At 41.0% G+C, this 55,892-nt stretch carries 56 protein-coding genes and 2 pseudogenes; 21 read left to right on the forward strand and 37 right to left on the reverse strand.

What is annotated here, in order from left to right; genetic code table 11:
• Window positions 1-25: 25 nt before the first annotated feature.
• The 3 genes from P20439_RS06825 to bioH form a co-directional block, all read right to left on the reverse strand.
• On the reverse strand, window positions 26-883 hold the full coding sequence (locus P20439_RS06825; RefSeq protein ID WP_008112878.1) for a putative metalloprotease CJM1_0395 family protein: 858 nt from the start codon (window positions 881-883) through the stop codon (window positions 26-28).
• A gap of 6 nt (window positions 884-889) precedes the next feature.
• Window positions 890-1,198, reverse strand: coding sequence for a hypothetical protein (locus P20439_RS06830; RefSeq protein WP_008112879.1), 309 nt, complete (start codon window positions 1,196-1,198; stop codon window positions 890-892).
• Between the two features lie 92 nt (window positions 1,199-1,290).
• Window positions 1,291-2,028: a pimeloyl-ACP methyl ester esterase BioH gene (gene bioH, locus P20439_RS06835; RefSeq protein ID WP_008465563.1), complete on the reverse strand. Its 738-nt coding sequence runs from the start codon at window positions 2,026-2,028 to the stop codon at window positions 1,291-1,293.
• A 75-nt stretch (window positions 2,029-2,103) separates the two neighbouring features.
• On the opposite strand from bioH, the gene P20439_RS06840 reads away from it, so the two are divergent.
• On the forward strand, window positions 2,104-2,781 hold the full coding sequence (locus tag P20439_RS06840; protein ID WP_008465566.1) for a ComF family protein: 678 nt from the start codon (window positions 2,104-2,106) through the stop codon (window positions 2,779-2,781).
• Window positions 2,782-2,787: 6 nt separating this feature from the next.
• Here the strand turns inward: P20439_RS06840 and P20439_RS06845 are convergent, their stop codons facing one another.
• Window positions 2,788-5,337 (reverse strand): M14 metallopeptidase family protein, encoded by a 2,550-nt coding sequence (locus P20439_RS06845; protein WP_193371991.1) that lies wholly within the window; start codon window positions 5,335-5,337, stop codon window positions 2,788-2,790.
• 146 nt (window positions 5,338-5,483) lie between these two features.
• On the opposite strand from P20439_RS06845, the gene nfuA reads away from it, so the two are divergent.
• On the forward strand, window positions 5,484-6,059 hold the full coding sequence (gene nfuA / locus P20439_RS06850) for a Fe-S biogenesis protein NfuA (protein ID WP_008465569.1): 576 nt from the start codon (window positions 5,484-5,486) through the stop codon (window positions 6,057-6,059).
• Window positions 6,060-6,072: 13 nt separating this feature from the next.
• On the forward strand, window positions 6,073-6,342 hold the full coding sequence (locus P20439_RS06855) for a hypothetical protein (protein WP_008465571.1): 270 nt from the start codon (window positions 6,073-6,075) through the stop codon (window positions 6,340-6,342).
• 18 nt (window positions 6,343-6,360) lie between these two features.
• Here P20439_RS06855 and P20439_RS06860 read toward each other — a convergent pair whose 3' ends face one another.
• A complete protein-coding gene (locus tag P20439_RS06860) occupies window positions 6,361-7,695 on the reverse strand; it encodes an MATE family efflux transporter (protein WP_193371992.1) in 1,335 nt (444 codons plus the stop codon).
• Here P20439_RS06860 and P20439_RS06865 point away from each other — a divergent pair.
• Entirely contained in the window at window positions 7,675-8,700 is a 1,026-nt protein-coding gene (locus P20439_RS06865; protein WP_036933113.1) for a polysaccharide deacetylase family protein, read from the forward strand. The genes P20439_RS06860 and P20439_RS06865 overlap by 21 nt on opposite strands.
• 3 nt (window positions 8,701-8,703) lie before the next feature.
• On the opposite strand, the pseudogene P20439_RS06870 reads toward P20439_RS06865, so the two are convergent.
• From P20439_RS06870 to P20439_RS06930, 13 genes and pseudogenes are all read right to left on the reverse strand, one after another.
• Window positions 8,704-9,736 (reverse strand): annotated as a pseudogene (locus P20439_RS06870) (chemotaxis response regulator protein-glutamate methylesterase).
• 8 nt (window positions 9,737-9,744) lie between these two features.
• Entirely contained in the window at window positions 9,745-10,362 is a 618-nt protein-coding gene (cheD, locus tag P20439_RS06875; RefSeq protein ID WP_008465580.1) for a chemoreceptor glutamine deamidase CheD, read from the reverse strand.
• Complete coding sequence (locus tag P20439_RS06880; protein WP_008112900.1) at window positions 10,346-11,176, reverse strand: protein-glutamate O-methyltransferase CheR; 831 nt, start codon at window positions 11,174-11,176, stop codon at window positions 10,346-10,348. The genes cheD and P20439_RS06880 overlap by 17 nt, the downstream gene beginning before the upstream one ends.
• A gap of 68 nt (window positions 11,177-11,244) precedes the next feature.
• Window positions 11,245-13,944 carry a methyl-accepting chemotaxis protein gene (locus P20439_RS06885; RefSeq protein ID WP_008465582.1) on the reverse strand — a complete coding sequence of 900 codons (2,700 nt, stop codon included), beginning with the start codon at window positions 13,942-13,944 and terminating at the stop codon, window positions 11,245-11,247.
• A 48-nt stretch (window positions 13,945-13,992) separates the two neighbouring features.
• Window positions 13,993-14,478 (reverse strand): chemotaxis protein CheW, encoded by a 486-nt coding sequence (locus P20439_RS06890; protein WP_008465584.1) that lies wholly within the window; start codon window positions 14,476-14,478, stop codon window positions 13,993-13,995.
• On the reverse strand, window positions 14,460-16,550 hold the full coding sequence (locus tag P20439_RS06895; protein WP_008465586.1) for a chemotaxis protein CheA: 2,091 nt from the start codon (window positions 16,548-16,550) through the stop codon (window positions 14,460-14,462). Before P20439_RS06895 ends, P20439_RS06890 begins: the two co-directional genes overlap by 19 nt.
• Window positions 16,551-16,564: 14 nt before the next feature.
• A complete protein-coding gene (locus tag P20439_RS06900) occupies window positions 16,565-16,927 on the reverse strand; it encodes a response regulator (protein ID WP_008465588.1) in 363 nt (120 codons plus the stop codon).
• An 8-nt stretch (window positions 16,928-16,935) separates the two neighbouring features.
• Window positions 16,936-17,208, reverse strand: a complete 273-nt coding sequence (locus P20439_RS06905; RefSeq protein WP_008465590.1) for a lipid asymmetry maintenance protein MlaB — start codon at window positions 17,206-17,208, stop codon at window positions 16,936-16,938.
• Window positions 17,209-17,370: 162 nt separating this feature from the next.
• A complete protein-coding gene (locus tag P20439_RS06910) occupies window positions 17,371-17,988 on the reverse strand; it encodes an SCO family protein (protein WP_008465592.1) in 618 nt (205 codons plus the stop codon).
• Complete coding sequence (gene cyoE / locus P20439_RS06915; RefSeq protein WP_008465593.1) at window positions 17,985-18,914, reverse strand: heme o synthase; 930 nt, start codon at window positions 18,912-18,914, stop codon at window positions 17,985-17,987. Before cyoE ends, P20439_RS06910 begins: the two co-directional genes overlap by 4 nt.
• Window positions 18,915-18,926: 12 nt before the next feature.
• Window positions 18,927-19,916, reverse strand: a complete 990-nt coding sequence (locus tag P20439_RS06920) for a heme A synthase (RefSeq protein WP_008465595.1) — start codon at window positions 19,914-19,916, stop codon at window positions 18,927-18,929.
• 12 nt (window positions 19,917-19,928) lie between these two features.
• Entirely contained in the window at window positions 19,929-20,423 is a 495-nt protein-coding gene (locus P20439_RS06925; protein ID WP_008465597.1) for a hypothetical protein, read from the reverse strand.
• A complete protein-coding gene (locus P20439_RS06930) occupies window positions 20,413-21,153 on the reverse strand; it encodes an SURF1 family protein (protein WP_008465598.1) in 741 nt (246 codons plus the stop codon). Before P20439_RS06930 ends, P20439_RS06925 begins: the two co-directional genes overlap by 11 nt.
• Window positions 21,154-21,166: 13 nt before the next feature.
• Between P20439_RS06930 and P20439_RS18175 the strand changes: the two genes are divergently transcribed.
• On the forward strand, window positions 21,167-21,478 hold the full coding sequence (locus P20439_RS18175) for a DUF2909 domain-containing protein (protein WP_083830245.1): 312 nt from the start codon (window positions 21,167-21,169) through the stop codon (window positions 21,476-21,478).
• Here the strand turns inward: P20439_RS18175 and P20439_RS06935 are convergent.
• The 5 genes from P20439_RS06935 to lexA all read right to left on the reverse strand — a co-directional run bounded on the left by P20439_RS06935 (window position 21,378) and on the right by lexA (window position 26,644).
• Window positions 21,378-22,253, reverse strand: coding sequence for a cytochrome c oxidase subunit 3 (locus P20439_RS06935; RefSeq protein WP_008465600.1), 876 nt, complete (start codon window positions 22,251-22,253; stop codon window positions 21,378-21,380). The genes P20439_RS18175 and P20439_RS06935 overlap by 101 nt on opposite strands.
• Before the next feature lie 35 nt (window positions 22,254-22,288).
• Entirely contained in the window at window positions 22,289-22,819 is a 531-nt protein-coding gene (locus P20439_RS06940) for a cytochrome c oxidase assembly protein (RefSeq protein ID WP_008114159.1), read from the reverse strand.
• On the reverse strand, window positions 22,819-24,411 hold the full coding sequence (ctaD, locus tag P20439_RS06945; RefSeq protein ID WP_008114160.1) for a cytochrome c oxidase subunit I: 1,593 nt from the start codon (window positions 24,409-24,411) through the stop codon (window positions 22,819-22,821). Before ctaD ends, P20439_RS06940 begins: the two co-directional genes overlap by 1 nt.
• The gene (gene coxB, locus P20439_RS06950; protein WP_008465602.1) at window positions 24,411-25,553 is read right to left on the reverse strand and encodes a cytochrome c oxidase subunit II; all 1,143 of its coding nucleotides are present in this window, start codon (window positions 25,551-25,553) and stop codon (window positions 24,411-24,413) included. The genes ctaD and coxB overlap by 1 nt, the downstream gene beginning before the upstream one ends.
• A gap of 473 nt (window positions 25,554-26,026) precedes the next feature.
• A complete protein-coding gene (gene lexA, locus P20439_RS06955; protein WP_008114166.1) occupies window positions 26,027-26,644 on the reverse strand; it encodes a transcriptional repressor LexA in 618 nt (205 codons plus the stop codon).
• A gap of 188 nt (window positions 26,645-26,832) precedes the next feature.
• Here lexA and P20439_RS06960 point away from each other — a divergent pair, with 188 nt between their 5' ends.
• Window positions 26,833-27,276, forward strand: coding sequence for a PaaI family thioesterase (locus P20439_RS06960; protein WP_008114168.1), 444 nt, complete (start codon window positions 26,833-26,835; stop codon window positions 27,274-27,276).
• 1 nt (window position 27,277) lies between these two features.
• Here P20439_RS06960 and P20439_RS06965 read toward each other — a convergent pair whose 3' ends face one another.
• Window positions 27,278-27,658: a hypothetical protein gene (locus tag P20439_RS06965; RefSeq protein ID WP_008114170.1), complete on the reverse strand. Its 381-nt coding sequence runs from the start codon at window positions 27,656-27,658 to the stop codon at window positions 27,278-27,280.
• Window positions 27,659-27,856: 198 nt separating this feature from the next.
• On the opposite strand from P20439_RS06965, the gene P20439_RS06970 reads away from it, so the two are divergent.
• Both P20439_RS06970 and P20439_RS06975 read left to right on the forward strand, forming a co-directional pair.
• Complete coding sequence (locus P20439_RS06970; protein WP_008114173.1) at window positions 27,857-28,567, forward strand: hypothetical protein; 711 nt, start codon at window positions 27,857-27,859, stop codon at window positions 28,565-28,567.
• 91 nt (window positions 28,568-28,658) lie between these two features.
• Complete coding sequence (locus P20439_RS06975) at window positions 28,659-29,312, forward strand: endonuclease (protein ID WP_008465604.1); 654 nt, start codon at window positions 28,659-28,661, stop codon at window positions 29,310-29,312.
• Window positions 29,313-29,320: 8 nt separating this feature from the next.
• Here the strand turns inward: P20439_RS06975 and hmpA are convergent, their stop codons facing one another.
• Complete coding sequence (gene hmpA / locus P20439_RS06980; RefSeq protein WP_008465605.1) at window positions 29,321-30,502, reverse strand: NO-inducible flavohemoprotein; 1,182 nt, start codon at window positions 30,500-30,502, stop codon at window positions 29,321-29,323.
• A 20-nt stretch (window positions 30,503-30,522) separates the two neighbouring features.
• The gene (locus tag P20439_RS06985) at window positions 30,523-31,755 is read right to left on the reverse strand and encodes an NnrS family protein (RefSeq protein ID WP_008465606.1); all 1,233 of its coding nucleotides are present in this window, start codon (window positions 31,753-31,755) and stop codon (window positions 30,523-30,525) included.
• Window positions 31,756-32,183: 428 nt separating this feature from the next.
• On the opposite strand from P20439_RS06985, the gene norR reads away from it, so the two are divergent.
• Entirely contained in the window at window positions 32,184-33,749 is a 1,566-nt protein-coding gene (gene norR / locus P20439_RS06995; protein WP_008465608.1) for a nitric oxide reductase transcriptional regulator NorR, read from the forward strand.
• 3 nt (window positions 33,750-33,752) lie between these two features.
• Here norR and P20439_RS07000 read toward each other — a convergent pair whose 3' ends face one another.
• A complete protein-coding gene (locus P20439_RS07000) occupies window positions 33,753-34,649 on the reverse strand; it encodes a LysR family transcriptional regulator (protein ID WP_008465609.1) in 897 nt (298 codons plus the stop codon).
• Window positions 34,650-34,766: 117 nt separating this feature from the next.
• Here P20439_RS07000 and P20439_RS07005 point away from each other — a divergent pair, with 117 nt between their 5' ends.
• The gene (locus tag P20439_RS07005; RefSeq protein WP_008465610.1) at window positions 34,767-35,333 is read left to right on the forward strand and encodes an NADPH-dependent FMN reductase; all 567 of its coding nucleotides are present in this window, start codon (window positions 34,767-34,769) and stop codon (window positions 35,331-35,333) included.
• A 7-nt stretch (window positions 35,334-35,340) separates the two neighbouring features.
• Here P20439_RS07005 and P20439_RS07010 read toward each other — a convergent pair whose 3' ends face one another.
• Window positions 35,341-35,784, reverse strand: a complete 444-nt coding sequence (locus P20439_RS07010) for a TerB family tellurite resistance protein (protein WP_008465611.1) — start codon at window positions 35,782-35,784, stop codon at window positions 35,341-35,343.
• Between the two features lie 95 nt (window positions 35,785-35,879).
• Between P20439_RS07010 and P20439_RS07015 the strand changes: the two genes are divergently transcribed.
• Entirely contained in the window at window positions 35,880-36,260 is a 381-nt protein-coding gene (locus P20439_RS07015) for a hypothetical protein (protein ID WP_008465612.1), read from the forward strand.
• Window positions 36,261-36,325: 65 nt separating this feature from the next.
• Here P20439_RS07015 and P20439_RS07020 read toward each other — a convergent pair whose 3' ends face one another.
• From P20439_RS07020 to fabR, 6 genes are all read right to left on the reverse strand, one after another.
• The gene (locus P20439_RS07020) at window positions 36,326-36,922 is read right to left on the reverse strand and encodes a hypothetical protein (RefSeq protein WP_008465614.1); all 597 of its coding nucleotides are present in this window, start codon (window positions 36,920-36,922) and stop codon (window positions 36,326-36,328) included.
• A 136-nt stretch (window positions 36,923-37,058) separates the two neighbouring features.
• Window positions 37,059-37,658 carry a 3-isopropylmalate dehydratase small subunit gene (leuD, locus tag P20439_RS07025; protein WP_008465615.1) on the reverse strand — a complete coding sequence of 200 codons (600 nt, stop codon included), beginning with the start codon at window positions 37,656-37,658 and terminating at the stop codon, window positions 37,059-37,061.
• Complete coding sequence (leuC, locus tag P20439_RS07030; RefSeq protein WP_008465616.1) at window positions 37,658-39,058, reverse strand: 3-isopropylmalate dehydratase large subunit; 1,401 nt, start codon at window positions 39,056-39,058, stop codon at window positions 37,658-37,660. Before leuC ends, leuD begins: the two co-directional genes overlap by 1 nt.
• A gap of 56 nt (window positions 39,059-39,114) precedes the next feature.
• A complete protein-coding gene (gene leuB / locus P20439_RS07035) occupies window positions 39,115-40,191 on the reverse strand; it encodes a 3-isopropylmalate dehydrogenase (RefSeq protein WP_008465617.1) in 1,077 nt (358 codons plus the stop codon).
• The gene (gene leuA, locus P20439_RS07040; protein ID WP_008465618.1) at window positions 40,188-41,741 is read right to left on the reverse strand and encodes a 2-isopropylmalate synthase; all 1,554 of its coding nucleotides are present in this window, start codon (window positions 41,739-41,741) and stop codon (window positions 40,188-40,190) included. Before leuA ends, leuB begins: the two co-directional genes overlap by 4 nt.
• 395 nt (window positions 41,742-42,136) lie before the next feature.
• Complete coding sequence (gene fabR, locus P20439_RS07045; RefSeq protein ID WP_008114202.1) at window positions 42,137-42,754, reverse strand: HTH-type transcriptional repressor FabR; 618 nt, start codon at window positions 42,752-42,754, stop codon at window positions 42,137-42,139.
• A 130-nt stretch (window positions 42,755-42,884) separates the two neighbouring features.
• On the opposite strand from fabR, the pseudogene P20439_RS07050 reads away from it, so the two are divergent.
• A pseudogene (locus tag P20439_RS07050) lies at window positions 42,885-44,017 on the forward strand (acyl-CoA desaturase).
• A gap of 13 nt (window positions 44,018-44,030) precedes the next feature.
• Window positions 44,031-45,461 carry a Si-specific NAD(P)(+) transhydrogenase gene (sthA, locus tag P20439_RS07055; protein ID WP_008465621.1) on the forward strand — a complete coding sequence of 477 codons (1,431 nt, stop codon included), beginning with the start codon at window positions 44,031-44,033 and terminating at the stop codon, window positions 45,459-45,461.
• A gap of 73 nt (window positions 45,462-45,534) precedes the next feature.
• Here the strand turns inward: sthA and hemE are convergent, their stop codons facing one another.
• On the reverse strand, window positions 45,535-46,599 hold the full coding sequence (hemE, locus tag P20439_RS07060) for a uroporphyrinogen decarboxylase (protein ID WP_008114207.1): 1,065 nt from the start codon (window positions 46,597-46,599) through the stop codon (window positions 45,535-45,537).
• A 504-nt stretch (window positions 46,600-47,103) separates the two neighbouring features.
• Here hemE and P20439_RS07065 point away from each other — a divergent pair.
• Window positions 47,104-47,574 carry an Rsd/AlgQ family anti-sigma factor gene (locus P20439_RS07065; protein WP_008465622.1) on the forward strand — a complete coding sequence of 157 codons (471 nt, stop codon included), beginning with the start codon at window positions 47,104-47,106 and terminating at the stop codon, window positions 47,572-47,574.
• Window positions 47,575-47,634: 60 nt separating this feature from the next.
• Here the strand turns inward: P20439_RS07065 and fkpA are convergent, their stop codons facing one another.
• Window positions 47,635-48,387 carry an FKBP-type peptidyl-prolyl cis-trans isomerase gene (fkpA, locus tag P20439_RS07070; RefSeq protein WP_008465623.1) on the reverse strand — a complete coding sequence of 251 codons (753 nt, stop codon included), beginning with the start codon at window positions 48,385-48,387 and terminating at the stop codon, window positions 47,635-47,637.
• A 195-nt stretch (window positions 48,388-48,582) separates the two neighbouring features.
• On the opposite strand from fkpA, the gene P20439_RS07075 reads away from it, so the two are divergent.
• Together P20439_RS07075 and P20439_RS07080 are read left to right on the forward strand one after the other, a co-directional pair.
• The gene (locus P20439_RS07075) at window positions 48,583-49,581 is read left to right on the forward strand and encodes a WD40 repeat domain-containing protein (RefSeq protein WP_008465624.1); all 999 of its coding nucleotides are present in this window, start codon (window positions 48,583-48,585) and stop codon (window positions 49,579-49,581) included.
• On the forward strand, window positions 49,568-49,783 hold the full coding sequence (locus P20439_RS07080) for a SlyX family protein (protein ID WP_008465625.1): 216 nt from the start codon (window positions 49,568-49,570) through the stop codon (window positions 49,781-49,783). The genes P20439_RS07075 and P20439_RS07080 overlap by 14 nt, the downstream gene beginning before the upstream one ends.
• 17 nt (window positions 49,784-49,800) lie before the next feature.
• Here P20439_RS07080 and P20439_RS07085 read toward each other — a convergent pair whose 3' ends face one another.
• Window positions 49,801-50,004, reverse strand: a complete 204-nt coding sequence (locus P20439_RS07085; RefSeq protein WP_008114218.1) for a YheV family putative zinc ribbon protein — start codon at window positions 50,002-50,004, stop codon at window positions 49,801-49,803.
• A gap of 132 nt (window positions 50,005-50,136) precedes the next feature.
• Here P20439_RS07085 and P20439_RS07090 point away from each other — a divergent pair, with 132 nt between their 5' ends.
• From P20439_RS07090 to P20439_RS07110, 5 genes are all read left to right on the forward strand, one after another.
• Window positions 50,137-52,059 (forward strand): ATP-binding cassette domain-containing protein, encoded by a 1,923-nt coding sequence (locus tag P20439_RS07090; RefSeq protein ID WP_008465626.1) that lies wholly within the window; start codon window positions 50,137-50,139, stop codon window positions 52,057-52,059.
• A complete protein-coding gene (locus P20439_RS07095) occupies window positions 52,043-52,456 on the forward strand; it encodes a TIGR02444 family protein (RefSeq protein ID WP_008114222.1) in 414 nt (137 codons plus the stop codon). The genes P20439_RS07090 and P20439_RS07095 overlap by 17 nt, the downstream gene beginning before the upstream one ends.
• A gap of 776 nt (window positions 52,457-53,232) precedes the next feature.
• Window positions 53,233-54,219: a hydrolase gene (locus P20439_RS07100; RefSeq protein WP_008465629.1), complete on the forward strand. Its 987-nt coding sequence runs from the start codon at window positions 53,233-53,235 to the stop codon at window positions 54,217-54,219.
• A 2-nt stretch (window positions 54,220-54,221) separates the two neighbouring features.
• The gene (locus tag P20439_RS07105) at window positions 54,222-54,467 is read left to right on the forward strand and encodes a YheU family protein (RefSeq protein ID WP_008465630.1); all 246 of its coding nucleotides are present in this window, start codon (window positions 54,222-54,224) and stop codon (window positions 54,465-54,467) included.
• A gap of 60 nt (window positions 54,468-54,527) precedes the next feature.
• Window positions 54,528-55,718: a dipeptidase gene (locus tag P20439_RS07110; RefSeq protein ID WP_008465631.1), complete on the forward strand. Its 1,191-nt coding sequence runs from the start codon at window positions 54,528-54,530 to the stop codon at window positions 55,716-55,718.
• Window positions 55,719-55,892: the final 174 nt, after the last annotated feature.

Below are 55,892 nucleotides of genomic sequence, written 5' to 3' on the forward strand. Positions count from 1 at the left end.
ATGGCTATTAAATATAAGCTTTAATTTAAATTTGTGCTGAGAATTGGCTTTGAGTCGCAGGAGAAGTGGCCAGTTGGTAAAAGCTAGCAATGCGACCAGCACGTGCTTCTACTTCAACATCACGCGTTTGCTCTTCGCTTTTAGCGGTTTTTACTTCTGAGCTTTCACTATTAGAAAACGATGCACTGACTCTACTTTGACCTTCGCTGCTGTCTTCGTCATCCGCTGATGCTAACTCAGCTTGTGCTGCGGCTATTTTTTGAGTGGCATCTGCTGCAATTGCCCTATCGGCACCTGAAGGCTCTGCTGGCGCTAGTGCTGCAGCACGTACCGTTTGCATTTTATCAATGGTTGCTTGAGGGTCACCATTGATAACCCCAACATCTATCGGTACTTCACCACCTACGGCATAGTTAGTACCGTCAGGGCCTCTTTGGTATTCATAGCTAGGAGAGCCCGCATATTGTCCACCCACAGCGGCATGCGCTTGCTCATGTGTTCGCACTTCAGTGTCGCGTGCTTTAAGCTCTTTAATTTGTTGAAGTTCTTGCTCAAGTTGCAGCTCTTCTTGCTCACTAACTTCTTCTGCAGCTTGTTGTTTTTCTTGCTCGGCATCATCTTGATCGCTATCTGCATTGCCTTCGCGTTGCGCAATCGTTTTATCGTCTGCAATTTTGCCACTCGCATTGTAGGTTGAGCTGTCGCTATTTCCTGGCAGTTTGGCTTTTTCTGCATCACTTTGGGCTTTGTTTTCTGTGCTACCGGCAGTGTTTGCAGCGGCTGGGGGAATGACTTCACGTAGCTGGTTGTCACGCCGAGCAGTCTCTGTATAAACATTTGCGGTGTTTATATTGATAGACGGAAATGGCGTGACAATATTCATGAGAAATTACACTTTAATATCAACTAAAGTGCCTAATACGTCATCTGCAGTTTGGATAGATTGCGTGTTTGCCTTAGCATTAAACTCTTCAACTTTTAAGTTTACTAATGCATCATCAATTCGTGCAGGTTGAGATACTGGCGCGGTGACTGCTTCTTCAGGACGAGCGGCCGTTAATTGACGTTGCTGCGCTAGTTGAGAGTCGTCTTGCTGCTCTATGCTGGCACGATTAATCTCAGCGCTGGCTTTTTCAATTCCTTGGCTGGCTCTATTAAACCCTTCAACACCACTATTGAATACAGATCCTATTGGCATAATAATAAACCTCCAGCAAATAAATATTGTTTAATTATCGCTCAAAAATCACGCAAAATAAAGCTTTAAACCGCAGTAATCATGGCTTTGCTTCAAAGCATTGATTTAACGGCAGATAAAAATTCACTTTTATGAGAAATAAAAGGCGCATGCGATGCTTTGTCTAACACTTCGTACTCAAAGTCAGCATTAAGTGCCACCATTTTCTTAATGGCCCGATAAGGAACGAGAGAGTCTAAGCGCCCAAAAATGCCGCGAATAGGAACTGGGCATTGAACAAATAATTCGCGTAAATCTTCATTTTGCAATATTTCTAGTCCTGCACTTAAGGCCTCGTTATTCGGGGGCGATGACTGACTCAATAACTGCTTTAGCTGTTTTATATCATCTCGAGCAGACTCACTGCCCATTGCCTGAATGGCCAAAAAACGCTCTATCGTTTTTGAACGCTCTTGCAATAACTGCTCTTTAAACTGTGTTAATACTTTAGGCTTAATGCCAGCCCATGGCAATTGCTCTGCAAAAAAGGGGGTTGAGGCAACTAAAATAACTTTTGATACTTTTTCTGGCCAATGTTTGGCAATATAAATGGCAAACAATCCACCCAAAGACCATCCCATTAGTACCGATTGCGGTTTTAGCTGCTCACTCACCCGCTTTGCAGCATCATGTAATGTATAAGGACTTAAAGAGGCGCTACTGTCACCATAACCGGGTAAATCTAAACAGCGCACTTTACCTGAATATAAAAATTCTAATTCTGGTTTTATTAACTGCCACACACCTTGGTTCATTCCCCAACCATGTAACAACACACATTCATTTTGCATATTTACCTAACCTTAACCAAACTTAAGATCTATGATAGCGCTTTAAAAGGAGTTTGTAATGAGGATCATCAGCGAATGAAACTCAGCCTAGGTGATTGGCTATTTCCCTCTTACTGTGTGTTGTGTCAAAGTCAGATCCACAACTCAATGGGGCTTTGTCAATTTTGTTTAAATGACTTGCCATTGCTAGATTTGGCCGAGCATGACAATTTATTTTACCGCCCTGATATTGTAGAAATGTTTCCTAACTGCAGCTTTGAAAAGCTGTTTGCATGTGCCTTTTACCAGCCCCCTTTTGATTTATGGTTAAAACAGCTTAAATTTAATAATCAAATCCATTATAAAAAAGCACTACAGCAAGTCATAAAAAAACAACTTAGTGTTTTTATGACTAAACACCCTGTAGCTGTTGATGCATTTATTATTTTACCTTTACATAAAGCGCGCTTCTTAACGCGTGGATTTAATCAGGTAACCCAAGTATGGCAACCCTGTTTGGCGTCAAATAAGGTGTTAAATAATGCGCTACTTCGCCATAAACACACCTCGGCACAATCACAATTAAGCAAAGCCAAAAGGGTCAAAAATTTACAGCAGGCTTTTTCATGCGCGATTAATTTAGAGGGTAAAACGGTAGTAATTATCGATGATATTATGACTACAGGAGCAACTCTTAATGCGGCTACATTATCGTTAAAAGAAGCGGGCGCTAAACACGTATGGGCATTCACTACGTGTTTAACACCACTTTAGGGCGTGTTAGTTTCCACTCACGCGAAAGGTGTGGCCGAAAAATAAAGCATTACTTAACAATCGGCTGGTGCCATACCAGTACCCTCTAAATACAGGGTTGTCAGTCATCGCAATAACACTACCTCGCCCATAAGAATGCGCCATTAACGCAGCTCCACCGGCCACTTGCTCTACATTTACTGCATCGGTAAAACCAGCAAGGAGCGGCTGCTGTGTGTAGGTAAGTATATTTACAAACGGTGCTTGCGAGGCTTCCAATAGCCAGGTGCTATTTTTAAATACAGGTAGTGTGTCACGCTTAAATGAAAATGTCAGAGGGTGAGTTGTATCTACCTTGGTATTAAATATCGCACCGGCAATACGCTGGCGACCCGCTAAGTGGTCTTTGTCTGCATATTTTAAACCTTGAGTATCAAATGCCCCAGCCACATCTTTACGCGATAAGTAGCTTGCTTTTAATAGCTGCTGATCGGCTAAAAACTTCGCCCCGCCTTTATGTCCCCAAATAACACCGCCTTTTCTCACCCAACTTTTAATTGCCACTTTATCGGCATCAGATAAAGTAGAATAATTACCATGTGGCAACACAATATGGCTGTAATTACTGAGCTCTAAAGACGCTAAACGCTCCATTTCAACAATGGTTGGCGCTACACCTACAAAACGGTCTAGGTAGTACCACACTTCACCCGCTTCATATTGGCTCACGCCTTTACCACCAACCAATAACACCTTAGGTGCAGAAACCACAGCCATAGAGCGCGACCCTAAATCAGCACCTTTACTGGTTAAGCCAGTAGTAATTGGTTTAACTTCAATCCCAAACTGGCTTTGTGCTTGATTTAGCTTTGCCACCCAATTGGTGTCAGTTTGAAGTCCTGCTGGAATAATAATACTACCGGCGTCAAAGTTTACTTCTGCGTTGGTTGATACTGCAGTTAATGGTTTTAGTGCAACACGTGCTTTAATACCTTGCTGTAACAAACTGTTGAGCATTTTCGGGGCTTGCATGTCATCCCATGCGAATCCATAAGCGTAATTTTTAGTCAGTGGCGCTAACTCTGGCTGCTTTGCTTTTTGCCAAGCTGTTTTTTCTATCTCTAACCCCCAACGGCTGTTTACTTTAGCAAATGGTAAATTAAACGCATGCGCTAATGTCCAACCCGACACATCGTAAAAGGTGTTATCGGCAAAGTTTTGTTGCTCACTAAAAATAGCTTTAACTAATCGATATTGTGGTTGCGCAAGCGGCACAAAATAACTATCAGCGGTAAAGTTTTTACCCTCAGCTTTTAGCCCTTCTTTCACTGGGTAGGCATTAATTTGATGTTGTTTAAGTATGCTTAAAAAATCGTTAGTACGGGTGTGATCTTCAGCTGCTTGAACAATATAGCCCTGATAGTCTTCATCTTTGGCAAGCTCAACTGCTTTGTTATAAAAGTTAGCTTGGTACTCTAGCAAAGCTTGGCGGTTATCAATCGCCGCTTTAAACGTTGATAAGCTCGTTAACAGTTGGTTTTTAATCGTAAACGCAAAAGTTAGCGGGCCATTGATCGTTTCTTGAATATGGCCACGAGAACTTGCTTGTTCAAATAAAATACCCACACCACCATTTACATCGGGGTAGGTAGAGCCTTTACCATAATAAAAGTCATCAAAGCTTTCTTCGGTGAAGTATAACGCGTTGTTTTCATCTAATGTTTTAGCGTGATAATTTGCAATCGCTTTAGTTAGACTTACATTTTCTTCAGGGGTAATTGGGTGTTTACGACTTGGGATACCCGGTTGAAAAAAGTAGCTACTATTTGGCCCCATTTCATGAAAGTCAGTTAAAATATTAGGCTTCCAATAATGAAACTTAGCAATCCTTGCGCGCGACTCTGGGTGCTGTAACAGCAACCAATCACGGTTTAAATCAAACCAATAATGGTTTGTTCGGCTGCTTGGCCAGCTCTCTACATGCTCTCGGGTTTGCGGATCTGACGATAAGTTCATTCCACGATTACTATTAGCCCAATTTGCAAAACGTGCTAAGCCGTCAGGGTTAAGCGACGGGTCGAGTAAAATAACCGTGTTGTTAAGTAGCTCATTTATTTCATCCCCTTGCGCTGCCGCTAAATAATAAGCGACTAGTAAAGCTGCATTACTACCTGATGATTCATTCCCATGAACACTGTAACCCATCCATACAACACTTGGCTGCTCCGCTGTTTTATTGTTTGAATTATTTAGGCGAGCTAAGTGCGCTTGGCGAGTTTTTTCTATATTTTTTAATTTGTTAGCCGCAGTAATCGTTAGCATAACTAACGGGCGCTGCTCATGAGTACGACCTATTACTTCAAAATTAATTCGATCGCTTTTTTGAGCTAAAATTTCCATGTAGCGAACAAGTTGGTCATGTCTCACATGCCACTCACCCACTTGATAACCCAGCACCTCTTGAGGTGTTGGTATGGTGGGATCAAATTCAACCTGTTGCTCAAAATAATAAGATAGGGGCTTTGCCATACTTGAAAAACTGGCCAGTACCACCATTATTGTTAATATGAAGCGCATATAAATCACTCTAAAAATGTTTGTTAATTGCACGCTACCATTGCTTAAAATAGATGCCAACTTTTTACGCTCAACACTAGCCGCAACACGATGAGCGGAGTATGATATGCAGTATCCGAGTAATTTAGTCAAGTATAGACGGTATTATGATTTCTATTTCCGAAACAGCGCAAGCGCATTTTGCTAAGCTATTAGCAGATCAATCTCAACAAACGAATATTCGTGTGTTTGTTGTTAACCCTGGTACATCACAAGCTGAATGTGGTGTTTCTTATTGTCCAGAAGACGCGGTAGAAGAGAGCGATATTCGCCTAAATTTTAACGGCTTTGATGCGGTTGTTGATGCTGAAAGCGCGCCTTTTTTAGCCGAAGCTGAAATTGATTTTGTTACCGACAAAATGGGCACACAGTTAACTCTTAAAGCACCTAATGCTAAAGCACGTAAACTAGGTGAAGATGCCAGCTTGAATGAGCGTGTGCAGCACATGCTAGAAACTGAAGTAAACCCACAACTTGCCAACCATGGCGGCCAAGTTAGCTTGGTAGAGATCACCGCAGCTGGTGTTGCTGTACTTCAGTTTGGTGGTGGTTGTAATGGGTGTTCTATGATCGATGTCACACTAAAAGAAGGCATTGAAAAAGAGATGATTGCTAAGTTTGATGAAATCACCGGTGTGTCTGACATTACCGATCATGAAGCAGGCGAGCATTCTTACTACTAAGCATTAATTCATTATGCTAAAGCCACTTATTTACCGCTTAGGGAGCGACCCTAAGTTGAGTTTAAAGCGCTTTTTTCGCGGGCTAGCACTGTTTGTGCTAGCCGTGATATTTATCGCTGTGGGCTATTACAGCCATTACAGTTTGCAAGTTATCGGCTTGGTTATTTTAGCCCCCGCTTTATTTTTTGCTTTTTGGGGCTATGCTGGCATTTTTGCTAACCGCTTTTCTCAAGTATTAAAAAATATCCCTTCCAAAAATAACGACCCCGACCTTTGGAAGTAACGGTTCATATCAACTCACTTATTTAAGTAATTGATTGTTAGCTTTTAATTGTTGATATTTAACGATAAGCGTAACGCCTCGCATAAGCATAAAACAACTCATAGCTAACCATAACCCATTATTTTGCCAATCCTGAAATAGCCAAAACACCCCAAAAAAGCCTACAACTGCTGAAAGCAACATACTATTTCGCATCGCTTTAGCGCGGGTCAGGCCAACAAAAATACCATCGAACAAAAAACAGCTCATAGCTAAAATAGGCAATGCTATTACCCAAGGTAAATAGTGAATGGCCTCGTCAATAACCTCTGGTACATTAGTTAATAGCTTAATAATGCTGCTGCCAAATACTATAAAAAACACACTATACAAAACGCCAAATAACATACCCCAAAATACACTTATTTTTACCCAAAGCCTTATCTTTTCAACACTTTTTTGACCTTTAGCTTGACCTACTTTGGCCTCACTTGCATAGGCAATTCCATCAAGTGCAAAGCTAACTAACATTAAAAAGTTGAGTAAAACAGCATTGGCGGCCAGTGTGGTTTCACCGAGGCGAGCAGCATAAAAGGTCATAAAGCTAAAACATAATTGCAGTACTAAAGAACGAATAAAAATATCGCGGTTTAAGCTCAGTAGTCCTGCCATTTTTTCTAAACTAAACCAATTTGCTACAGCCAAACTCATACCATGCTTTTTAGCAAGTTGAGCCACCAGCAATAAAGCAAACACAAGTGCAATGTAGTCAGCGATAAGTGATGCCCACGCAGCCCCTGCAACCGCCCAATCAAGGTACACTACAAAATAAATATCGAGCACAATATTCGTAATGTTAGTCACTAACAGTAAATAAAATGGCCCTCGGCCATAATGAACACCTAACATCCAGCCTAGTAAAACTAAGTTGCATAGCGCTGCAGGGGCGCTAAAAATACGAATACTAAAATACCGATAGGCTTCATTGAGCACATCGCTATTGGCAGCTGATAAATACGCGATGGCATGTTTTATAAGGGGTGATAGCAAAATAAGGAGTAAGGCAACCGAAGTGGCTAACAATAAACTGCGCTTAAGTAAGGCTACGAGTTGGGTTAAATCATTTTGACCATAAGCCTGCGCCACCAGCCCAGTGGTGCTCATTCTTAAAAATCCAGCGAGCCAAAATAAAATAGAGATCACAGTTGAACCCAAAGCAATACCGGCTAAATAATGCGCGCTCCCCAAATGACCAATCACAGCTGTATCAACAATTCCTAACAACGGGACGGTAATATTTGATAATATCATCGGACCGGCTAACAACAACAAGCTTTTATGGTGTGCCTTATTATGTATAAGAAATTGTTTCATTTAGTATTATTATTCCTGATTTGTGGTTCTATACGCGCGCAAGCAGCTGTTATTCTACAGTATCATCACGTCAGTGAAACCCTTCCCGCTGTTACCAGCGTGAGTGCCAACACCTTTACTAAACACTTAAATTATTTAAAAGAGCATAACTTTAACGTTATTCCATTAAATGAGCTGATCAGTGCATTGCAACAAGGTAAGGCTTTAGAGGACAAAACAATCGCGATTACCTTTGATGATGGTTACAACAATAATTACGACCAAGCCGCCCCTATCCTTGAGGAATTTGGCTACCCGTACACTATTTTCGTAAACCCAAAACTCATTGATGAGCAAGCGAGCTATTTGATGGGGTGGGATAAGCTCAGGAAGCTTGCCAAAAAAGGAGCACTTATTGCTAATCATAGTGCCGAGCATAACTACCTACATAAAAAGCTTGAAAATGAAACGCAAAGCCAATGGCGCGAACGCACAAAAAAAGACATTCTTAGTTCACAACAGCGTATTAAAGAGGAAATAGGTCACGATTATAAATATCTTGCCTACCCATACGGTGAGTTTAACAACCAACTGCAAGCACTCGTTACAGAACTAGGCTTTATTGGTATTGGCCAGCACTCAGGAGCCGTTAATCAACACTCTAACTTTAGTCGCTTACCGCGCTTCCCAGCTTCAGGTTTTTATAGCAAGCTAGAGACGTTAATTACCAAGATAAATTCAACTGCCTTTACCATTAATAAGCTAACCTATGAAGATAGTGTCACTTCAAAAAATCCACCGACACTCACTATAAAGCTTGAAACAGATGACTTTCATAAGAGTCAATTTGCCTGTTATGTATCAAGCGTTGGCCAAGCTAATTTAAATTGGTTAGACGATAGTACGGTTGAGGTAACATCGCCAAAACAGCTTAATAAAGGCCGCTCTCGCTTTAACTGCACGGCTCCATCAATAAAACAAGCCGGCAGTTATTATTGGTTTTCACAACCTTGGGTGATCAACTAAGTTTTACCTTTTCATTACTTGATTTAATAACCGCTGGGTCATTTTCTCCAGCGGTACCACTTCATTTGCCGCCCCCATATCAATAGCAGCTTTAGGCATGCCCCATACCACTGACGAAAACTCATCTTGCGCAAGCGTGTATGCACCTTGTTGCTTTAATGCGAGTAACCCTTTCGCACCATCACTTCCCATGCCGGTCAATAGTGTGGCAACAATATGCTTTGCACCTATTTCAAGTAATGAGTTAAATAAAACATCCACTGCGGGTTTATGTCTATTAACAGCCTCTCCATCATCAAGCTGACAATACAAAGCACTACCTTGTTTACTAATTCGTAAATGTAAGCCACCCGGAGCTATATAAGCGCAACCTGCTACCAGTTTATCGCCTTGCTGTGCTTCTTTTACGTTAATAGTACAAGTGCGCTGCATTCGCTCTGCAAATGAGGTGCTAAATACGGGAGGAATATGCTGCGTTATTACAATGGGTGGGCAATTTTTGGGCATACGTATCAGCACTTCTTTTATCGCCTCGGTTCCCCCTGTTGATGCACCGATTGCAATCACTTTATTTACTAAAAATTCGGCATGGGTGGGGATAGGTTCTGCTACAGCACTGGTTTTTTTTGTAGCCTCGAACCCGTGCACTAGCCGCCACCCTGACTTTTTGCTGCACTGTGTCAGCATATTGACTCATTTGTTGTTTAACGTTAACTGTTGGCTTTGCAATAAAATCAACCGCCCCCAATTCAAGCGCTTCAAGGGTGATAGGGGAACCTTTTTGAGTCAGAGTGGAAATCATCACTACTGGCATGGGGCGTAAGCGCATTAAGTTTTTTAAAAAACTAATACCGTCCATTTTTGGCATTTCAACATCTAGTGTTAACACGTCCGGATTGTGTTTTTTAATCATTTCTCTGGCTTCGTATGGGTCTTGTGCACAACCCACTACCACAATGTCTTTTGCCTGTTGCAGTATCTCTGTCAGTAATTGCCTGATCAGTGCCGAGTCATCAATTATTAATACTCTAATCATAGCCATCCTTAAAAAAGTTCTATATCAGTGGCTTGAGTTTGCTGTTCAAGATTATGTAAGTAACGCACTTCACGTTTTTCAATGGTGTTATTGTGTAAGTTTCTTAGCTTTTTAACCTGTACTTTTCCATTATGGGGATTAAAAAATATTTTGCGCGGCCAGGGGCCACCCATATCATGCGCCACTAGGTTTAGTGCCTCTTCTGCAACATACGCATTGGCAAAACTGATATTGCCAATACCAATATCTGTCATTGCGCTAATTATTTTGCCTCCCCCAAACAATTTTACTTTTAAGTTTGCCCGAGAAGCGCCATTTTTAAGCACTTCATTAATTAAATATTCCATGGCCCAGTTACCATAACGACAACTTAAACTATGTGCTTGGTCAATTCGCTCACCCTTTTGAATAGGTAGCATAAAGTGGTTAATACCTCCTATGCCAAGCTTATCGTCGTAAACACAAGCAGCAATGCACGACCCGAGCACTGTGGTGATCAGCTCATCGTTTTTAGAAACATAAAATTCACCTGGCAATACCTTAGCGACCACACGCTCTCGCGTGGCATCCCAATAGCGTTTAATATGCTCAAATCCCGCTAATACCGGCTTAAATTGTGTTTGCATGAGCTACTTTCTGATACATGGTTTTCCCTAAGTTTTTAAATAAGACATGCTCTTTTCCCATGGTTTCTGAATGCCCTAAAAATAAATAACCTTGGTTATTTAAAATATCGGCATAACGGTTAAAAAGCTGATCCTTTGTCTCTTTATCAAAGTAAATCACTACATTCCTACACAAGATCAAATCAAATGGGCCTTTCATCGGCCAATCTTGGAGTAAGTTTAAACGCTTAAATGAAATACATTGCTGTAGCTTAGGTTTCACCTTATAACTTTGCCCGTCTTTGCTGGTTAAAAACCAGCGCTTGAGCAATGCATCATCCAGTCCATTCACATTTGCCGCAGTATAAATACCGCTCTGGGCTTTAGCTAGTACATTAGAATCAAGATCAGTTGCTAAAATTTTCACATCCCAATCACTTGGAAAAGCCCCTTGTAAGGTTATAGCTAAACTGTAGGGCTCTTCGCCGGTAGAGCAACCTGCAGACCAAATACGAACGCGTTTATTATGCTTATTTGCTTTTAGCATCGCAGGAATAAACTGCTCTTTTATAAACTCAAAGTGATGAATTTCACGAAAAAAAGAGGTTAAATTGGTAGTAATGGCGTTAATAAATGCATCAAACTCCTGGTCCTTATGATTTTTTAAGTAATCTAGGTAACTAGAGAAGTTTGTTAATTTACGCTCACGAATTCGCCTTGCTAATCGTGAGTAAACCATTTCGCGCTTATGCTCCCCAAGCACAATACCACAGGCGTTATACACTAAATGAGCCACTTCCTTAAAATCGCTATCCGTTAATAAAAACTCTTTCATTATGTACTCTCAAATAAATATAAAGATAGATTCACACTACTTCTGTGTGTGAACCATCTAAAACAGGGTTAAAACTCCTCCCACTCTTCAGCTGAGTCTACAAAGTTTTCACCTTTGCTCTTATTATTAACGAAGCTATTTTGTTGCTTATGCGTTATTTCAGGGGTGCGAATAGTGGGCGATACCACCGCCATATCTTGCTGCCCTAGAGAAAAGAAGTGCAGTAAACGGCGCATTTCATTAGCCTGCTCTGCCATAGACTCACCTGCAGCCGATGCCTCTTCAACTAATGCCGCATTTTGCTGGGTCATTTCATCCATTTGCGATACAGCTTTATTTACTTGCTCAATTCCTGCGCTTTGCTCTTCAGAGGCCTGAGTTATATCAGCTATCATTTGTGTCACACGTTTCACCGATACCACAATCTCTTGTAACGTCACACCTGATTCATTTACAAGAGCGCTACCATCAGCAACTTTACCAACACTATCTCTAATTAACTCTTTAATTTCTTTAGCTGCACCAGCTGAGCGCTGAGCTAAGTTACGCACTTCACCTGCAACAACCGCAAAACCTCGGCCTTGCTCACCTGCTCTTGCAGCTTCTACAGCAGCATTGAGCGCTAATAGGTTTGTTTGGAATGCTATTTCGTCTATAACACCAATAATGTCAGCAATTTTTTTACTCGATTCGTTAATAGCCGACATACTGGTTACAGCCTTATTAACAACCTCACCACCTTGAATTGCTTTATCACAGGTTTCTTCAGCTAAGTCATTAGCTACCTTGGCATTATCAGCATTTTGACGTACCGTACTGGTCATCTCTTCCATACTAGAAGCTGTTTCTTCTAATGATGATGCCTGCTCTTCTGTACGCTGGCTTAAATCAGCATTACCTTGTGAAATTTCTTCAGCCCCACTAGCCACCAAAGAGGCTGATGTGTTAATTCGATTAATAACCTCGGTTAGTTTATCTGCTGTTGCATTTGCATCTGTTTTCAGTTTTTCAAACGAGCCTTGGTATTCCTTTTCAATCCGTTTAGATAAATCACCAGTAGCCATGGCATCGAGCATATTGCCAGTATCAGTTACCGCATCGTCAACCACTTTAACTAAACTATTAAGACCCTGAGCTAAACGAAGGAAAAAGCCATCTTTTCCTTGCTCAACCACACGGCTATTTAGCTCCCCTTTACTTGCGGCACTGACCAGCTGAGCAACCTCTTTTTCTATAGCTACCTCTGCCGTTCTGTCTTCCCATTCAACTACAGTTCCAATTCGCTCATCGTCTGGCGTAATAATTGGGTTAGCAACTAAGCCAAAGGTTCTGCCGCCCACTTTAATTTCAGTGCTGTAGGTATCCGTTAACTTAGCCAACATATTTTGCTGATGGGCTGGATTTTTATGAAATATATCAATATTTTGATTCAGTAGATTTTTGCTATCAAAGTTAGGTAAATCAATGCGTATATCATTTTGAGCATTGCTCATCATATTTTTCACCGCGTCATTCATATAAACAATCACATTCGATGCATCTGCAATCATAGTGTTTGTTGCTACAGTGTCTAACGCTCGGCGAACACGTAAGTTCTCCTGTGCTCTGGCACGCTCTGCATCGGCCTTAAATACTTCATCAGTAATATCTTGCCACTCAACAATTGTTCCCAAGCGTTCTCCTTCTTCGTTAAACCATGGCGAAGCAATTAAATCAAAAATAAGACCAGCTAATTTAAGTGTCGCTTTATGGGGCGCATCTAATTTTTTTAATAGCTCGCGCTGATGCGCCGGATGTTGATGAAAATCATCAACACATGTGCCGATTAAATTACTTACAGCAAAGTTAGGTAATACCGATTGCAAATCTCTTTCGCGTGCTTTTAGCATTTGCTTAACTTGTTCGTTGGCAAAAATAATGTTTAAGTCATTATCAGCCATCATCACATTGGCTTGGCATACCTTTAAGGCGTTGGCTAAGTCGGCAGTTTTTTTAGAAGTTCGTTCTAGCTCTTTCTGCTCAGTTATATCTGTGGCGTATTTAATAACTTTTAACACTCGCCCATCCATGTCATAAATGGGGTTATAAGAAGCACTAATCCAAATTTCACGGCCTTGTTTATCAAAACGTAAATACTCTCCTCGGTCGTACTCACCCCGCCCCAGTTTGGCCCAGAAAGTTTGATAATCCGGACTATTTGCATATTCTGGTGCAACAAATAAACGATGGTGCTTACCTTGTATTTCATTAAGTTGGTAGCCAAATGTGGTTAAAAAGTTATCGTTGGCATTAATCACTGTGCCATCTAAGTCAAATTCGATAACTGCTTGTGATTTGTTTATTGCTGCAACTTGTCCAGCTGCTTCGGCTGCCTTTAATTTTTGCATTGTGATCTCTGTGGCAAATTTAACCACTTTAATCACTTGCCCCTGAGAGTCTAAAACAGGATTGTAGGTGGCTTGTATCCACACTTCTTTACTATTTTTTCCAAACCGCTTAAATTCATCTGAAATAAACTCACCCGCGTTCAATCGCTGCCAAAACTGACGATATTCATCACTTTTCGCTTCGCTAGAGCTAATAAATAAAGAGTGGTGCTGACCTTGTATTTCAGCCAGAGAGTAGTCCATTACACGCAGGAAATTAACATTGGCAGTAATGATTCTTCCATTCGGCTCAAATTCAATTATTGCTAATGATTTATGCAATGCATTCATTATCAAATCATTGCTTGATTCAGACTGTTTTGAATTACTAAACCATCCCATGCTTATCACCACCTTTAAGTTATTTACTTTATTTAGTTACTGTTACCGCTAAATATCCATGGTTGCAGGCAAATCAATTAAGGCGACCATTTTTTCGCCTACATTGACTAACCCTGCTACATATTCACTTTCATTGGTCTGGGTTAAACTCGGCACAGCTTTAGCATCTTGCTCTGCAATACTATAAACATCTGCCACTGCATCTACCGTAATACCCATTACTTTACTTTCTTGTTCAAACTCTATTTTTACAATAATCACTACTGTTAACGGCCCATAGGCAATTGTGGGTAAACCAAAACGTAACCTCAAATCAATAATGGGTACTATCGTGCCGCGTAGATTAATAACGCCTTTTACGTACTCAGGGGCATTTGGCAGTGCGGTTATGTCTTCCCAGCTACGGATTTCTTGCACCGTTAATATATCTACTCCGTATTCTTCTTCAGCCATAATAAAGGTAAGAAACTGCTTAATGCCCTCTTTGCGCTGTAGCTCAATATTGCTATTTAATGCTATTGATTCAGAGAACATGAATCCTCCAGAGTCGCTGATGGCTCAATACTCAATGCTTGGCTGCCAGGTTTTTTTAATCCTGAAAGCTTAATCAAACCGCTAATATCTAAAATTAACGAGACACGACCATCACCTAAAATAGTTGCCCCAGAGACTCCGTCCACTTTGTGGTAATTAGCCTCCAAGCTTTTTATAACCACCTGTTGCTGTGAAAGTAAATCGTCAACGAGCACCCCGACTTTTTGGTTATCGTTCTCCACCACAACCAATAAGGTCTTATCTAATGATTCAATCGCACCTTGATGGTTAAAAATCTCGTATAAGCGCAGAATAGGAATGTATTCATCACGTAATCTAAGTACGTCTAAGTCTTTACCAACTCGACTGACTTTGGAGATATCAATTTGTAATGACTCTACAATTGAGATTAATGGGATGATGTAAGTATGCTTGGCCACTTTAACCAATTGCCCATCTAAAATAGCTAAGGTGAGCGGTAGCCGAATAGTAAAGGTAGAACCAATTCCGGCAGCAGATGTCACCTCTACCGAGCCATTTAATGATTGGATATTGCGTTTAACCACGTCCATACCCACACCCCGGCCAGATAAGTCACTTACTTCATCAGCAGTAGAAAACCCTGGCATAAATATAAGTTCGTTAATTTCATCATCTGTTAACTCGCTATCGCCAGTAATTAGCTCGTTAGCAATCGCTTTTTCTTTAATCTTTTGAGTGTTAAGGCCTTGACCATCGTCCATGATTTCAATGACGATATTTCCTCCCTGATGAAAAGCATTTAATGTAACTTTGCCCACAGGATCTTTACCTGCCGCAATACGCTTTTCTACAGTTTCAATACCATGATCCAGTGAGTTTCTTACTAAATGCACCATAGGATCAGATATTTTTTCCATCACAGTTTTATCTAACTCGGTTTGCTCTCCGATCAGCTTTAACTCCACCTCTTTATTAAGCTTTTGAGCAATATCACGCACCAGACGTGGAAAACGACTAAATACAAAATTAATTGGCAGCATACGAATACGCATCACGTTTTCTTGTAAGTCTCGGGTATTATGCGCTAGTTGCGCCAATCCCTCTTGAAGCGAGGTTACCGCAGTGGCTGTCATTTCCTGTTCGCTAAGCTGATTTAACATTGCTTGGGTAATAACCAACTCACCCACCATATTAATCAATGAATCAACCTTATCTATACCAACCCGAATAGAGGTAGATTCTGGCGCGGCTTTTGCGCTGGGCGCATTGGCAGCTGCCTTTGCTTTATTTGCTTTGGGTTGCTCAGCAGTTTTGGGAGCTTCCTCCACAACAGCCGGTTCGTTAATTACTTCCTCTGACTCGGCTTTAGTATCATTAAATAAGCCACCGCATAGCTCGACTTTAATATCTGCATCATCTTCAACCCATTCAAAAATCTCTTTAATGGCTTGCTCATCGCGCTCTGTGTTTAAGAAAAACCGCCAATATAAAAAGCACTCATCGCTGGTTAATTCTTTAATGTCAGGTATGGCATCGGTGAATGCCTGTACTTCTAACTCACCAAGCTCGGCTAACTCGCTGATCATAAACAAAGGTTCATTACCGGTTTTAAAAAGATGAAAATGTGGCTTAAAATCAATCTGATAAGTATTAACTATAACCTGCTCATGATGTGTTTCTTCCCCTTGCTCCTCACCAGCTGGCATACCTAGTAATTTTTCGAACTGCTCACGTAAAGTATCTGCTTGGGCTAAATCGGGTTCTTCCTGTACTTTTAGCGAACTTAACAAAGCCCTTAAGCAATCCACTGATTTAAGTAATAAATTAATATGCTCGCTACTTATATTGCGCTCACCTTCACGAATTTGATCCAATAATGTTTCTAATACATGGGTAAAATTTGCAATTGAGTTAAATCCAAAAGTAGCACTGCCCCCTTTTATTGAATGAGCAGCTCTAAATATAGTATTAATGGTTTCTAAGTCTTCTTCGCCTGGCACTAAGTTGAGTAATTCAGTCTCCATGATATCGAGGCCTTCAAAACTCTCTTCAAAGAACACTTCAAAAAACTGGCTTAAATCAATACTCACAGTGCACTCCTAGGTTAACGGATTACTTTTTTTAGCACGGCCAATAGTTGTTCTGGATTGAAAGGTTTTACAATCCACCCTGTTGCCCCTGCAGCTTTGCCTTCTACTTTTTTATCCATCCCCGACTCTGTAGTTAACATAAGCAACGGTGTAAATTTGTAATCTGGTAACCCTCTTAGCTCTCTAATAAGTGTGATCCCATCCATAATTGGCATGTTTACATCAGAAATAACTGCATCAAAACCTTGTTGCTTGGCAATGGCTAATGCCTCGCTGCCATCTTTGGCTTCGGTAACATCAAACCCTGCTGTTTTTAACGTAAAGCTCACCATTTGGCGCATTGATGCAGAATCATCGACAGCTAAAATTCTTTTCATATAAACCTCTAGTTAGTACTTTCTGAAGCTAAATATTCACTTAAACCGAGTTGTTCAATGGCATTTTTTAATGCGTCACTGCTGCCAACCCAAGCAATTTTTTGATTGATAGTAAGAAGGTGTTTTTGTAGGGCACAAAGGAGTTGAACCGAGGCGGTATCAGCAGACATGACATCGCTAATATCCAGACAAATATCTCGGCTATTATTAAGCTCGCTTAATAAATCTTGATGTAAAACGTCAACCTGAACAATTGAAAGCTCATTTGGTAGTTTAAGCATTTTTAAGCTTTTCCTTATCAACTCAATCCATAACAAAAGCTTAGACCGAGATAAAGAAAACGCCATAAAAACGACTAAAAAATAACTAATTAATTAAAAACAGCTGTTAAAAAACGTAAAAAGGGGCACAAAGCCCCTTGAAAATTGTTAAACCATTAAAAACTAGTTTTTGTAGTAATCTGCTATTTCAATAAATTCTGCCGTTAGTTTTGTAGTATTCACCAAAGGCACATCTCCTTGTTTAAATTCGGGCTTAAAAATAGCTCTCAGGGCGCCACTACCATCAACAAGTGCAACCGATGCACTATGATCCACCGCATAGTCAGATTCATCACTATCACTAATTGCATAAATTAATCCCAGCTCTCGTACAAATGGAAATAAGTCTTTATGCTCCCCAGATACAGCTAAAAATTTAGGGTTAAAATAATCTATGTACTCTTTACGCTTTTGAGCAATATCTCGTTTAGGATCAACAGATATAAACCACACCTGCAGTGGATAGTCAGCTTGTAAGTTTTTATAGACATTGTTGAGCTTAGCAAGCGTCATTGGACAAATGTCAGGGCAGCTTGTGTAGCCTAAAAACACTAAGTTCCATTGATCTAAAAACTGCTTTTTGGTTACTAACTCCCCCTGTTGATCATTCAGCGAGAAATCAGATAACGGTTTTGAAGTTTCGTACACTAATGCATCAAGATCTTGTAAACTTTTTTTATCATCACATGCCGATAAAAAAAGCACCGAAAAAACAATTAACCCACACCATAACTGCTTCATATAACTAGCCATTTATCTATAAATAAGATAACAAAGAGTATCATTAAATGAACAATCGAAAAACGAAATAAATCCATTGCGGTGTCTTCTTTGGCGGCAAATTTTAAGTTAATTGCTTTGTATATAAAGAGTATATTGAGGATACAGGCCCCACTTAAATAAATAAGCCCCGACATACCTATCAAATAGGGTAATACGCACACAATGGCTAATAGCACCGAGTACGCGAGCACACAGGTTTTACAAAAGTCGATTCCATGGGTGACAGGTAACATAGGGATTTTAGCGCGTTCGTAATCACTTTTACGCGCGATTGCTAACGCCCAGAAGTGCGGAGGAGTCCATGTGAATATAATCATAACCAACAACCAAGGAGCGGCTGCCATTTGATTGGTTTCAGACACCCAACCAAGTAAAGGTGGCATGGCGCCAGCCAAACCACCAATCACTATATTTTGTGGCGTGGCGCGTTTTAAAAACGACGTATAAATAAATGCGTAACCAACAAGTGCAAATAAGGTAAGTATGGCAGTGAGTGTATTTGCCCACAACATCAACATAATAAACCCTGCCACGCCAATAACAGCAGCAAAACTTAATGCGTGTAATTTACTTAAGCGTCCTTTGGCGACTGGGCGGTGGCGTGTACGTGCCATTTTACTATCAATTTCACTATCAACCACATGATTGATAACGGCAGCTGCCGCAGAGAGTAAACCAATCCCTAATAAACTTATGAACTGAACCCCAATGCCTCTACCAACGTCAGGGGCGAGAGCCAAGCCCACCCATGCCGTTAACACCAACATAGCCACCACTTTAAATTTACTGATTGCTAAATAATCTTGGATTAAATGATAACTTTTAGTCAATAACGATGGGCTATAAACGGGCTGCATTGCTTTTTTGTTAATTGTAATTGCCATAACGATTCCCCTTTAGGTACGGACTTTTAGGTAATAACATAACCTAACCATAGTTAATAACAGTATGGCAGCCATTAAGTTATGCGCCAGCGCAACACTGATCGGAAAGTGAAAATATACTACAGCTAACCCCAACGCTATCTGGCAAAATAACGCTACCAATACACTCACTGTGCAGCTTTTAATTTTTTGTGAATAGGCATGGCTGTATATTCGCCACATAACGAGTGCCAACACAATACAAGTGACCAATGCCCACATACGATGCAGTAAATGAATAGACATACGCGCTTGTTGTGACAACACGCCAAACTCATAATTGCTGTGCTCTAACGGTAGCTGAAAAACACTACTGAGCGAAAACGGCTGAGCATAGCTACATAGCGGTAAACCATTACAATGTGGCGCGGCATAATTAGCCGCTAACCAGCCACCTAAGGCTATTTGTAAAATAAGTACCGTGAGCGCCACCAAGCTTAGTTTAAAGTGGGGTTTTGCACCTGCGTCCCCCCCCGTAATTGGCTCGCTAGTCAGCCGTAAGTACAACAACGTTAATAACGCCAAAATACTAAACCCTCCGAGTAAATGCCCCATCACAATAAGCGGCTGCAGGTTCATAGTCACCGTCCACATGCCAAGCGCGGCCTGAAAAATAACAAGCAAAAGCAGTAGCATCGGTAATTTTACAGGCGTAGTTGGATACTGGCGTTTTACAAAAGCCAAAATAAACAACACTAAAATTAATACTCCGAGCGTGCCAGCAAAATAGCGATGAATCATTTCTTTCCATGCCTTTGCTGTTTCAAATATCATATCGGGGTAGCTTTGAATCGCATGCGCAATCTCAGCTTCATGTTTTGGTACGGTTAAAAAGCCATAACAACCAGGCCAATCGGGGCAACCAAGCCCTGCGTCACTTAACCGCGTATATGCGCCTAGAGCTACCACAACTAATGCGAATAAACTCGTTGCTAATACCAAATTTTTATAGTTTTTATACATAGCAGCCTCTACTTAGCTTGAACGAGAGTAATTAAGTAATTTTTTTAGATCTTTCAATAATCCCTTTTGTATCAAACGGTTTTCTTGTGGTTGAGGATTAAATGGATATTCCAGCACAATCAGTCCCATATGGTCGATTAAATATAAACTCGCGGGTTTTAATTGTTGTTGTTCAGCAATCATATGCCAATGCGGCTTCGCTGCTTCGGGTTCACCAATTATTGCCATATCTACTTTGTGTTGGTTTTTGCCAAGGGCAACATATAAATTATCTAAAGCAGCGAGCTGCTCCGAGCAAGGCTCTTCGCATTGTGCTGAATAATTTAAAGCAATAGTCCATTGTTTTGGATTATGCTGCTGCCAATTGTCTAGCTTAATTTCACGCTCTAAAAATTCGCCATGATTAGTAATTGCTGTAGGTAGCCAATCAAGTTTTAACGCGCTGTAAGCCAGCACTAAAGGGATAGCGCAGCATACAACAAAGAGCAACAGGGGTTTATTTTTCATTATCTATCCTCTTCTTGCTTGCAAAAATAGCAACTACCACACAGGCAATCGCAATTAAAAACCACTGTACTGAGTAGGCATAATGTTTTTCTGGACTCATCACAACAGCTTCATAATGGGGGGCCGCAATCTCATCTTCACCGCCTTGGCGATAGGCCATATAATCCACTAAAGGTCGCTGGGATTGGCTACTGAGAGCTTGCAGATCAATGATTTGAATTCGTTTAGCTAAATCTGATTGAGTATTACTATTAGCTAAGGTAAAGCCACTTAAGTTATCTTCTTTAATTTGTGCCGTTAACGAAAATTTACCACTAGGTATTGTCACGTTTGGTAGGATTTCTCTTGAACTGCCTGCTTTTACCCAGCCTAAATTAACTAATAAAAAGCGCGAATCATCAGGTAATTTTAATAATGCCAGTAAGTCGTAACCAACCTGACCATTATAAATTTGGTTATCGAGCAGCCAATAATTATTGGTATCAAAATAACCACTCAACGAAACTAATACCCCGGTTTTATTCCACTCTTTTGGCAGTTGTTGCAACTGTGCCCAGCTCATAACCCCTTGCTGTTGTATATTTTCAATGGCATTAAGCTGCTGTTGCTTTTGATCTGCGCGCTGTAATTGCCAAAACCCTAAACGCACGCAAACTAATACCACAATAACAACCAGGCAAACTGTGATTATTGAGCTAAGCTTTTGTTTGTTAAATACAACTAACTGCATAAGGGTAAATCCAGTGATTATTAAAATTATTATTGTTCTACTGTTATTATTTATATTGTTTAATTTATTTCGTGCTTTATTTATTATGGTGTCGGGAAAAACCAATGGACGCCCCATGTCTCACTTTTTAGGGCGTCGAGTGTTATTTTCTGTTGTGGTATTACTGATGGTAATTGCCGCACTAAAGCTAGGTTTAATTACGGCAAATCAATCACCTTTGCCCACTACAGTACATATACAAAAACAAACAAACATAGCCAAACAACATCAACAAAATGCCAGTACCACGCCGCAGCTTGAAACGCGAAGTGCTTATTTTTTGTAAAGTGGCCTTTTAAAATCCGTAGGAAAACGATTAATAAAATAATGGTACCTAAGGTGACATGCATACCGTGAAAACCGGTTAACAAAAAGAAGGTATTACCGTAAATTCCTGCATCAAGGGTTAAATTAAGGTCGTTATAAGCATAAATATATTCTTCTACTTGGAGTCCTAAAAAACATACTCCCAATAAAATAGTTACGCCTAAAAACACCTTAAGTGGCGTGCGCTTGTTATTTTCCATCGCCACATGAGCAAAATGCAGAGTCACTGACGAGGCTAATAAAATAAGGGTATTTATAAGTGGTAACCCTTGCCAGCCCATTGCTTGCGTCGTGGTGCCTCCAGGGGTATTTAACAACGGCCACACAGCCTCAAAGGTAGGCCATAACACTTCGTTAGTCATGGCGTTGTTATCGGCGCCTCCAAGCCAAGGTACAGAGAACATGCGAGCATAAAAAAGGGCGCCAAAAAAGGCCATAAAAAACATGACTTCTGAAAAAATAAACCAGCTCATACCTTGCCTGAATGAACGATCCATTTGGGCAGAATATAAACCTTGATGCGACTCTTCAATCACATTTTTAAACCAGCTAAACAGCATATAAAGCAATACGGCAATACCCACATACAGTATGTAAATACCGCTGCCTCCCTCTTTACCCATATCCATAACTGTTAAGGCTGCCCCTACCGCGATAAAAAATAGCGCCACTGCGCCAACTATTGGCCATGGGCTTTGATCAGGTACATAATAATGTTCATATTTTTGATTCATTTCATTTGCTCCTAGTTTTTCACTAGTTTTATAAGCTAGTTATTACTGGCTACTAACTTCTCGCTAATATCAAATACGGTATAAGACAGAGTTAACTCCTCCACATCACTGGGTAACTCAGTATCAACATAAAAAAGTAATTTAAACTCTAACTCCTCGCCAGCCTTCAAAGGTTGCTGGTCAAAGCAAAAACACGCTATTTTGTGTAAATATTTAGCTGCTTTACCCGGTGCTACCGAGGGGATAGCCTGCATCACTTTGTCTTCATTACTGTTGTTTTTAGCGCTAAACATAACCTCACGCATGGCCCCTGGTTTTACATCTACACTGTATTCTTTAGATTTAACCTCAAAAGGCGCACCACTTTGGGCATGCGTGGTAAAACTAACGCTGACTTCTCTATTCTCAGTAATCAAGGTACTTTGCTGTGCTTGCTCTAACGAGGGCTTACCATTAAGCCCCGTTATATCGCAAAACACGTCATATAAAGGCACCATGGCAAATGCAAAAGCAAACATTGCAATGCAAATAACCACCAGCTTTTTTAATAACGGTAGATGACTCATTATTTAATATCCGGCGGCGTTGAGAACGTATGGTAAGGCGCTGGTGAATCAACTTCCCATTCAAGCCCTTCAGCTCCATCCCAAACTTTTGCAGGCACTTTATCGCCCCCTTTTGCACATTTATACACAACGACAACAAACAGTAATTGCGATAAACCAAAGGCAAACCCACCTATACTAATAATGGCGTTAAAGTCAGCAAACTGCAGTGCATAATCTGGAATTCGACGTGGCATACCGGCTAATCCCACAAAATGCATTGGGAAAAACAGCACATTTACACTTACCAAAGACAACCAAAAATGCCATTTTGCCAAGGTAATATTGAACATATTTCCGGTCCATTTTGGCAGCCAATAATAAGCCCCTGCCATAATAGAAAATACCGCGCCCGTTACGAGTACATAATGAAAGTGTGCAACCACAAAGTAAGTATCGTGGTATTGAAAATCAGCAGGCGTAATAGCCAGCATCAATCCCGAAAAACCACCTAAAGTAAACAGCACAATAAATGCGATACTAAACAGCATGGGCACTTCAAAGCTAATAGAGCCACGCCACATAGTTGCTACCCAGTTAAAGACTTTTACGCCGGTAGGTACCGATATCAACATAGTCGCGTACATAAAAAACAACTCACCCGCCACGGGCATACCAGTGGTAAACATATGATGTGCCCACACGATAAAGCTCAACAAGGCAATCGAGGAAGTGGCGTACACCATAGAGGCGTAACCAAATAGTTTTTTACGTGAAAAAGTAGGAACAATCGTAGAGATAATGCCAAAGGCAGGCAAAATCATAATATAAACTTCAGGATGACCAAAAAACCAAAATATATGCTGGAACATTACCGGATCGCCACCACCAGCGGCGTCAAAGAAGCTGGTCGCGAAGTATTTATCAGTGAGTACCATAGTAACTGCACCAGCAAGTACCGGCATTACTGCAATAAGTAAAAAAGCCGTGATCAGCCATGTCCACACAAATAACGGTAGCTTCATCCACGTCATTCCAGGGGCGCGCATATTCACTATGGTTACCACCACATTAATGGCTCCCATAATCGAACTAATACCCATTATATGCACCGCAAACACAAACATTGCTGTGTTGTCGTTACTATAAGTGGTGGAAAGCGGAGCGTAAAAGGTCCACCCAAATGCAGGACCGCCACCAGGCATAAACAGTGACGCTAACAAAATCAAAAACGCAAACGGTAAAATCCAAAAACTCCAGTTGTTCATTCTCGGTAATGCCATATCTGGCGCACCAATCATTAGCGGGATCATCCAGTTTGCCAAGCCGGTAAATGCAGGCATTACTGCACCAAATACCATGATCAGCCCATGTACTGTGGTCATTTGGTTAAAAAAGTGTGGATCAACTAACTGTAAACCCGGCTGAAATAGCTCAGCACGGATCACCATGGCCATTGCTCCACCAATTAAAAACATCGTGAGTGAAAAAATTAAATATAAGCTGCCTATGTCTTTATGGTTGGTTGTAAATAACCAGCGTTTAAAGCCAGTAGCGGGTTGATGGGCATGATGAGCCTCATTGGTATTAGGTTGTTCTGCAATGCTACTCATTATTTAGCCTCCCCATCAGCATCCAATGCCGCTTGTATTTCGCTTGGTTGAATTACCTCTCCGGTGTCATTACCCCATGCGTTGCGTTTATAAGTAATAACGGCTGCTATCTGCTTAATAGATAATTGCTTGGCAAAGGACTGCATCGCTGTACCAGGCTTACCATAAAGTAAAATATCGATGTGACCTTTAATATCACCTACCACTATTGGACTGCCTTTAAGTGCAGGAAAAACCCCTGGCAGGCCTAAACCTGTAGGCTGGTGACACGCAGCACAGCTCGCCATATAAACTTGCTCACCCAGTGCCATTAACTCTTCTTTTGGTACTACTTGGTCAAGTAGCGCCGCACTTTCGGCGGCCGCTTTTTGTTTAGCTTGTTTAGCTTCTGCCAACCACGTTTTGAAGTCTTCTTCTGTTTTTGCTTCTACCACAACAGGCATAAAACCATGATCTTTACCACACAGCTCTGCACACTGCCCGCGGTAAGTACCTACTTCATTAATATTGGTCCATGTTTCATTGATAAACCCAGGATTTGCATCTTTTTTAACAGCAAAATCAGGCACCCACCATGAATGAATCACATCATCTGAGGTCATTAAAAAACGTACTTTTTGATTAATCGGTAGCACCAGCGGCTTATCTACTTCAAGTAAATAGTTCGGGTTTTTATCGGCAAGATTCGTTATTTCATTTTGAGGAGTCGCTAACATAGAATAAAACTCAACGTCCTCCCCCATATATTCGTAATGCCATTTCCATTGTGAGCCAGTAATTTTTATGGTGATATCAGCTTTGCTGGCATCCTCCATGGCAATTAGGGTTTTAGTCGCAGGAATGGCCATAACAATTAATATGACAAAAGGAATAGCAGTCCAGAGTATTTCTACTTTGGTGCTTTCATGAAACTGGGCAGGGACAGCCCCTTTAGATTTGCGATGATGAATGAGTGCCCAAAACATAATGGCAAACACGATCACCCCAATCACACAACATATTAAAAATATAGTCATGTGTAGTTGGTATACATTATTACTTATATCAGTTACGCCTTTACGCATATTATATTGGCTATTAGCAAGCACATTTTGCGAAAAAACTAACAATATAAGCCACAAGGAAGAACTCAGCTTACCCATGTGACGGCTCCTTTGATGCTATTGCTGACGCAAAGCGAAGGGACATACTACTTAAACGCCCATTCGTTATTTTTATTTTTTATAAGGGTGCTGGAGTTATTAAATGTGTGTGCTCAAAACGACTACGCTGTGAGTTATTTTTATTCCAGCTCTTTAATAACTAGTTAAAAAATAAACAATAAGCAAGGTGAGTATGAAAAATAAACAAGGGGTTACTTAAAAAAGTGCAGCAAAAAAGTAGTCACTAATGAGTTAGTTAACCTAAGAGTCAGGGGTGGTAAGGGGTAGCTTGAATAACAGCGGAAAAAATATAAAATTTTATGATTTAAAAATAATTAGGATAAATTTATTTATATATAAGTATTTAGCGATGTTATTTACAATAACAAAAGCGATTAACAAGCAGCACCATAAAAAATAATACAAGTAAAATCAGCGCCTAATTAATATTAAGCGCTAGTTATGCTTAACTATCACATCCAGTCAGCGTTACGAATAACACCTACCGCTAAGCCTTCAATATTGAAAGATTCATTTTCCAAGTCGACTTCAATGGCCGAAAACTCGTCATTTTCAGCATGCAGTAATACTTTTCTGCCGGCTTTTTCTAGGCGTTTAACCGTAACATCATCATCCACTCGAGCAACAATAACCTGACCATTTTCAGCCACTTGAGTTTTATGTACAGCGAGTAAGTCGCCATCCATAATACCAATATCTTTCATACTCATGCCGTTAACACGCAGTAAAAAATCGGCCGCAGGTTTAAACATTAAAGGGTCAATTTTACAGTGGCTTTCAACATGCTGTTGCGCCAATATTGGCTCACCCGCAGCAACCCGACCAATTAAAGGCAAGCCTAATTGCTCTGGCTCTTCTTCTTCAACAAGCTGAATGCCGCGACTCGCACCCGGCTTCATTTTAATTACACCTTTTTTAGCCAGTGCTTTTAAGTGTTCTTCTGCAGCATTTGCACTTTTAAAACCCAGTGTTTGTGCAATTTCGGCACGTGTAGGAGGCATACCAGTGTCTTTAATAAACACTTTGATAAGTTCGAGTATTTGCGCTTGGCGTTTTGTTAATGGTCGCATACAACTGGTTTTCCATACAGTACAATTAACTGTGAGTATATACAGTTATTTAAAAATCGCAAATATAAATTAATACCTTATAAGTCATGATGGCTAAACAATAAGATGCTTTAAAACCGCAATAATAAATGTAATTATTAGCAGCGCATTATCATATTAATTCTCAATTACTTATCCAAGGAGCTAGCATGAGTATTTGGCACCAACCAATTACATTAGAGTTTTGTAAGCAATTAGATCAAGGGATCACTGGCCAAGGCACGCTCATGAAGACCATGGGAATTGAAATCAGTGAAATTGGTGATGACTACTTAGTCGCCACTATGCCAGCCATACCTGAGCACCATAATCCAATGGGTATAGTGCATGGTGGTGCCAATGTCGTGCTTGCTGAAACAGTAGCAAGTTATGCCGCTAACTTTGTGGTTGATTTCAGTCGATTTTATTGTGTTGGGCAAGAGATCAGCGCAAGCCACTTAAAAGCGTCACGCAACGGCACATTAACCGCTACCGCAAGGGCTTATCATATAGGTAAACGCAGCTCGGTTTGGGATATTAAAATAACCAATAGCCGCAATGAGCTTTGCTGCGTATCAAGAATGACCGCAGCCGTAGTCGAGCGAAAAGGTTAAATTACTTTTCCAGAGGGTAAATAGTAACTTCTATGCCTGCGCCAATTGCAGATATGCGTAACAAGGTATCTGCATGCAAGGCCTGATTGAAACATTTTGGCGACGTACCCGACTCAAACCCCATATCAAACGTTCTGCGAGAACAGCTTAACCATTGCTTTAATGCATTGCGTGAACACGACTCGATTAACTCACACAAATGATTAATTGCTTTATCGGGTGTGGTTATTTCACCAGCTACTTCGATGCGTGCCAGTTGGCGGTATTCGTCTTTATCATAATGTAAAATGGTTGCGACCTTTTTTAAATCAGCAACTAATACGCTAATATCTTGCTTTGACTCAAGCTCTAGATCTACATTTAAAAATTGAATTTCCGACATACAGTTGTGTTACCCCACTTAAATTTCACCGCAAACTTTAACCTAATTTTGCATTTATACCAAATCAACAGCTTATAATTTATTTAATTCCTTTATTAAGCTGCAAGTATTAAAGTAACGGTTAATACAGCTATTAACCTAATGGCAGCTAGCTCCATTAGGTGCCTTGCACAAAAAATAATAATAATGAGTAAGCGAATGAACAAACGCATTTTTAAAACAGCCCGTAAGCTGCATAAATGGCTAGGCTACTTTTTAGTAATACAAATTTTTGCATGGCTGCTTGGCGGTTTATTTATGAGCGCCATGCCACTTGAAAAAGTACACGGTAAACACCTTGCAAACCGCCAACTAGAAAACCCTTTCAGCCAAGCCGATTACACAGCCTCACTTGATAAAATTATTGCAAATACACCACAACCCCAACAAATTAATTATAGTCACTTTTTAAATACCCCAGTAATTACGGTAACTACAGCAAGTAAAATCTATAGTTTTAATGGTGTAACCGGCAACCCACTCCCACCACCAAGCAAGGCACAAATCATCGCTAATGCCCAGGCTCACCTTTTAATTAAAGCAAACGTTATAAGCACAAAAAAGCTGGCAACCAGTTTTAGAGAAGCCGGGTTTAAAGAAAATATTTGGCAGGTTAATTTTAACGATATGCTTAGCACCAGCTTATATTTTAATGCTGATAACGGCGAGTTCATTACAGTTCGCAGTAATATTTGGCGAGTGTTTGACTTCTTTTGGATGCTACATATTATGGATTACGATGAGCGCGAGGATTTTAACAACCCGTTACTTATTAGTTTTGCTGCCAGCAGTGTGTTTTTTAGCTTTACTGGTTTTATTTTATTACTGCAAAACATCCGATTCAGAACAAGAAAACGTCAGCTATCCTGAGTTTTTAAGTGGATTCGGTTTAAAACTGATTTACCATTTAGGTTATTCACTCTAAAATCGCGGCTCCTGTAGTTCACTAAAGTGATAGGATATGCCGCATTTTATTTTTGCGTTATTGCTTTGCGTTGTCAGCTTTAATCTAAATGCTGAGCAATTTACTCGTTTTTCCAGTGCTAAAAAACACTTAATTAAAACCTTACCAACGGATGCAAAAAGTATCTATTGTGGTTGCGACATAAAACGTAAAGGCAAAAAGTTAGTACCCGATGCAACCCATTGTGGTTATGTGCCACGCAACACATTTACCCGCTCAGGTAACGTGAATCAACGCGCTCTACGAATAGAATGGGAACATATTGTACCCGCTTGGGAGTTTGGTCATCAGTTACAATGCTGGCAAAATGGTGGACGCAAAAATTGCCGTAAAGTAAGTGCAAAGTTTCGCATGATGGAAGCTGATATTAACAATTTAGCTCCCGCAATCGGTGAAATTAACGCTGATCGTTCAAACTATCGCTTTGGCATGTTAGCCCAAAATGCTAATCAATATGGTCGCTGTGAGGTTAAGGTTAATTTTAAACAACGCGTTATTGAACCGCCGGTTTATGCACGTAAACGTATTGCCGATGCATACGCTTACATGCAAAAAACTTATGGTTTAAAAATATCAAATAAACAACAAAAGCTGTTTAATGCGTGGCAACAACAAGCTTATGCCGCAAACACCGACAGTAAAAAGCTGTAAACTTATGTTTATAATGCTTGGTGTGGTCCAAATATTTCGTAATGAATATTCGAGCTCTGTACACCTAAATCAAGTAGTTGGCCTTTTACATAAGCCATGAACGAAGCTGGTCCACACAAATAAAATACACCCTCACTAATAGGCAGTGATGCCTCAAGCACAGATAAATCCATAAGCCCTGTGTAATCACATCCCCCACCACCTTGATTAAACCAGGTTAAGGTTTTTAGTTGTGGATACATAGCCGTTTGCTGAGCTAGGTAGTCTTTAAATGAATACTCAAGGCTATTTTCACACGCGTGTAAGTAACTAATCGCTTGATTAGTATTGTCGCTCAATAGCGTTTGCAGCATAGCCATCATTGGGGTTTGGCCAACACCTGCAGAAATAAGCACAACGGGGCTTGTTGCATCTTTCAAAAAGAAATCACCTGCTGGTGGGTATAGCTCTACTAGTGCGCCCTGCTCTAGTGAGTGTAAATAGTTAGACACCACGCCAGGCTGTGGTTGGCACTCTTTTTTAACGCTAATACGATAGTTTTTAGCATTGCTCTTTTGCGAAATAGAATACTGGCGGATCTCTTCATATTCTGCCCCCTCAGGCTTAACTTTAATGCCAAGATATTGTCCTGGCTTGTGGGAAATAACAGCTTTACCGTCTACAGGTGTGAGGATAAAGCTGGTTACAAATTCAGACTCAACATGTTTATGAGTAATTTCAAACTTCCGTGTACCTACCCAGCCACCCTGATTATTTTTACTGTGTGCATACAACGCTGCTTCTTCGGTAATACAAATATCAGCCAATAGGTTATAAGCTTCTCGCCATGCGTATTCAACATCAGCTGTAAACTGATCAGGAATAAGCTCTTTAAGTGTGCCGATCAAATGCGCCCCTACAATAGGGTAATGCTCGGGTAAAATATTCAAGCTGGTATGCTTATGGTTAATTCTTGCTAATGCCTCTTTTAACACGGCTAAATTATCAATATTTTGCGCATATGCAGCCAAGGCATTAAATAATGCAAATTGCTGACGACCCGTTTCTTGATTAGTCATATTAAAAATATGTTTAAGTTCCGGGTTATGGCTAAACATGCGCTTATAAAAATGATCGGTGACGACTGTGCCCGCTTCTGCAAGCAATGGAACTGTACTTTTTACAATCTTAATAGTTTTTTCAGATAACATTTTGGTTTCCTATGGGTGAACTAACCACGACGCCCATCAACACGACGCCGCGTTAATATAGGTGTGCAGTGAATTAAAAATAATAAAAAAGCCAGTAACCAAAGCACAGCGCTAAGCTGCCAAGCTAGGTGTGGCCCAATAAAAGGCGGGAGAAAAGCACGAATAATTGCAGCACTAAACACCAATGCAAACGCAAGGTTCATAAAACGCGGAATAGTAAGTGAGCGACCGGTATGCCCCAGTGATACTCGTATCATCATGGCTAAAATCATCATGCCGATACCACCAATAGTGATAAAATGCAGTGCGTCTTTAAACAGTATTGCACTGCTATAAAAACTGATTGCCACTAACATTAAACCTATACCTAAGGCTAAATAGGCAAAGTGTAACGACCATAATAATGGGACTTTTAGCACTTGCTTATTCCACCAGCAAACACTGCGCACTAAATGCAAAAACGCTGCACTCATCACAACTAGTGCCGGGTTAATTACAGTAAAAAATAATTTGCTAATAAAAAATAATGCTATCGCCAATACCGATAAGTATAAAATAGCTTTATCTATGTTTGGTGTGCGTACCTGCTTAGATAAGCCCAGCCCTTTGGCGGTAAAAAAAGGTAATACACGCCCAGCCACAACTCCCACCAACAAGCTTATAACCAGTACTGCGGTATCAACCATCGCCAGCGCTAGCTGCATTTGGTTTTTTAGCAGCAATATTAAGTACAGCATATTGAGCGTACATAAAAATGAAAGAATAAATAAAAACAAGTAGTTGCGTTTACTGCTCGCCTTTATCAGCATGTTGGCTAACACTATGATTACCGAGAGCCACCAAACAACTTGTAAAATCAGTACCGCATAAACATTAAACTGGGCAATGCTAGGTATCACTACAAAAAAACTAAGCCGTGCACTAAGCCACACTAAGCTAAGCCACATCAATGGTTTACCATTAATACTTGCAACACCGGTCCATGTTTGTGCTGCAGTAAGTAAAAAGCCAGCCACAACCACGCCCGCAAAACCAAATAACATTTCATGTGCATGCCACAAATTAGCAGGCATAACTAAATACCACTGTGCATCGCCACTTAAAATAAGTAACCAATAACCCACAGACAAACACGCTAGTGATCCACCAGCTAAAAAAAAGGGTCTAAATGCCAACATCCATAATGACCATTGTGATACCTGATGAAATGCGACCTGCGCTGGCATAGGTTCGGCTAAGTTTATGGGCTTCATTAGCGCACCTCCTGCCCCAGCCCGTGCTGCGCCACACAGCGCAGTACGTAACTCACTTTGACAATAGCCGCGAGGACAATCGTGCTAATGTGTGCAAAAATTTGTACCGGTATCGAAAAATAGCCTGCATAGGGATAACTTATTAACAGCGTAATCAACACCCCAAATACGCTAATACATAGCACCTTATTTGCATGAGATAGCAAACGGTAATACAGAGAATTAGACTCCACTGAATAATTAACATGCTCTAAGAAAGTACTGCCCATAACAACCCCAATAACTGCTTTCGTTATTTTGTCATTACACAGACCATGCCAATTAAATAAACACTTTAAATTCAATGCATTATTTAATTTCACTTTACAAAAAGAGTCTTAATGACCTACTATAAAAACCAATAAAATACACTAATAGGTCATTTTGACATGAACCAACAACTCAACCTGACTCAAGTTGCCTTAGAGCTTGCACAAAGCACCTTACATGCGCACAGTTTCGAGCAACTTTTAGCCACGGTTGAACGTGTTATTCCAAGTGATGCTAGCGCCTTGTTAATTCGCCAAGGCGAGCAATTAAAGCCTTTAGCGATTAAAGGTTTAATGCCTGATAGCTTAGGCAGGCGTTTTAATATTGCAGAGCATCCTCGTCTTGATGCTATTTGTAATCACCGCTTGACACTGCAATTTGCACATGACTGCCCGCTTCCAGACCCATATGACGGCTTACTACTAGCTAAAACCGGTGATATTCCAGTGCATGCCTGCTTAGGTTTACCGCTTTACGATAAAGATTCGCTGCTTGGTATTCTGACCTTTGATAGCCTAAACGCTGATGCGTTTGACGGCATTACCGCTGATACACTCAACACCTTACAAACCTTGTGCAGTGCGCACTTTAAAACCGCCCTAGAGCTTGCCCATTACAAACAACATGCGCAGCACTCAAGTGAATTAGTACAAGCGTTAAACCGTGAGGCACTTAAACGTGATGGTGGTGAAATTATTGGCCAAAGCCCAGTAATACAAACGCTTAAAAATGAGATAAAACTAGTTGCGGCATCAAACTTTAGTGTCCTTATTTTAGGTGATACTGGGGTTGGCAAAGAATTGGTGGCGCGTAATATTCACTTGCATTCAGCACGTAAAGATCAGCCATTAATTCATTTAAACTGTGCGTCTCTGCCTGAAAACCTCGCCGAAAGTGAATTTTTTGGCCATGCAAAAGGCGCCTTTACGGGTGCGCAAAATGCTCGCCAAGGTAAGTTTCAATTAGCCGATGGCGGTACCTTATTTTTGGATGAAATAGGCGAGCTACCACTGGCAATGCAAAGTAAATTACTACGGGTACTGCAAAGTGGCGAAGTACAAACCGTTGGTGAAGATGAACTTAAATATGTTGATGTTAGAGTGATTGCAGCCACTAACCGTGACTTAAAACACGAAGTTGAACAGGGACGATTTCGCGCCGACTTATACCACCGCCTAAGTGTGTACCCGCTGAGTGTTGCGCCGTTAAAAGCCCGTGATGAAGATGTTATTTTATTAGCCGGTTATTTTTTGGAAAAAACAGCTCGAAAGCTTGCCATTAAACAGTTAAAACTCAGCATTGAAACGCAATTACTGCTTAAAAAATATGACTGGCCTGGCAATGTAAGAGAGCTGGAACATGTTATTAATCGCGCCGCATTAAAAGCTAAACAGTATCAATGGCAACAACCAATTATTACTATTGAGCCAGAGCATTGTGAGCTAAATTTAAGCGCTATTAATACTTTTGCACTTGAACACTCAAACCAGCTTGCAACCACACCTTTGGCAAACAACATTTCGTTAAAGCAAGCCACCGATACTTACACTCAGCAACTTATTATACAGCAACTTCAACAGCATAATTATAACTGGGCAAGCACAGCCCGTAGTTTGCAGGTCGACCGCGCTAACTTAACGCGGCTAGCCAAGCGCTTAGGTATTTCAGTTAAAAAATCAATCTAATACTTAACTTAATTTACGCTGCTTAAAATAAGTTTTTAATAACTGACTAAACGCTTGCACTTTCGCAGTACGATGCACTAAATGATGCGTCACTAACCATAAGTCAGTAGGCCAACTTAGTTCGTTAGGTAATACAGGGACTAAATCAGGGTATTGCGCTGCAACATCATGCTGTAATCCGCCAATCCCTAGCCCCTTAACGATGGCGCGAGTGGCCTCTGAGGTTTCTGATACTCTAAGTTTAACTTGCGACGGAGGAATATTTTCATCAACCCATGCAAAATAAGGCACTTTGCCATTATAACCAGCAACTCCTGATACAAAATTATGCAGCGAAAGTTGTGCTAACGTTTGTGGCAAGCCATAACGATTTATGTAGTGTTTTGAAGCATAAAACCCTGACGAGAGTGCCGCTAAATGCTGAGCAATATAATCACCTTCATCCGGTCTGGGCCCTGCTCTTACAGCGATATGCGCTTGGCCATGGTCTAAACGCAAACGCTTTTGATCCATAATCACTTGTAATTGCACTTGCGGATGCAAGGTTTGAAACTGCTCGCATACCTCACTTAATACATCAATAAAGCCACTCACAGTGGTAAGTAACAAACTACCTTGTAAGGTGCTATCTGCAGCAATTATATCGTTATGTAAGCGCTCTAGCTCACCATTAATTGCTTGTGCTGTGGTAAATAACTTAGCGCCAATCTCTGTGACTTTGTAGCCACGAGCATGGCGATGGAATAATCGCGCATTTAAGCTTTTCTCTAAGTTATTTATTCGCCTGAGCACTGTACTGTGATGAACATCTAGCGCTTCGGCTGCTGCAGTTAAAGTGCCTAAACGCGCCACTTCATAAGCAACCTTAAGATCTTGCCAATCATCAAATTGAATTGCCATGGTAACCACTTTTCAAGTTGTGCATATACGCACATAAGTTTTGCGTTTATTTGGCTTTTCTGCAAGTAATTATTTGTTAAAGTCACTGCTATACACAATCAACATTAGGATCAGCTCATGACTACACCAAAAATTATTGCCCTAGCAGGTAGCTTACGTAAAGACAGCTTCAATCAAAAACTTATTAATGAAGCAGCGCGTTTTGCTTTAGAAGGTGGCGCTGAAGTGGAAGTGATTAAACTTGCAGACTTAGCCATACCTATGTTTGATGAAGATCTCGAGGCACAAGGCACACCTGCCGGCGTACAACAATTAAAAGACAAGCTACGCACAGCCGATGGTATTTTATTGGCTAGCCCAGAATATAATGGCTCTATTACTGCGGTGTTAAAAAATGCCATTGATTGGGCATCGCGAACCGAACAAGGCGCAGAGCCAGCATTTGCAAATAAAGTAACCGCGTTATATGCAGCGTCACCAGGTGGGCTTGGCGGCTTACGTGGTTTAAATCATGTGCGTGATATTTTATCAGGCATTGGCAGCTTAGTATTAGCTAACCAACTGGCAGTACCGGCTATTCATACTTTATTAGACGAAAACGGCCGTATTAACGACCCCGCTACCGCTGAAAAAGTGGCCGGCCTTGCACAGCAGTTAGTTAGCGTAGCAAGTAAGCTAAAATAAGCAGTGGCTATAACTTTGTTGCTGCAAGCTTTGCAGCAATAAAGTCTTCATGGGTAACATACAACAAGTTTGCAACGCGACGAATAACGTATTCTTCTTGTGGATCAAGTTCACCGTCTGCGTACGCTAAGCGCCAAAGCAGTTCAACTATTTCAATGCGCTGCTGTGCACTACATTGATTATTAATTTGCTTTGAAAATTGAAAATAATCAATGGCGTCATCTAAGCTTGCACTTGCTTGCTCGGTTAACTCATCTACTGCTTCATCAGTTAAATCAAAATATTTTTTTAATGTCAGACTTAACGTATGTTGTTCATCTGCCTGTAAGTCGTTATCCGCTCGCATTACCTCAATTAATAATGCGGCAACCGCTGTTTTTAAATCATGTTGTTCAATATCATAATCTTGCTGATCAATACTCGAAAAAAGCTGTTTAATTTGTTTGAACATCACATTTCCCCTTTTTGGGTGTTAGACTTATATCATAACGGGTGTAATTGATATGCTGATCACACTACCCAATATCAAGATGGAGTTAAAGGTTTATGAGCAGAAAAGCCAATCATTACATACATGGAATTATTAGCTGGGGTTTATTAACAGGGTGTTTGAGTGTGTCGGCAGAGCAAGCTGAAATGCAGCGACTTTATGACTTTGATGAAAAGGTGCATTATAAGCAAACGCAAATAGACACTAACAACTACCACCTAGAAATACAGTCTGACGACTACCCGCACTTTAAAAACCAAAGTGTTTTTTTATTGCGCCACGCAAACCGTTTATGTCGCGATAATCCTTTTATGTTAAAAGTAACCGAAGGTGTGCAAGAGTATGAACGTTTTCCAACTAAGCCACGCGCTTATCAGCCACCACTGAGTGTATTTGTGCAGTGTGAAATACCTGCAGAAAAAACCTCAAAAAAATAACTCCTCGTTACTTTTCAGTAAACCACTGAGTATTAAAACAGCCAGTGGTTTTACTGAAGCTGAGTTTAGTTAACGCTATACCCCCACGGCGCAGCCGGTGGTGTGATAGGTTTAGTTAAATCAAAATCCACACGGAATTCGCGACCTTGGCGAATAAGTCGATAAGTGAACTGTTCAGGGTAAATATACATTTGCCATGTATTGCCTACCGATTGCGGTATGCCTTGGCTAACAAATAACTCTTTTGAATACTGGTCAGCAGGGAATGATTGCATATTAGTAAAACCCGCATCCAAAGTATGACCGCCATACATAGTAGACACATCATCACTGCCATCTTTATGGCGATGATCGTGCTTTAGACTCAACCCACTGCCCGTTTTAGAAATGATCCACGTACGTGAGGCGTCATCACCCACATGAAACGGCACTTGTAGCTCACGTTCATTACACTTACGCACATGCATAACTAACTTTTTATCGGCAAATGAACTCGGTCCTGTGGCATTATCAACCGTTACTTTACCTTCAAAAGCTTTACCACAATGGGCAGCAATATTATCAAAAAAGCCATCATGGCTTGGAATTGATACTAAAGGCGCTGGGCGTGCTATTGCAGCGGTTGATGCAAGCATTAGTGCTGCAGCTGTTAATAATTTCATAATGTATCCCTAAACATGTAAAAAATTAGCTTAGCGTTTAAACAAACACAAAGACAGTAATCACGATGAACAGCATCTGACAGCAATGAAAAACGCGGCTTATGCCGCGTTTCATTATTTAATAACTTTTAAGCCACTATTGCCAAGGACGCTCAGCGGCAAGTTTTGCTTCAAACGCATCAATTTGCGGATTCAGGGTCTCGGTTACACCGATAAAGTCTAAGCCACTTAATAAACGCTCTTTCACGTCTTTGCGAATATCAAAGCTGATTGGCGCAAATTTATTGCTGCGCAATTGCTGGTTTTCTAAATCCACATCAATGTGAATATCGTCATGCTGCTCACTTAACACAAATAAGTCTTCTAATATTTGCGCTGGCAGTGCAATGGCAAGCATTTGGTTATTGCCACAGTTATTAAAGAAAATATCAGCAAAACTTTCAGCCAAAATCACTTCAAAACCGTATTGTTTAAGCGCCCATGGGGCGTGTTCACGTGATGAACCACAGCCAAAGTTGTCACGGGTTAGTAGTATTTGCGCGCCTTGATAGCAGGGTCGGTTCAAAATAAAATCAGGGTTTGCCTCGCCATTATCTAAATAACGCCAATCGTAAAACAAGGCCGCATCAAATCCGTCACGGCTGGTTGAAGTTAAAAACTGCTTAGGAATAATTTGGTCGGTATCGACGTTGTTTTTATCTAGTGGGGCCATTAAGCCGCTAAAATAAGTGCTCATTAAGCTTCTCCTCTAATATCAACAAAGTGGCCATGTATTGCTGCCGCTGCAGCCATTGCTGGGCTCACTAAGTGTGTACGCCCACCTCGACCTTGGCGTCCTTCAAAATTACGGTTAGATGTAGATGCACAGCGTTTACCTGCACCTAAACGGTCGTCATTCATTGCTAAACACATAGAACAACCTGGCTCACGCCATTCAAACCCTGCAGCTTTAAAAATATCGGCTAAGCCTTCATCTTCAGCTTGCTGCTTAACTAAGCCTGAGCCTGGAACAATCAGCGCTTCAATACCAGCTAAAACCTGTTTACCTTCAACAATTTTTGCTGCAGCGCGTAAATCTTCAATGCGGCTGTTGGTGCATGAGCCAATAAATACCGTGTCTACTTTGGCGCTTGATAGTTTATCGCCCGCTTTTAAGCCCATATATTTAAGCGCACTGCGAATTGCATCGGCTTTAATTAAATCGGTTTCTTTATCTGGATCTGGAATACATTCATCAACGCCAATCACTTGCTCTGGATTAGTCCCCCAAGTAACTTGCGGTTGAATACTGCCTGCATCTAACTCTACTTCTAAATCAAAATGAGCACCATCATCCGTTTTTAAAGTTTCCCAGTAGGCAACAGCGGCATCAAAATCAGCACCTTTGGGTGCAAACGGGCGGCCTTTTAAGTACTCGTAAGTGATTTTATCTGGGGCAATTAAACCTGCCTTGGCACCCATTTCAATGCTCATGTTACACAATGTCATACGGGCTTCCATTGATAGAGCTTCTATGCCTTCACCACAAAATTCAGCCACATAGCCAGTGCCACCAGCAGTGCCTAGCTTACCAATAACCGCCATAATTAAATCTTTAGCTGTTACTGTAGGGCGTAATACACCGTTAATTTGAATTTTTAACGACTTCGCCTTTTTTTGCTGTAGTGTTTGCGTAGCTAATACATGCTCAACCTCTGAGGTACCAATACCATGTGCCAAGGCACCAAACGCACCATGCGTTGAAGTATGACTATCGCCGCAGACTATAGTGGTACCTGGTAAAGTAATCCCCTGCTCAGGGCCAATAACATGCACTATGCCTTGGTTTACTGAATTTAAGTCGTACAGCAAAATGCCAAATTCTTTGCAGTTTGCATCCAGTGCCATTAGTTGATTTTTAGAGACTTCGCTGGCTGCATCTAATGAACGGCTTTTAGTTGAAACATTATGATCCATGGTGGCAATGGTTTTTTCTGGACAGCGCACTTTACGATTTTTTTCACGTAAACCTGCAAATGCTTGTGGTGACGTCACCTCATGTACTAAATGACGGTCAATATAAAGTAAATCGGTTTGCTCATTAATGCTGGCAACCGTGTGTGCTTGCCAAATTTTATTGTATAAGGTTTGGGCCACTTGCTAACTCCCTGATCTGATTGAGCCACAGGCTAACGGTGCTGTGGCTTTAATAATTAAATACGTGAAACGATGGCTGCTGCAACATCGTTGGTGGTATAGCCGCCCTGCGGATAAATATCAGGCGTCCCCACTCCTGCTTCAACCGCCTCTGCGACTGCTTTTTCAATAGTGCGCGCCGCTTCATCTTGTCCTAACGAATAACGTAACATTAATGCGGCACTTAAAATTTGTGCAATAGGGTTTGCCACCCCTTTCCCGGCGATATCAGGCGCTGAACCACCCGCGGGCTCATACAAGCCAAAGCCTGATTGATTTAAGCTAGCCGAAGGTAATAACCCCATAGAGCCGGTGATCATCGCGCATTCGTCCGATAAAATGTCACCAAATAAGTTATCGCACAGCAATACATCAAATTGGCTAGGTTGTTTAACTAGCTGCATCGCTGCGTTATCTACATAAATGTAATCTAAGCTCACTTCTGGAAAGTCTTTACTCACTTCGGTTACCACTTCGCGCCATAAAACGCTTGATGCTAAAACATTGGCTTTATCAACCGAGGTCACATGATTGCTGCGCAATTTAGCGGCCTCAAAAGCAAAACGTGCAATGCGCTCTATTTCTTTGCGTGAATAAGTTTGCGTATCAAATGCGGTTTCTTCTGCCCCTTCGCCACTGCGGCCTTTCTCACCAAAATAAATACCACCCGTTAGCTCGCGCACACACAAAATATCAAAGCCTTTTTCGCTAATATCAGCACGTAGTGGTGATGCAGCGCTTAATGCGGGTAACAATTGAGCAGGGCGTAAGTTACAAAACAAACCAAAGTGCTTTCGCAGTGGTAACAATGACGCGCGCTCTGGTTGGTCATTCGGTGGTAAATGCTCCCACTTAGGGCCGCCCACGGAGCCAAATAAAATAGCATCGGCGTTTTCACAGGCTTTTAAAGTTGTATCAGGAAGTGCTTTGCCAAATTCATCAATGGCTGCGCCGCCAATCGCGTGATGCTCACGGTTCAGAGTAAAACCAAATTTATCACTGACTGCGTCAAGTACTTGCTCTGCAGCTGCCATAACTTCTGGGCCAATACCGTCGCCTGCTAATACGGCAACGCTGTAATGTGTTTTACTCATCCTGCTTTCCTTTGTTGTTTTAAATCAGACACTTTTTGTGCTCGATAAATTAAGTTATAAACCCGAACCATAGCCCGTACTGAGGCTTCGACCACATCGGCCGCAATACCGGCACCGTGGTAAGGACGACCATCATATTTAGCAATAATATTAACTTGCCCTAATGAGCTGGCGCCTTGGCCGGTGGCCTCTAAATTGTATTCAATCATTTCAACACTCATACCTGTTAAGCGCTCAATAGCAGCAAACGAAGCTTCAACTGGACCATTACCTGTTGCGGCTTCTTGTTTTGCTTCGCCATCAATCAGCAAGCCTATGGTTGAGCTGGCCACCGATTGTGAATTAGACGCAGAGTTAACAAACTCTAACTGGTACTTTTCGTCTTTGTCGTTAATTTGATTAAAGTAAATCATGGCCTCTAGGTCGTAGTCGTATACTGTGCCTTTTTGGTCAGCCAGCGCAACGAAACTTTGGTATAAGCTATCCATGTCGTAATCTGATTTTTGATAGCCTAATTCTTCTAAGCGGTGTTCTATAACATGACGGCCTGAACGTGAGGTCATATTTAATTGGTTACTTGGTACGCCAACACTTTCTGGTGACATAATTTCATACGTGTTTTGCGCTTTTAATACACCGTCTTGATGAATACCTGAGCTGTGAGCAAACGCATTTTCGCCAACAATCGCTTTATTTGGCTGTACCGGCATATTACAAATTTTGGCTACCTGGCGAGAGGCGCGATAAATTTCTTCGCTTTTTATGTCGGTATATACGTTTAAGTGGTCTTTACGCATTTTCATGATCATTGCCACTTCTTCAAGTGAACAGTTCCCCGCACGCTCACCTATACCATTAATGGTGCATTCAATTTGGCGTGCACCGGCTTGCACTGCGGCCACGGAGTTGGCAACGGCTAAACCTAAATCGTTGTGGCAATGCACACTTAAACGCGCTTTATCTATATTTGGCACGTTATTCATTAAATGACGGATCATTGCCGCGTATTCATCTGGAGTTACAAAACCGACTGTATCTGGCAAATTAATTGTTGATGCACCGGCGTTAATTGCTTGCTCAACAATTTTGCATAAATCCCAATGCGGTGTACGCCCAGCATCTTCACACGAAAACTCAACATCATCGGTATAGTTACGCGCTAATTTAATAGATTTAACAGCCATTGCAGTGGCATCATCAAGACTCATACGCAACTTATGTTCAAGATGAAGCGGGCTGGTGGCAATAAAAGTATGAATACGGCTTTGCTGTGCAGCGCGCAGCGCATCGCCACAGGCCTCGATATCTTTGGCAACCGAGCGAGCTAAGCCACAAATAATAGGGCCTTTAACCTCGGTGGCAATACGTTGCACTGAGCGAAAGTCAGCTGGGCTCGACACCGGAAACCCCACTTCTATGACATCCACATTTAAGCGGCTAATGGTATGCGCCAGTTGAACTTTATCGTCTTCTGTTAGGCTTGCTTTTAGTGCCTGCTCACCATCACGTAAGGTGGTATCAAAAATCCATACTTTATCTTGCTGTTGCATAACTGCCCCTCAATTCCTGTATTACCCAAATTTCGATTTATCCCTGCTGCGAGATAAAAAAACCCCGCGGTTGCGGGGTTTTTAATGTTTAGCTCAATGCAAACACACTAATCCCCGCTCACTTGCCACAGCAGTAAGAGGTTTAGGTTTAGTGTAATTAAGCGAATAGTTTGCATCTGTTTTCTTGTGTGTGTGTCCAATGAGGCTTATTTTTATCATTGCAACGCAGTTGGCGCAAGCATAAAAATACCAAACAAATAATTAAAGGGGACTTTATGGGGATTTAAAATTCAAACAAAATTGGATAACAGAATAAAATATCCAACTTAAACCTAGAGCAGGTTTAAATTAATAAGCGCTGTAAAATACAGCGCTTATTTTAACTTTTTTAATATTTATTCTTTATTTTCAGCACGTACGTAATTTGACGCGCCGCGCGTAATATAACGTAACTGCCATATAACTCGCTCAATCAGTTCATCGCGTTGCTGACCTTCAATATCGAGCGCTTCAGCGCCTGCATTAAATACCAAAGTAACCATGGCTTCTGCCTGAATATACGCATGAATAGCATCGCAGGGGGTTTCACTTTCTAAATAATGTGCGAGTTCTAAAATAAAGTGTTTAACTTCACGTGCCACTGCTGCTCTAAATGCTTTTGAGGTACCTGAGCGTTCACGCAGCAAAAGTCTAAACTGATTGCTTGAGTTATCAATAAACTCCATAAAAGTAACCACAGAGGTGTTGATGACACTGCCACCACTGGCTATTCGTCTGCGTGCTTGGCGCATCAGCTGGCGCAGGGTTAAACCCGCTTCATCAACCATGGTTAAGCCCAACTCGTTCATATCTTTAAAGTGACGATAAAAAGAGGTAGGCGCAATACCAGCTTCGCGTGCTACTTCACGCAAGCTTAAATTAGAAAAGCTATGATCAGCACTAAGTTGATTAAATGCAGCTTCAATTAATGCTTGTCGTGTTTTTTGTTTCTGTTGTGCTCTAACACCCGACATCAACAGCTCCCTGAGTGAATTTGTAATAAATTTTTAATTAAAAAAATAGCTAATAGTACAGTCTAATACTTGACGGCAGCAGATTGAAATATTATTTTAGCGTACAGTTGTACGCTGAGAAATGAGAAACATGAAAAAACCACCGATTATATGGACCAACGTCCTTTTCTTTAGCCTGACGTTTTTGGCTGCTATTACACTTGTACCTTGGTATGGGTTTAACTATGGCTTTACAGGCACGCAGTGGGTTGCTTTTGTAGCTTGCATGTTTTTTGCAGGATTATCGATCACCGCGGGCTACCATCGTTTATGGGCGCACAAAACTTACAACGCTCACCCTGTGGTTGAATTTATTTTTGCCCTTGGTGGTGCCTTTGCGCTACAAAACAGTGCATTGCATTGGAGTAGCGATCATCGAATTCACCATGGTCAAGTTGATGACCCAGTTAAAGACCCTTATGCCGCCACTAATGGCTTTTGGTACAGTCACATTGGCTGGATGCTTCGCGACTACCAAGGCGACAGCTACGATGATTACAGCAACTGTCGTGATTTACAGCGAAATAAAATTGTTATGTGGCAGCACAAGCATTACTTAAAATTGGTAATTGCCATGAATGTTGGTTTACCGCTAGTACTCGGCTTAATGCTTGGTGATGTATGGGGCATGTTACTGTTAGCAGGCTTATTGCGTTTAGTGCTGAGTCAGCACTTTACCTTTTTTATTAACTCAGTAGCACACATTTGGGGTTCACGTCCTTACACTGAAAAAAATACCGCGAGAGACAATGGCTTTTTAGCACTATTTACCTACGGTGAGGGTTATCATAACTTCCATCATATTTTTGCCAGCGATTACCGCAATGGCATTAAATGGTTTCATTACGACCCAACAAAATGGATGATCCGCTCACTCGCTGCCATTGGTTTAGCGAGTAAATTAAAGCGCACACCGGTTGAGCGCATTGAAAAAGCCAAAGCAGAAACCTTAAAGAGCAAAACACAAGGTCGCCTTGCAAAATTGCCTTTAGCGCAAGATAAGCTTACATTATTACAACAAGAGTACGATTTGCTACTTAAAAAGCTGCAAAATTATTGCTCATTACAAAAACAAGTGTTGGAAGCTAAAAAAATAATATGGCAAAGCAGTGTGAATGCTCGGCATTAATGGCACAATATTACGAGCTTGAAGCCGCCTGGGAAACACAAAAACAGGCATGGCTAGCACTTAATGCGAGGTTATTAAAAGCCTCTTTTAGTTAAAATAGGAGTGGCTGTGGCCAAACAACCAGAAAAGAAAAAAGTACCCGTGAGCTACCAATATGATGCAATCATTATTGGCACGGGTCCTGGCGGTGAAGGGACCGCTATGAACCTCTCTAAAAGTAACAAAAAAGTAGCGGTGATTGAACGTCAAACTGCCGTAGGTGGTGGCTGTGTTCACTGGGGAACCATTCCTTCAAAAGCACTTCGCCATTCGGTTAGCCGCTATATTGAATACAAAGCGAATCCTTTGTTTAACGTAGGCGAGCGCCCTACGAGGCTCACTTTCCCTGATATTTTACGCCACGCCAGTTCGGTAATTTCAAAGCAATCAAACTTACGCAGCAGTTTTTACGATCGTAATCGTATTCATATGTTCCAGGGTGATGCTAGCTTTGTTGATAAACACACTATTGAAATTAGACGTAATGACGGCTCTACTGAACGCCTTACTGCACAAACGATTGTTATTGCTACCGGCTCACGCCCCTATCGTCCACCTGGGGTTGATTTTACCCACTCACGCATTTACGAAAGTGACACTATTTTAGGCCTTGAGCACGACCCGCATCGCGTACTTATATACGGTGCCGGTGTAATTGGCTGTGAATATGCGTCTATTTTTAAAGGGCTAGGTGCCAAAGTCGACTTAGTGAATACTCGCGATCGCTTATTGGCGTTTATGGATACAGAAATATCTGATGCGCTTAGCTATCACTTTTGGAATAGCGGTATTGTTATTCGTCATAACGAAGAATTTGATCGCATTGAAACCCGCGATGACTGCGTTATCATGCATTTAAAATCAGGTAAACGCGTTAAAGCTGACTGTATTTTATTTGCCAATGGCAGAACCGGTAACACTGATACCCTTAATCTTGAAGCCATTGGCTTGAAAGCAGATAGCCGTGGGCAAGTAAAAGTAAACGAAACCTACCAAACTGAAGTAGATAACGTATATGCGGTAGGTGATGTGATTGGCTACCCAAGCCTTGCGAGTGCTGCCTTTGATCAAGGTCGAATTGCCGCTGATGCCATCGCTTGTGGTAACTGCGATGAAAAGTTGATTATTGATATTCCAGCCGGTATTTATACTATCCCTGAGATGAGTTCTGTCGGTAAAACAGAGCAGCAATTAACTGCTGCAAAAGTACCGTACGAAGTGGGACGTGCGCAATTTAAACACTTAGCACGCGCACAAATTGCAGGCACCGATGTGGGTAGCTTAAAAATATTGTTCCACACTGAAACCAAAGAAGTACTTGGCGTGCATTGCTTTGGCGAGCGTGCCTCTGAAATTGTTCACATTGGCCAAGCTATAATGGAACAAAAAAATGGTGGCAACACCATCGACTACTTTGTAAATACAACGTTTAACTACCCAACTATGGCAGAAGCCTATCGGGTTGCGGCATTAAATGGCTTAAACCGCTTGTTTAAGTAATATTTAACGCTAGGTAACAAAAAGCCCGCTTGAATCAAGCGGGCTTTTTTAATAACTCATCGTTATTTAGAAACTATTTATGATATTGCGCACTTAGCTCATGCACGGCGTTAATAAATACACCGGCATTTTCTGGGTCAACATCTGGTGTAATACCATGACCTAAGTTAAATACATGACCATTGCCTGTACCAAAGTCTTCTAAAATAGTACCCACTTCTTGGCGAATACGATCTGGCGTGCCGTGAAGCATTGATGGGTCCATATTGCCTTGTAGCGCCACTTTATCGCCAACACGACGTTTAGCATCACCAATATTAATAGTCCAATCTAGGCCTACTGCATCACAACCTGTTGCTGCAATTGCCTCAATCCATTGGCCACCATTTTTAGTGAATAAAGTAACGGGTACTTTACGGCCGTCATTTTCGCGAATTAAGCCATCAACGATTTTATGCATATACTGCAGTGAAAACTCATTGTAGTCACGTGGGCTCAATACCCCGCCCCATGAGTCAAATATCATTAGTGATTGTGCACCCGCTTTAACTTGCGCGTTTAAATAATCAATCACTGAATCAGCTAGCTTATCAAGCAATAAATGCAGTGTTTGTGGCTCAGCAAAAGCCATTTTTTTGATTTTACCAAAAACTTTACTGCTTCCGCCTTCAACCATGTAAGTTGCAAGTGTCCAAGGCGAACCCGAGAAACCAATTAATGGCACTTCGCCTTTAAGTTCACGACGAATGGTGCTCACGGCGTTCATTACATAGCCAAGCTCATCGGTAGGATCGAGTTTAGGAATTTTTTTAACATCGGCTAGTGACGAAATTGGACGTTCAAACTTAGGGCCTTCACCCGTTTCAAAATACAAGCCTAATCCCATTGCATCGGGAATAGTTAAAATATCACTAAATAAAATAGCGGCATCTAATGGGTAACGGCGCAAAGGCTGTAATGTTACTTCACAGGCTAACTCTGCATTTCTACACAGGCTCATAAAATCGCCCGCTTGTGCACGTGTAGCACGGTATTCAGGTAAATAACGCCCTGCTTGACGCATCATCCATACTGGCGTGACATCAACAGGTTGCTTGGCAAGGGCACGTAAATAACGGTCGTTTTTTAATTCGCTCATAGCGTATAGAGTCCTAGGGCTTTTAGAAATTGTGCAAGATTGTACCACCATATTCCCGCCCCCTCTATCGCTAAGCGATTAAATCGCCACAGAGTAGCGCCAGATCAAGTAATTTTTAATTTTCACTTCTTTTTGTACACAAAACAACCAAACAAACGTTAATAAAAAAAACTTTCCATTAAACTATTTGCAACATTCAAAAAAGCTTGATATTGTTACTCCCGCGTTAACAAAACAATAACAAAAATCGTTAATATAAAAATAATAAAAATCTCTAATAAAAATAAGAATGCTTGTTTAAACAAGTCTAATAAAGAAATTAAACCACCGTAATAGGTGGTTTTTTCTTGCCTGAAATAAATACTTACAACTTATTCCCTTAAACAAAACTCTCTCTGGTATTACATCTATTTTACTTGTTGATATACACGTCAATTAAATATATCTTGGATAATATAAACATTAATACCAATTAAAAATCCAACCCAGCTTAGGAGAAGAATTATGCTGAAGCGTGTAGAAAAAGCTCAACAAAAGTGGGGGGGTAGCCATACGGTCATCGACAATTGGTTAAACGAACGCCAAGAGCTAATTGTACTTTATTGTAAGATTGCGGGCTTTTCACCTTACGAGAAAAAAGATCAATCTTTGCCTGAACCGTCTCAAATTCAAGCATTTTGCCAAATCTTAATGGATTACCTATCAGCCGGCCACTTTGAAGTGTACGACGATATTGCCAAAGCTTGCGAAAAGAAAGGCCTAGAAAGCCAGCAGCTTGCTAATACTATATACCCACGTATTTCAGATACCACAGACATTGCTCTGGATTTCAACGATAAATACGCAGAGGTAGATGCAGAAGATTTATTAACCGGATTTGATAACGACCTATCAGTCATGGGTGAAGCACTAGAAGCGCGCTTTGCACTTGAAGATGAGTTAATTGATAACTTATATTCTAATCACACTGACTAATTAGTTATTCAACACAATAAAAAAGGGACCTTGAGTCCCTTTTTTATTAATCAATAACGCTTATTCTGCAGCGGCAGCTTCTGCATCATTTTGAATTTCTAATAATTCAACTTCAAAAATAAGTGTTGAATTAGCAGGGATTTTACCTAAGTCACGGTCACCGTAAGCAAGATCTGAAGGGATAGTAAACTTATACTTAGAACCTACAGGCATAAGCTGTAAGCCTTCAGTCCAACCAGGAATAACACGGTTTAGTGGGAAAGTTGTTGGCTCGTTACGTGAATAAGAGCTATCAAATTCAGTACCGTCTAAAAGAGTACCTTTATAATGTACTTTAACCACGTCAGTCGCTACTGGCTTAGCGCCTTCGCCTTCGCTCATTACTTCGTACTGTAAACCAGACTCAGTAACCATTACGCCTTCTTTTTTAGCATTATCAGCTAGGTATTTTTCACCCTCAACTTTGCTTTTTTCAGACTCTACCTTTGCTTTTTCTTCTTGTTTAGTACGCACTGACTCATCTAATGCTGTTAATACTTCACGAATTTTTTCTTCGTCAATTTTAGCATTACCGGCAAGTGCATCTTCAAAACCACGCATTAATAATGCTTGATCTAATTCGATACCAATTTCTTTTTTATCCGCTAGGTCTTTATTTAAAAAGTTACCTACAGATGCACCAATACCGTATGCTTGTTGTTGCGCTACAGTATCTAGTTTAACGTCTGCTTGCTCTTTTTTTGCTTCTTGATTACAAGCTGTAAGCGCTAAAACTGACGCTGCAATCAATGACAATTTAATCGTCTTTCTCATTTTAAATCTCCGACACACTTTGCAGTTGTCATTTATTGTAATATTACTAGTTAAAGATTAACGGCCTACATGGTAGGCTGCTTGTTTAATAGCTAAACTAAAAACATATCCAGTGATTAGACAAACAACCTAGGCGTTTTTCGCAACCTAGTCTAACCTCTCAGTCACGAAGAGTTAAGAGGAAATACCTGTAATATGTCGTTATTTCGTACTTTTTTAGTTGCTACCTGCTGTTTATTAACAATTGCATGTAGTGATGAAAAACAACAAGCAGTGGCTAGCTTTGAGCACACGGCACAAGGTGCTTTCTCATCCGCACTCTCGCATGATGGTCAATACAGCTTAGTGTCTTCTATCAATCATGGGGTCGCACTTTGGGATAATCAACAGCAAGCCCTTAAATACCAATGGTTTCAACAACAAGCGCAAGATAGCCTTGTTTACGCTGTAGCCATTGCTTTTGATAATAGCGTGGCTGTTACCGCCGAAAAAACCACCTTCGCCGTTTGGGATATTGCCTCAGGAAAAAATAAAGGTTTTTATAAAATACAAAAAGCCAGCATTCGCGATATTGCCATTAGTAACCAAGGCAACAGTGTTTTATACGGGCGTAGCGATGGCGTTGTAGTATTTATAAACCTTAATACTGGCAGACGCATTGAATTTTTAGGCCACCAAGATAAAGTAAACACCGTAGACCTATCACCTAATGGGCGCTATGCATTGAGCGGCTCAAACGATTATGTGGCCTACTTATGGGATACCCAAAGTGGACAAGTTATTCATCGCTTTAATCACCCAACCCGAGTAACTCAAGTCGCTTTAGATCCTCAAGGGCGTTATGCTTTTACCGCCGACAGTATGGCACAAGCAAATGTATGGAAGCTGACTACAGGTGACCTTGTCAGTAAACTAAAGTATATTGCGCGTCAGAAAATTTTTACTGCGGTGCGCTTTAACGACCAAGGCACTTTATTAGCAACAGGTTCACCAAACAAACGAGTGGATTTATGGCAGCTAAATAGTGGTGAAAAAATTCAAACATGGCAAGTGACCCCGCGAGAAGGCAGCAAGCCAAAATCAGCAGTGGTACTTGATGTGACATTTACAGATAACGGTAAATCATTGTTAACTGAAAGCTCAAGCGGAATCGCTGAGCGCTTTATTATACGAGAACCAAATGAACACAATTGAACATCGGTTAATGGAACTTGAGGCTAAAGTGGCTTTTCAAGACGAAACGATTGAAATTTTAAATGATGAAATAAAAGTTCACCAGCAACAGTTGGCAAAAATAAAGCGCCAAACCGAGTTGCTGGCTGAAAAACTCAAAGAATCGCAGTCATCACAGCCTATGATGTCGAATATGCCAGAGCCACCGCCGCCGCATTATTAAGCAGCACTAGCAAGGCGCTAGTCGCCTGGATTAAACACGCCAATGATCTGTTCAAATTGGCGTGTTGATGCCTGCACAGCCTGCTCTGGTTGAGCCATTTTATGACCACACTGCATACATTCAACTTTTTCTACGTCGTGCTCTTTGTAAAGCATTAACATATCCATGGTTTTACACTCAGGACACGTTGCTCCAGCAATAAATCGTTTTTTATGTTTCACTTCGCTTTTCCTACCGTTTTGACTAACGTTATTTTATCGCAATATTTGCCTACTTGATACGATTGATATGGCTAATAAGATCCGTGTTATAATGGCGGCAATTCAATCAAGGCACAGTAAAGTAACGTATTTATGATCCAAATCTCAGAAATAGAACTGCTTCGCGGTGGCAAAGCTTTATTAAAAAATGCATCGGCTACATTATTCCCAGAGCACAAAGTGGGCCTTGTTGGTGCCAATGGCTGTGGTAAGTCAACGCTATTTAGTTTATTAAAGTCTGAGCTTTCGTTAGATGGTGGTAATTGCAGTATTCCTAAAGATTGGTCACTGGCCTCGGTAAAGCAAGAAACCCCCGCCCTTGAAATAAGCGCCATAGATTACGTACTGCAAGGCCACCCTGAATACTACGCACTAAGAATTGCGTTGCGTGAAGCCGAGCAAAATAACGATGGCGACACTCAAGCTAAAGTGCATATTCAGCTTGAAAATATTAAAGGCTATAGCATTGAAGCCAAAGCAGGTGAGCTGTTACATGGTTTAGGCTTTGCTAATAATCAAATAGAAAACCCGGTAAGTGCATTTTCGGGTGGTTGGCGCATGCGCTTAAACTTAGCCCAAGCGCTTATTCGCGATGCCGACTTACTGTTACTGGATGAGCCAACAAACCACCTTGATTTAGATGCCGTGTATTGGCTCGAGCGTTTTTTACGTGCCTACACCGGCACGCTAGTACTTATTTCTCACGACCGTGAGTTTTTAGATGCTGTGGTTGATCAAATTTGGCATATAGATAAACAACTTATTAATGTGTACAAAGGTAACTACTCGCAGTTTGAACGCCAAAAAGCTGAGCGCCTATTGCAGCAGCAAGCCATGTTTGAAAAACAACAAGAGCAAATTGCCCACCTAGAGCAGTTCATTACCCGCTTTAAAGCCAAAGCCAGTAAAGCCAAACAGGCACAAAGCCGTGTTAAAGCGCTAGAGCGCATGGAAAAACTTGCCCCAGCACATGTTGACTCACCATTTGATTTTGAATTTGCCGAGCCAACCGCTCTGCCTAACCCGTTAATGACGCTCGACAAAGCCAAAGCCGGTTATGGCGATGTCACCATTTTAAACAGTATTAAGCTGAACTTAGTACCAGGCAGCCGTATTGCGCTACTTGGTAGAAATGGCGCAGGTAAATCAACACTGATTAAATTACTATCAGGTGACTTACAACCTCAAGCAGGTGAAGTGTTTCAGCATCAAGGCTTAAACATTGGCTACTTTGCGCAGCATCAACTTGAGTCTCTAGATTTAAAAGCCAGTGCCGTCACTCACCTGCAACGCTTAAACCCTAAAGCCAGCGAACAATCATTGCGTGACTTTTTAGGCGGTTTTGCCTTTGTAGGCGATAAAGCACTCGACCCTGTAGCTCCCTTTTCTGGCGGTGAAAAAGCCCGTTTAGTACTGGCTATGTTGGTTTATCAAAAACCAAATTTACTACTACTCGATGAGCCAACCAACCACCTTGATTTAGAAATGCGCCACGCTTTAGTTATGGCATTACAAGGCTTTGAAGGCGCTATGGTCACGGTATCGCATGATCGCCATATGCTTAAAAATACCGCCGATGAATTTTATTTAGTTGATAATGGCGAGGTCACTCAATTTGGCTACGACCTAGACGCGTATTATCAGTGGCTACTTAATGCAAATAAAGAAGCCGCTAAAAACGACACCGACGAAGAACCAAAAGCCCACTCTCAAGTTAACCGTAAAGAGCAAAAACGCTTAGAGGCCGAGTTTAGAAAGGCAATTCAGCCGCTGAAAAAGCAAATTGAAAAACTTGAAAAGCAATTAGATAAATTTGCTGCAGAACTAGCTGACGTTGAAGAGGCGCTAGGCGATAACACTCTCTATAACGACGAAAATAAAGGCAAGCTTAAAGAGTTAATTACTAAACAAGCCACACTTACGCCTAAGCTTAACGATGTTGAAGAAGATCTACTTATGGCCCTTGAAGAAATGGAACAAAAAGAGCAGGCATTCGCCGATGAACTTGCTCAATAGCGACAACTTTTGGCAATTTGCATGTCAGCTTTATAGCGAAGATGGCATGCAAGCGCGCCTATTAAATTACCAAACCCAGCAAGGTAAAAACGTAAACCTGTGTCTGTTGTTGTATTACCTAGATTCTCTCAATCTAACAATTAGCCAAACACAACTAAATAAGCTTGAGCAATCAATTAGTGAGTTTGATAAGCTGGCATTGAAGCCCCTACGAGCCACACGCGCCTATTTAAAAGCCAATCAAACCGAGATTGCCGATTACGCTGTAATTCGTAAAGAGCTACTCAGTGCTGAGCTCAAGCTTGAAAAACAGCAGCAACAGATGTTGATCAATGCAGTTAATAGGCTTGAGTTATTAGCATGCACAGCGCCAGATAATAGTGCGCTGTATTTGTAAGCTATTCGTTCCTAGCTATTCGTTTTGGCTGTCAGCGATCAGCAGCCTGGTTACCCTCATTTGCTACTCATTGTTTTCTCTTTGTGTATCAAGGATCTTAAGTAACTTATTCACAAAGAGTGTAAGAGACACTGCGCTTTTAGAGGGAACTGTAAAAAGCTAAAAAATTAACTGCCTTGCTGTTTGGGTCTGCCCTCATTTACTTCTCATTCTGTTCTCTTTGTGCAAAAAGATCTTTAAATGACTGACTCACAAAGAGGTTTAGAGACGCTACGCTTTAGAGGAAAACAATTACAGCAAAAATTATCGTCATAAATGACAATCCACAGTAATTCATTACCTTGTAACTGCTTTTTATCATTAGCTCTCGTTGGGTTTCGCTATGCTCTATCCAACCAACTTGATCCAAATCAACTTCTTTACGGCTCTTTTTATAATCAGGAAAATAGCTTGATCTGGATCATACCAAGCACCGCTGAGCCAGCCTATGATTACCCCATAGACATCAGGAGGCAATTATGGACGTATTCTTTAGAGATTTTTTTAGCGACCCAGTACTATTTTTATCATTTGGATTTTTAGGCGTCGTTATTAGTTTATGCCTCTTCTTTGTGTATTTTTTCATTAAAAAAGTACACGATGCAGACATTAAAGAACAGCATTAAGCACGACGCACAAAGCGCCTTATTAGTTTACTGATTAGGCGCTTTTTATTTTTAAATATAAAAAATTTGCTACACTAGCGCTTCGTTTATTGCAAAGTGCGTAGTACAGACATGATCCCTAAGTTCAAACCCGCATGGTGGATGACCAATCGACACGTTCAAACCATAATGCCGCGTTTTTTTCGCCCTTTTCACCATACTCGCTACGAACTTGCGCAACTTGATACGCCCGACGGTGACTTTATCGAGCTTGCTTGGTCACTCCCGCATAACGAAACAGCCCCACTTGCAGTGGTACTTCATGGACTTGAAGGCAACATAAATAGTTTTTATGCCAAAGGCATGATGAAGGCATTAAAAAAGCAAGGCTTTGCTGTCGTGTTGATGCACTTTAGAAACTGCTCAACCGAAGTAAACCGCTTACCAAGAGCCTACCATAGTGGCGACACCGCCGATTTAGCTTTTTTTATTAATCATTTAAAACAACAATTTCCAAATCGTCCGATTGTGGCGGTGGGTTTTTCATTAGGTGGCAATGTACTGGCTAAGTACTTAGGTGAAGAACAGATTCACTGCCCGCTTAGTGCAGCCGCCGTGATATCTGCGCCCTATGATTTGTCATCATCTAGTGATGTTATTCGTAAAAGCTTGGGGAAAATTTATCAAAAATACTTGCTCGATCGAATGAAAAAATCGATGCAACGTAAGTTACCGCAAATTAAACAGCAGATACCGATCACCACTGATCAATTAATGGAAATTGATGATTTATTAGAGTTCGATAATCAGCTTACAGCACCGTTACATGGTTTTGAAAATGCACACGATTACTACGAAAAAGCCAGTGCAATGCCGTATTTAAAAGATATTGCGACACCCACACTAATTATTCATGCCAAAGACGACCCTATGCTATCGATTAAAGCGGTTCCAAGTAGTCAGGATGTAAGTGAGCATGTTACGCTGCGTATCTCTGAAAAAGGCGGCCACGTTGGCTTTATTAGCGGTAACAACCCGTTTAAACCGGTGTATTGGTTAGAGCAAGTGGTGCCTAATTATTTTAAGCAATGTGTATTTAATAACACCGATAAAGAGTGACTATGATTATTCCTTTTGAACAACTTGATAAAGACACACTGTACAACCTAATTGAAAGCTATGTACTGCGTGAAGGCACAGATTATGGCGAACAAGAGTTCAGTATACAAAGTAAAGTGGCGCAAGTTAATCAGCAATTAAAAAGCGGCGAAGCTATGGTATTTTTCTCTGAACTACACGAGTCGGTCACCATTATTTCTAAAAGTGAATTTAAAGCACTGCAAAGTGAAGCGCAATTCGACGAGTAAACTTGTCAGACACGGCGTAAAAATAGACAATGGCTTTTTTAACTTAAAGAGCCATTATAAATGATAAAACTAAGCTCAATAGTTGCTGCAATGTCGATTGCATTAACAGGCGCAGTTCACGCTGAAATAACTCCCTCAGATAAAGCAATTAAGCTTGCTCACGATACCATTTTAATCGACACCCACATTGATGTACCTTACCGTATTCATGATAAATGGGCGGATGTAACTAAAGCCACTGAAGGTGGCGATTTTGACTACCCTCGTGCAGTAAAAGGCGGCTTAAATGCGCCATTTATGTCGATTTATATTCCTGCCCATTTAGAGTTTGAAGGCAAAGGTAAAAGCTTTCAATTAGCGAATCAATTGATTGATGGTATGGAAGCGATTGCGTTTCGTGCCCCAGATAAGTTTGCCATTGCCAGCTCAACAAGCGATATAGAAGCACAATTTAAGCAAGGTAAAATGTCGATTGCCATGGGGATGGAAAATGGATCGCCTATCGAAGGCGAAATGAAAAACCTACAGCACTTTTTTGACCGTGGCGTGCGTTACATCACCCTAGCTCACTCGCAAAGCAATCATATTTCTGACTCATCATACGATATTCGTCGCAAGTGGAAAGGCTTAAGCCCATTCGGTAAAGAGCTGGTTGCTGAAATGAACAATATAGGGATGCTAATTGATGTATCACATATTTCGGATGATGCATTTTATCAAGTGATGGAATTGTCTAATACACCTGTTATTGCGTCACACTCATCACTGCGTAAATACACACCGGGTTTTGAGCGTAATATGAATGACGACATGCTGTTAGCTCTTAAAAAGAACGGCGGTGTGATCCAAATTAATTTTGGTTCAAGTTTTGTTACTTCAAAAGCCGGAAGTTGGTACGATCAATTCAAAAGTAAAAAACAAACAATTACTGAAGAAGACAAGAAAGTAGCTAAAGATTTTGATGCTATGTACCGCGCTAAAAACCCCTTCCCATTTGCTAGTCTTGAGCAAGTACTTGATCATATTGATCACGTTGTGAAGCTAATTGGTATCGATCATGTTGGTATTGGCTCTGATTACGACGGTGTAGGTGACTCACTGCCTATCGGTTTAAAGGATGTATCTAGCTACCCTAACCTAGTTCAAGGCTTAATGGACAGGGGTTACAGTGACACCGATATTAAAAAGATTTTAAGTGGCAATACTCTAAGAGTGTGGAAGCAAGCCGAAGCGTATGCGAAAAAACACTAGGTATCAGGTATCAGGTATCAGGTATCAGGTATCAGGTATCAGGTATCAGGTATCAGGTATCAGGTATCAGGTATCAGGTATCAGGTATCAGGTTAGAAAAACATAACTAACACTAACTTCAATATATAACGCGGCCCATAGCCGCGTTTTTTATTCTCGAGTTTCGTAAAACTC

Origin of the sequence: Pseudoalteromonas sp. BSi20439, from assembly GCF_000241165.1 — a bacterium.
Taxonomy (GTDB): Bacteria; Pseudomonadota; Gammaproteobacteria; order Enterobacterales; family Alteromonadaceae; genus Pseudoalteromonas.

What these genes read in the sequence shown, in the direction of transcription:
- P20439_RS06825 (WP_008112878.1), bottom strand. Translation starts at nt 883, where the DNA reads ATGAATATTGTCACGCCATTTCCGTCTATCAATATAAACACCGCAAAT.
- P20439_RS06830 (WP_008112879.1), bottom strand. Translation starts at nt 1,198, where the DNA reads ATGCCAATAGGATCTGTATTCAATAGTGGTGTTGAAGGGTTTAATAGA.
- bioH (WP_008465563.1), bottom strand. Translation starts at nt 2,028, where the DNA reads ATGCAAAATGAATGTGTGTTGTTACATGGTTGGGGAATGAACCAAGGT.
- P20439_RS06840 (WP_008465566.1), top strand. Translation starts at nt 2,104, where the DNA reads ATGAAACTCAGCCTAGGTGATTGGCTATTTCCCTCTTACTGTGTGTTG.
- P20439_RS06845 (WP_193371991.1), bottom strand. Translation starts at nt 5,337, where the DNA reads ATGCGCTTCATATTAACAATAATGGTGGTACTGGCCAGTTTTTCAAGT.
- nfuA (WP_008465569.1), top strand. Translation starts at nt 5,484, where the DNA reads ATGATTTCTATTTCCGAAACAGCGCAAGCGCATTTTGCTAAGCTATTA.
- P20439_RS06855 (WP_008465571.1), top strand. Translation starts at nt 6,073, where the DNA reads ATGCTAAAGCCACTTATTTACCGCTTAGGGAGCGACCCTAAGTTGAGT.
- P20439_RS06865 (WP_036933113.1), top strand. Translation starts at nt 7,675, where the DNA reads ATGTATAAGAAATTGTTTCATTTAGTATTATTATTCCTGATTTGTGGT.
- P20439_RS06860 (WP_193371992.1), bottom strand. Translation starts at nt 7,695, where the DNA reads ATGAAACAATTTCTTATACATAATAAGGCACACCATAAAAGCTTGTTG.
- cheD (WP_008465580.1), bottom strand. Translation starts at nt 10,362, where the DNA reads ATGCAAACACAATTTAAGCCGGTATTAGCGGGATTTGAGCATATTAAA.
- P20439_RS06880 (WP_008112900.1), bottom strand. Translation starts at nt 11,176, where the DNA reads ATGAAAGAGTTTTTATTAACGGATAGCGATTTTAAGGAAGTGGCTCAT.
- P20439_RS06885 (WP_008465582.1), bottom strand. Translation starts at nt 13,944, where the DNA reads ATGGGATGGTTTAGTAATTCAAAACAGTCTGAATCAAGCAATGATTTG.
- P20439_RS06890 (WP_008465584.1), bottom strand. Translation starts at nt 14,478, where the DNA reads ATGTTCTCTGAATCAATAGCATTAAATAGCAATATTGAGCTACAGCGC.
- P20439_RS06900 (WP_008465588.1), bottom strand. Translation starts at nt 16,927, where the DNA reads ATGAAAAGAATTTTAGCTGTCGATGATTCTGCATCAATGCGCCAAATG.
- P20439_RS06905 (WP_008465590.1), bottom strand. Translation starts at nt 17,208, where the DNA reads ATGCTTAAACTACCAAATGAGCTTTCAATTGTTCAGGTTGACGTTTTA.
- P20439_RS06910 (WP_008465592.1), bottom strand. Translation starts at nt 17,988, where the DNA reads ATGAAGCAGTTATGGTGTGGGTTAATTGTTTTTTCGGTGCTTTTTTTA.
- cyoE (WP_008465593.1), bottom strand. Translation starts at nt 18,914, where the DNA reads ATGGCAATTACAATTAACAAAAAAGCAATGCAGCCCGTTTATAGCCCA.
- P20439_RS06920 (WP_008465595.1), bottom strand. Translation starts at nt 19,916, where the DNA reads ATGTATAAAAACTATAAAAATTTGGTATTAGCAACGAGTTTATTCGCA.
- P20439_RS06925 (WP_008465597.1), bottom strand. Translation starts at nt 20,423, where the DNA reads ATGAAAAATAAACCCCTGTTGCTCTTTGTTGTATGCTGCGCTATCCCT.
- P20439_RS06930 (WP_008465598.1), bottom strand. Translation starts at nt 21,153, where the DNA reads ATGCAGTTAGTTGTATTTAACAAACAAAAGCTTAGCTCAATAATCACA.
- P20439_RS06935 (WP_008465600.1), bottom strand. Translation starts at nt 22,253, where the DNA reads ATGAATCAAAAATATGAACATTATTATGTACCTGATCAAAGCCCATGG.
- P20439_RS06940 (WP_008114159.1), bottom strand. Translation starts at nt 22,819, where the DNA reads ATGAGTCATCTACCGTTATTAAAAAAGCTGGTGGTTATTTGCATTGCA.
- ctaD (WP_008114160.1), bottom strand. Translation starts at nt 24,411, where the DNA reads ATGAGTAGCATTGCAGAACAACCTAATACCAATGAGGCTCATCATGCC.
- coxB (WP_008465602.1), bottom strand. Translation starts at nt 25,553, where the DNA reads ATGGGTAAGCTGAGTTCTTCCTTGTGGCTTATATTGTTAGTTTTTTCG.
- lexA (WP_008114166.1), bottom strand. Translation starts at nt 26,644, where the DNA reads ATGCGACCATTAACAAAACGCCAAGCGCAAATACTCGAACTTATCAAA.
- P20439_RS06960 (WP_008114168.1), top strand. Translation starts at nt 26,833, where the DNA reads ATGAGTATTTGGCACCAACCAATTACATTAGAGTTTTGTAAGCAATTA.
- P20439_RS06965 (WP_008114170.1), bottom strand. Translation starts at nt 27,658, where the DNA reads ATGTCGGAAATTCAATTTTTAAATGTAGATCTAGAGCTTGAGTCAAAG.
- P20439_RS06970 (WP_008114173.1), top strand. Translation starts at nt 27,857, where the DNA reads ATGAACAAACGCATTTTTAAAACAGCCCGTAAGCTGCATAAATGGCTA.
- P20439_RS06975 (WP_008465604.1), top strand. Translation starts at nt 28,659, where the DNA reads ATGCCGCATTTTATTTTTGCGTTATTGCTTTGCGTTGTCAGCTTTAAT.
- hmpA (WP_008465605.1), bottom strand. Translation starts at nt 30,502, where the DNA reads ATGTTATCTGAAAAAACTATTAAGATTGTAAAAAGTACAGTTCCATTG.
- P20439_RS06985 (WP_008465606.1), bottom strand. Translation starts at nt 31,755, where the DNA reads ATGAAGCCCATAAACTTAGCCGAACCTATGCCAGCGCAGGTCGCATTT.
- norR (WP_008465608.1), top strand. Translation starts at nt 32,184, where the DNA reads ATGAACCAACAACTCAACCTGACTCAAGTTGCCTTAGAGCTTGCACAA.
- P20439_RS07000 (WP_008465609.1), bottom strand. Translation starts at nt 34,649, where the DNA reads ATGGCAATTCAATTTGATGATTGGCAAGATCTTAAGGTTGCTTATGAA.
- P20439_RS07005 (WP_008465610.1), top strand. Translation starts at nt 34,767, where the DNA reads ATGACTACACCAAAAATTATTGCCCTAGCAGGTAGCTTACGTAAAGAC.
- P20439_RS07010 (WP_008465611.1), bottom strand. Translation starts at nt 35,784, where the DNA reads ATGTTCAAACAAATTAAACAGCTTTTTTCGAGTATTGATCAGCAAGAT.
- P20439_RS07015 (WP_008465612.1), top strand. Translation starts at nt 35,880, where the DNA reads ATGAGCAGAAAAGCCAATCATTACATACATGGAATTATTAGCTGGGGT.
- P20439_RS07020 (WP_008465614.1), bottom strand. Translation starts at nt 36,922, where the DNA reads ATGAAATTATTAACAGCTGCAGCACTAATGCTTGCATCAACCGCTGCA.
- leuD (WP_008465615.1), bottom strand. Translation starts at nt 37,658, where the DNA reads ATGAGCACTTATTTTAGCGGCTTAATGGCCCCACTAGATAAAAACAAC.
- leuB (WP_008465617.1), bottom strand. Translation starts at nt 40,191, where the DNA reads ATGAGTAAAACACATTACAGCGTTGCCGTATTAGCAGGCGACGGTATT.
- leuA (WP_008465618.1), bottom strand. Translation starts at nt 41,741, where the DNA reads ATGCAACAGCAAGATAAAGTATGGATTTTTGATACCACCTTACGTGAT.
- fabR (WP_008114202.1), bottom strand. Translation starts at nt 42,754, where the DNA reads ATGTCGGGTGTTAGAGCACAACAGAAACAAAAAACACGACAAGCATTA.
- hemE (WP_008114207.1), bottom strand. Translation starts at nt 46,599, where the DNA reads ATGAGCGAATTAAAAAACGACCGTTATTTACGTGCCCTTGCCAAGCAA.
- P20439_RS07065 (WP_008465622.1), top strand. Translation starts at nt 47,104, where the DNA reads ATGCTGAAGCGTGTAGAAAAAGCTCAACAAAAGTGGGGGGGTAGCCAT.
- fkpA (WP_008465623.1), bottom strand. Translation starts at nt 48,387, where the DNA reads ATGAGAAAGACGATTAAATTGTCATTGATTGCAGCGTCAGTTTTAGCG.
- P20439_RS07075 (WP_008465624.1), top strand. Translation starts at nt 48,583, where the DNA reads ATGTCGTTATTTCGTACTTTTTTAGTTGCTACCTGCTGTTTATTAACA.
- P20439_RS07080 (WP_008465625.1), top strand. Translation starts at nt 49,568, where the DNA reads ATGAACACAATTGAACATCGGTTAATGGAACTTGAGGCTAAAGTGGCT.
- P20439_RS07090 (WP_008465626.1), top strand. Translation starts at nt 50,137, where the DNA reads ATGATCCAAATCTCAGAAATAGAACTGCTTCGCGGTGGCAAAGCTTTA.
- P20439_RS07095 (WP_008114222.1), top strand. Translation starts at nt 52,043, where the DNA reads ATGAACTTGCTCAATAGCGACAACTTTTGGCAATTTGCATGTCAGCTT.
- P20439_RS07100 (WP_008465629.1), top strand. Translation starts at nt 53,233, where the DNA reads ATGATCCCTAAGTTCAAACCCGCATGGTGGATGACCAATCGACACGTT.
- P20439_RS07105 (WP_008465630.1), top strand. Translation starts at nt 54,222, where the DNA reads ATGATTATTCCTTTTGAACAACTTGATAAAGACACACTGTACAACCTA.
- P20439_RS07110 (WP_008465631.1), top strand. Translation starts at nt 54,528, where the DNA reads ATGATAAAACTAAGCTCAATAGTTGCTGCAATGTCGATTGCATTAACA.